Here is a 57,206-nt window from a genome sequence, read left to right on the forward strand (position 1 = left end):
GTCAGTTAGCAGGTGAGAACCTGCTGCCTGCAATGTTTGGTTTCTTGCTAACAGCGGTAGGTCTACCTCTTATTACCATCGTTGCTATTGCTGTGGCTGGTGGCTCTTGGGATCACTTGACTCAAGATCTTCCTAAGAAAGCAGCGGTGCTGATGGCGGCGTTGATCTTCATTATCATCGGTCCTGCATTTGCTGCGCCTCGTACTGGTCTTGTCGCTTACGAAATGGCAGTAAAACCATTCTTTTTAGGTGCATCTCAAGCGCATCTGACGGCATTCTCAATCTTGTTCTTCGCGGTAGCAATGGCTTTCGCTTGGTCTCAAGGTCGTTTGATTGATTTGATTGGTAAAGTGCTAACGCCAGTTTTGTTCCTTGGCTTGATCATTCTTGCTATTGCGGTATTTGTTGATCCTCAAGGGGAAATGATGGCCGCACGGGGCGAATACCTAACTCAACCACTGACTAAAGGCTTCCTTGAGGGCTACAACACCATGGATACTTTTGCATCGTTGATGTTTGGTATGTTAATGGTGGACTCACTGCGTAGCAAAGGTATCACTGAACGTGCAGCAACAACTAAATACTTGATCTACGCGGGCTGTATTGCTGCCGCAGGTCTTGCATTTGTTTATATTTCTCTATTTTACTTAGGCGCGACCAGTGCAACAATTGCAGCTGGCGCGGACAATGGTGGTCTAGTCCTAAGCCAGTACGTGCAAGCACTATTCGGCCCATACGGTCAGATTGTATTGTCAATCATTGTACTACTTGCGTGCTTAACAACGGCTATCGGTTTGATCTCTGCGTGTTCTGACTTCTTTAGTTCTAAGACATCCCTGTCGTACAAGCATTGGGTTATCATTAACGGTGCCGCATGTGCCCTAGTTGCGAATGTTGGCTTAGCTCAATTAATCTCGCTATCCGTACCTGCATTATTTGCATTGTACCCAGTCGCAGTGGCGTTGGTTACTCTAACGTTTGTTCGTAGCAAGCTACCAAATCCACGCGTTGCTTACCGCTCAGTACTGCTTGTGTCGCTGTTATTTGCGTTGATTGATGCAGCAAAGGTTGCAGGTCTGGACGTATCGGCATTCAGCATGTTGCCACTATTTGAAGTGGGTATGGGCTGGTTGCTACCAACTACGGCCGCGATTGTTTGCTCTTTCTTCTTCGCGAAGTCAACTCGTCAAGAGCTAGCGGAAGAAGCGGCGTAATTGTCGACTAATAAAATGTAAAAAATAAAATGTAAAAAAGCCCGGTGAATCGCTTTACCGGGCTTTTTGTTTGTAATCAGTTTGTCGCGGCTTATAGCGTGTCGTGAAATTCGACTAACACTTGCTCACACCATGTTTCGATGCGCTCATCGCTCAGTTCGTATTGTGAATCTTCATCCAGAGCAAGGCCAACAAATTGGCTACCATCTTCGGTCAGCGCTTTCGACGCTTCAAATTCATAACCTTCGTTTGGCCAGTAACCAATAAATTGTGCGCCAGTGGCTTTTAGCTCATCGTGTAAAAGCCCCATCGCATCTAAGTACCATTCGCCGTAACCTTCTTGATCACCCAAGCCAAATAGCGCGACGACTTTGTCTTTGAGTGGCGTGGTTGTGATGTCTTGCCAAATCGCACTCCAGTCCTCTTGAATTTCACCAAAGTCCCAAGTAGAAATGCCAATCAGCAGCAGATCGTAGTTAGCCATGAGTGATAACGGTGCCTCTTTCACATTGTGAATGTCGACAAGGTCTTCACCAATAATATTGCGAATTTTCTCTGCTGCCATTTCGGTGTAGCAGGTCGTTGAGCCGTAAAAGAGTCCGATTTTCATTATATTTGTCGTTTTCTATGTTGCTGTTGTAGCAGATTCTAACCATAAACTGAGGGAAATTGCAGCGAATATCCTAAGCGGGATGATTTTTTATGGTATTGGCTGGGCAGTTGCCTTACTCTCAACACTGTAAATATAAACAGATAAGGAAGCGTGCATGACGGCAAAACAGCCTGTCAATCAACAAGATTTTGGTCTTGTTGAGCAATTCTTGGATGCGATGTGGATGGAGCGTGGCTTGTCAGAGAATACACTAGCTTCATACCGAAATGATTTAATGAAATTGCTCGTGTGGATGGAACAACAGCGCTACCGCCTTGACTTCATTAGCCTGTCTGGCCTGCAAGAGTATCAATCTTATCTGGCGGATTTGGATTACAAGCAGACTTCGCGCGCGCGTATGTTATCGGCTATTCGCCGTTTATTTCAGTACCTCCACCGCGAAAAAGTGCGTGCCGATGATCCGAGTGCACTGTTGGTGAGCCCAAAGCTGCCACAACGCCTACCGAAAGACATCAGTGAAGAACAAGTCGACGCGCTGCTTGATGCGCCAGACCCCAATGACCCTATCGAGTTGCGCGATAAAGCCATGCTTGAACTGCTTTATGCGACGGGCTTACGTGTGACAGAGTTAGTGAGCCTCACTATGGAAAACATCAGCCTGCGACAAGGGGTGGTTCGCGTAACGGGTAAAGGCGGCAAAGAGCGCTTGGTTCCGATGGGGGAGAATGCCGTGGATTGGATTGACACATTTATCCAACAAGGGCGGTCTGCTCTATTGGGGGAGTCGACGTCGGATGTTGTGTTCCCAAGTAAACGAGCAAGACAAATGACCCGCCAGACCTTTTGGCACCGTATAAAATACTACGCAGTGATAGCAGGTATTGATGGGGAACAATTGTCACCACACGTTTTGCGCCATGCTTTTGCGACACATTTATTGAACTATGGCGCCGATCTTAGAGTCGTACAGATGCTGTTGGGGCATAGTGACTTATCGACCACACAAATTTATACTCACGTAGCGACTGAGCGATTGAAACAAATCCACAGTCAACACCACCCAAGAGCATAATGATGGTTTGTTGCATCCTTTATCTCATTGGATGAAACGATTTTATTTTAAGGTGAATTTAATGAGCGTATTACGCCGACTAACTCTGCTGACTTTACCGTTTTTCGTCGCCGCTTGTGGTGCTGAAGAGGGGCAGGCAAAAACGGAAACTCCAGCACAACAAGTCGCACCTGCGGCAAAGCAAAATTTTGATGAAGAGGCGCTTAAGGCGAAGTTCTCTAAACTGGGGTTGTCGATTCTTGACATTCAACCATCAGACGTCGCAGGTCTATTAGAACTTCAAACCAATGGTGGTGTATTGTTTGCCTCAAACGATGGTAATCACTTTATTGCTGGTACGCTTTATTCTGTGGATGAAAATGGTGGTTACAAAGACGTGATTGCTGAGCGTCAAGCGCCATTGAACGCGAAAAAAATCGCTGAGTTCTCTGATAGTGCTATTGAGTACAAAGCAGAGAATGAGAAATACGTGGTGACAGTCTTTACAGACATCACTTGTGGCTACTGTGTGCGTCTGCACAGCCAGATGCAGGGCTACAACGATCTAGGCATTACCGTTCGTTACCTAGCTTACCCACGTCAAGGTGCTACTGGTCCGGCCGCTGAGCAAATGGCGACGATCTGGTGTGCAGAGGATCCTAAAGCTGCAATGCACAACGCGAAAGTGGAACGTACTTTTGATAATCCAGTGAAAGATCTCAATCAGTGTAAAGAGACGATCAAAGCACACTACAATCTCGGTCGTGAGCTTGGTATTTCTGGTACACCAGCGATCTTCCTACCAAACGGTGAGCTAGTTGGTGGTTACCTGCCACCAGCAGAACTGCTAAAACGTTTAGAGCAACAATAATCCTTTAAGGAGTAGAGCCAGCCGTGATTGCTGGCTCTTTTCAAACATGATAGAAATTCAACGACGTCCTGAACCGGATCTTTCTCTTCTTCCTGATTCCATTCCCTCGATTCTCAAGCGCATTTACATCAATCGTGGCATCACGGATGTAGCACAGCTTGAAACTTCTGCACGCGGTTTGCATTCCTACCAACAGTTAGGTGGTATTGAACAGGCGGTGGAATTGCTTTTTCAAGCGATTAATGAGCAAAAGCGTATTATTGTCGTGGGTGACTTCGATGCCGATGGTGCGACTAGCTCAGCGCTGTCTGTGCTCGCGTTACGCATGTTAGGTAGCAACAACGTTGATTACCTAGTGCCGAACCGTTTTGAAGATGGCTATGGCTTGAGCCCTGAAGTGGTTGATCAAGCATTAGAGCTTGGCGCAGAAATGATCATGACGGTGGATAATGGGGTATCGTCGATTGAAGGCGTTCGTTATGCCAAAGAAAATGGCATAACCGTTCTCGTGACCGATCACCACCTTCCGGGGCACGTTCTGCCAGATGTCGATGCGATGGTGAACCCGAACCTCGACAGCTGTGCGTTCCCATCTAAAGCACTTGCGGGTGTTGGCGTCGCTTTCTATCTGATGATGGCGCTGTGTGTTTACATGCGCAAACAGAACTGGTTCGCAAAGCAACGCATGCAAGAGCCAAAGTTGATGGAGCTGATCGATTTAGTTGCGCTTGGAACTGTAGCTGATGTGGTTCCGCTTGATGAGAACAACCGCATCTTGGTGCACCAAGGCTTGCAGCGTATTCGTGCTGGTAAAGCACGCCCGGGGATTCAAGCACTGATCGAAGTGGCAAAGCGTGATGCTCGCCGTTTGGTGGCGTCTGATTTTGGCTTCGCACTGGGGCCTCGTATCAATGCAGCAGGTCGTTTGGATGATATGTCTTTCGGGGTTGAGCTGTTGATGTGTAACAATATTCACGCAGCACGTCGAATGGCGAGTGAGCTTGATGGCCTTAACCAAACTCGTAAAGAGATTGAAGAGGGCATGAAGCAAGAAGCCATGGCATTTTGTGAACGCTTACAGTTTGGTGAAAATAGCAAGTTGCCATGTGGCTTGGCATTGTTCCAACGTGATTGGCACCAAGGTGTGATTGGTATTCTCGCTTCGCGCATCAAAGATAAGTTCCATCGCCCAGTGATTGCCTTTGCTGATGGAGGTGAAGGTACCATTAAAGGTTCTTGTCGTTCGATTCCAGGTCTGCACATGCGTGATGCTCTCGATTTCATCGATACGCAAAACCCAGGTTTGATCATCAAGTTTGGTGGTCACGCGATGGCGGCAGGCTTAACCATTAAAGAACAAGATTTTGAGCGCTTTAGCCGTCTATTTGATGATGTGGTTAAGAAGGAGCTTGATGAAGCCGCCTTGAAGGGCATCATTCTTTCTGACGGCGAACTCAAACCAGAAGAGTTTTCTATGCATGTCGCTGAACAGTTGCGCGCTGGTGGGCCGTTTGGGCAGGCTTTTCCTGAGCCAATCTTTGATGGTGAGTTTAAAGTGCTGCACCAAAAACTGGTGGGAGAGAAGCACTTAAAATTGATGCTAGAACCACTGTATAGAGGGCATCCAACCAACATCATGATTGACGGTATTACGTTTAATGTAGATCTTCGTCGCTGGCCGGATGCATCCGTTAAAACGGTACGTTTAGCCTATAAACTTGATATTAATGAATTTCGTGGTAATCAATCATTGCAACTGATGATTGATCATATCGAAGCCAAGTAAATTCTCATTTTTCGCTTACTATAGAGTACGGTCGCCCTTTAGTGGACTCAAAATTTTATGACCGTGCTCTCTCTAATTGCAATCTGATTTCCCACCCGAAATTTTCCTGTATCTCCGTCACATTTTTGAGTAGAATTTCTCGGTTAAATTCTATTCTAAAATGTTGAGCCAACATGTTTGAAATCAATCCAATTAAAAACCGTCTGCAGGATGTGTCTGAACGCACAAATGTCCTGAGGGGGTATCTTTGACTATGACGCTAAGAAAGAGCGTCTAGAAGAAGTCAACGCAGAACTTGAACAACCGGATGTGTGGAACGAACCAGAGCGCGCACAAGCACTCGGTAAAGAACGCGCATCATTAGAAGCGGTTGTTGAAACGATTGATCAGCTAGAGCAAGGTGTCGAGGACGTTGAAGGTCTTCTTGAACTCGCTGTTGAAGAAGAAGATCAAGAAACGTTTGACGAAATCGAACCTGAACTGACAGAGCTTGAAGACAAGCTAGCGAAGCTTGAATTCCGCCGTATGTTCGCCGGTGATCACGATGCTTCTGATTGTTATATTGATTTACAGTCAGGCTCAGGCGGTACTGAGGCGCAAGACTGGACTTCCATGATGCTACGTATGTACTTGCGTTGGGCTGAAGCAAAAGGCTTTAAAACCGAAGTAATCGAAGTCTCTGAAGGGGATGTTGCAGGCCTTAAAGGCGCGACAGTGAAAATTTCAGGCGAGTACGCGTACGGTTGGTTACGCACCGAAACTGGCGTGCACCGCCTTGTTCGTAAGTCGCCATTTGACTCAAGCGGTCGTCGTCATACGTCATTTGCCTCTGCGTTTATTTACCCTGAGATTGATGAAAACATTAATATCGACATTAATCCTGCCGATTTACGTATCGATGTTTATCGTGCGTCAGGTGCAGGTGGTCAGCACGTTAACACCACTGAGTCTGCGGTACGTATTACTCACGTTCCTACGAACACAGTCGTGCAATGTCAGAATGACCGTTCTCAGCACAAGAACAAAGATCAGGCAATGAAACAGCTTCGAGCGAAGCTATTTGAGCTTGAGCTGCAGAAACAAAACGCGGAAAAACAAGCTAATGAAGATGCAAAATCTGACATTGGCTGGGGCAGCCAGATCCGTTCTTACGTTTTAGATGATTCTCGCATTAAAGACCTCCGCACGGGCGTTGAAAACCGCAATACTCAAGCGGTTTTAGATGGCGACCTAGACAAATTTATTGAAGCTAGCCTGAAGTCAGGCTTGTAACGCTTTTCACCGACAAAAACAGGATACATCGAAAATGACTGATGCTGTTCAAAACGAAACTGTACAAGAAGCCTCTACTCAAGAAGAGAACAAGCTAATTGCTGAGCGCCGCGCTAAATTGGATGCAATCCGAAAGAGCTGCAAAGCAAACGGCCACCCAAATGATTTCCGTCGTGACAGCCTAGCTGGCGACCTTCAAAAAGAGTTCGGTGAAAAGAGCAAGGAAGAGCTAGAAGAGCTTAACCACGTAGTAGCAATTGCTGGTCGTATCATGGCTAAGCGTGGCCCATTCCTTGTAATCCAAGAAACATCTGGCCGTATTCAAGCGTATGCTGATAAAGAAGTACAAAAAGTACTAAAAGATCAATACCAAGGTCTAGACATCGGTGACATCATCGGTGTGAAAGGCGCGCTACATAAATCTGGTAAAGGCGATCTATACGTAAACATGGAAGAGTACGTGTTGCTAACAAAAGCGCTGCGTCCACTGCCAGAGAAGTTCCACGGCCTGACAGACCAAGAAATGCGTTACCGTCAGCGTTACGTTGATCTCATCGTAAACGAAGATTCTCGCAATGCGTTCGTTGTACGTTCTAAAGTCATGTCTGCAATCCGTAACTTTATGATCTCAAAGCAGTTCATGGAAGTTGAAACGCCAATGATGCACGTAATCCCTGGCGGTGCGAGTGCGCGTCCATTCATCACGCATCACAACGCGCTAGATATGCCAATGTACCTACGTATCGCGCCAGAGCTATACCTGAAGCGTCTAGTGGTTGGTGGTTTCGATCGCGTATTCGAAATCAACCGCAACTTCCGTAACGAAGGTCTTTCTCCGCGTCACAACCCAGAATTCACGATGATGGAATTCTACATGGCGTACGCAGACTACAAAGATCTTATGGATCTAACAGAAGAACTACTAAGCTCAGTTGCTCTAGAAGTTTTAGGTTCAACCTCAATGCCTTACGGTGATGAAACGGTTGAATTTGGCGGCACTTATGCACGTATGAGCATGTTTGAAGCCATCAAGCACTACAACCCAGACCACGCTGAGATCCAAGCGTTAACTGAAGCGGATCTACAAAACCGTGATCTGATGGTTTCTATTGCGAAATCAGTTCATGTAGAAGTAGAACCTTTCTGGACATGTGGTCAGCTACTAGAAGAAATCTTCGGTGAAACGGCAGAGCCTAAACTAATGCAGCCTACATTCATCACTGGCTACCCAGCGGATATCTCTCCATTGGCTCGTCGCAGCGATGATAACCCGTTCTTCACAGACCGTTTTGAGTTCTTTATCGGTGGCCGTGAAGTGGCAAACGGCTTCTCAGAGCTTAACGATGCAGAAGACCAAGATGCACGCTTTAAAGCACAGGTTGAAGCGAAAGAGTCTGGTGATGACGAAGCAATGTTCTACGACGCAGACTACATTACTGCACTAGAGCACGGCCTACCACCAACAGCGGGTCAAGGTATTGGTATCGACCGTCTGGTTATGCTACTGACTAACACGCACACTATTCGTGACGTGATCCTATTCCCAGCAATGCGCCCACAAGCGTAATTTTCTTGCTGAGAAATGAAAAACCACCTTCGGGTGGTTTTTTTTATGTCTAAAATTCGAGTAAATTCAAATAATTGATGACTTTTTTAGTGTGACTATGCAAATGAATTCTAGAAAAATCCCAATCTGTTGCATAGTCTTAAAAGTGAGACAGACTAATCCGGCAGTAGTCTCGATAATGTTACCCGTTCTCAAAGATCGGTTTGTAGAACATAAGATTTATCAATAATGAATAAGGGTTAGCGAATGGTTGGGCAGTTTAAGATGGATTCCATTCCTGGGTCGCTTGTTGTCGTCGGTGGTAACTATGAACCTTGGTTATCAGTATTAGAGCAAGTGGGGTGGAAATGTCACCAAGTGGGGGATTTACGTAAAGCCAACACACTGTTAGAAGATATTGGGCCATGCATTGGCATCGTCGATCTCAGTCATGATGAATTCAGCTTGAATGGATTGGCAAACTTAGTGAGTTCTCACAAGCATGTTCGTTGGCTAGCATTTATCCGCGAGTCACAGCTCGGGGTCGATACTATCTGTCAGTTTATCGTGAACTTCTGTATTGATTTTTTTACTGCACCAATTCCAGATGCACAGTTGCTGAGTACCATAGGCCATCAGCTTGGTATGCTCAAGATTGAGAAAAAAGTGTGGCCAAGTTTTGGTAACAGTTTAGACATGGGCCTGATTGGTGAGTCAATCCCAATGAAACGTTTACGAGACCAAGTTAAACGCATTGGTCCTACCGATGTGAGTATCCTAATTTACGGAGAGAGTGGGACGGGCAAAGAAGCCGTTGCGCGCGCGATTCATAAGGTTTCTTCTCGCTCGCATAAGACGTTTTTGTCTATCAATTGCCGCGCATTGAATGAACAGCGCTTTCAGGCGGAGGTGTTTGGTATCAATGCTGACCCAAGTATTGGTCCTAGTTTACTAGAGCAAGCTGATGGCGGAACGGTGCTATTGAATGACATTCTAACGATTTCAAAAGATCAGCAAATGAACCTGCTGAGGTTTCTTCAAGAGGGGACGATTGAAACGAAAGAAGGCATTAAGAATGTTGACGTGCGCATCCTTGCTGCGAACTCATCAGATGTAGAAAAAGCACTGATTGATGGTGACTTTAACGAAGAGCTGTATCACTACATCAGTGTATTACGCATTAACGTCCCGAGTTTGAAAGAGCGTGCAAGTGATATATCGCTACTCGCTCGCTACTATTTGCAAGAGTTTTCAAAAGAGTACAATTCGCAGGCGAAGAGTTTCTCTGAAGATGCACTTAAAGCCCTGACGCGTTACTTCTGGCCTGGTAATGTACGCGAACTGATGAATCAAGTAAAACGTGCGGTGTTAATGTCTGATAGCATCATGATTGAAGGTATTCACCTCGACTTACCGCAACGTAACGAGTCTAAGCGTAGTTTAAAATCGATCCGAGAGAAGAGTGAGCGTGATGCATTGCTGGTGGTTCTTGAGTCGCATTCAGGTCAGGTATCAAATGCAGCCAAAGAGCTGGGGGTGTCACGCGCAACGATGTACCGTCTGCTCAATAAGCACAATTTGATTTCAGATCAAACGGTCTAGTGATGGCAGAATAGCGTAAGGGGACGTATCGTTCCCTTTTTTTATTCCGATTATGGTTTTTATAAAATCTCACAAGTAACCCATTCTTTGGGTGAATGTGTTATTTCAAAATGCATATGCAACCGATATGTGAAAATTTAATTTGTTTTTTGCTAGAAAGAAAAAACGCGGGTTGATAATTACGCAGGGTTGCTTACAATTTAACCGTAACTCATAGAGTTATATCATTTCAATCACGGATTAATTTTTAGCTAGGAGGCGCAAGATGAAACAATGTGTTGTTAACACCACTGCTTGCGCTGATCGTATGCCTGTCGTTCGTCTAACCATTAAGACGGTCAAACAGGATACAACAGGCTCATTCGATTAAATTAATCCGTCACCTATCAATCTCACTAGGCTGCGGAAAAGTAGCGGCTTAGTCTCAGCAGACTCCCTCTGTTTAAAACTCGCACTATTTTTCCCCAGTCGATCATTTATCGTAATTTGGAGAAAACATTATGCGTCATTCTATCTATTTGAAACTGGCTACTTTGCTAGTAAAGGCAGACCTAAAACGTGAGGAAAAACAGTGGCAGAGAACGGTTCGTCGCAGTAGTCATAACATTCCATGGACGAACGAACATCTGTTGAGAGACATAGGTTTGGACAAAGAACGCCGTTCAACTCATAGCAGCATTCCTGATGTCGTTAAAGTTGAGCGTCGAGTCCATCACCTTCGTCGAGTGTTAACTTCGCGAATACTGACGTAATCCAAAGCCCAGGTTGAACTATCCATCATACGTATTCAGTTCAATTTGGGCTTAATATAATCAAAACAGGCTGACCATTGTGGTCAGCCTGTTTTGATTTTAGTGTTTGCTACTTTAGCGTTGCTTCGCTTATGGGCAAGGGTTCGAGTAGGTCGTACCAATGGCTTGGATTTCTGTTAATAGCTCGTCACTTAAGACGATCTCAATACTCTCTATGTTGGTTTTTAGCTGTTCTAGATTCGTCGCGCCAATGATGTTTGAAGCAACAAATGGGCGTTGATTAACAAATGCGAGTGCCATTTGTGCCGGATCTAAACCATGTTCTCTTGCTAAATTGACGTATGCCTCGGTCGCTTTTATACCCTGTGGTGTGAAATAGCGAGCAAAGCGTTCCCACTTGGTGCAGCGTGCGCCTCTAGGTTTCGCATCATTAAGGTATTTACCGCTAAGACAGCCAAAGGCCAGTGGTGAATAGGCTAATAGTTGTACACCTTCGTAATGACTGATTTCAGATAAACCGACTTCAAAGCTGCGGTTGAGCAGATTGTAGGGATTTTGAATGGAAACGATACGTGGTAAGTCATGCTTTTCAGCGAGTCGGAGCAAAGACATCACTCCCCAAGGCGTTTCGTTTGATACGCCGATGTAGCGTACTTTCCCTGATTTTACCAACTCTGTTAGTGCTTCCAATGTTTCCACTAAAGTGACTTCTTCTTGTTTATCTGGATAGGGGTAATTCAGCTCACCAAAACAGTTGGTTTGACGCTGCGGCCAATGCAGCTGATAGAGGTCTATATAATCGGTTTGTAAGCGCTGTAAGCTGTCCTCAATCGCGGTATGGATATGACGACGATTGAGACTCATATTCTCGCGAATATAAGGTACATTTCGCGGACCTGCGATCTTGGTTGCGAGTAGCACTTTCTCGCGTTTCCCGCTCTTAGCTAACCAATTCCCGATGTATTGCTCTGTGAGCCCTTGAGTTTTAGCTTGCGGTGGAACGGGATACATTTCTGCGGTATCAATGAAGTTAATCCCGTAATCAAGAGCAAAGTCGATCTGTTCAAAGGCGTCTCGTTCAGTATTTTGTTCACCAAATGTCATAGTACCAAGGCTGATCTTACTGATCTCTAGAGATGAGTGAGGGAGCTTCGTATATAGCATATCACTTCCTTGCACAGTTTACGGTCGAGTAAGTTATTACAATATAGGGGAATTCCAACCAACTGGGCAAATGATTTCCGTTCGTAGATTGGATGACTCGAAAGCGGAGCATTGTGCAACTACACTTAAACCGTAAAGGAGGTGAATTATGCAGATACATCAACTGGACATGTGGCTACATGGCCACCACAAAGATACCTACAAAAAACCTAAGGTTTTTGTGATTGGTTGTTCTGATGTCTCTGACTATTTGCTAGCAGTGGAGTATAAACATCAGCTTGAGCCAATAAAAAATGGCGAAGATCCCATTCACTTTGGGTCGTTAGAGTTGGTGAAAGAAGAGCTGCTGCGGTTAGGGATAGATAAAGCCTACTTGAGACTGCACAACGCTTACGATGAGTTCGGTAGTGAAGGCTCTGACTCGTACTGTGACATTGAACTGTCACTGGTGACGCACTGATCCAAGACAGCATCATTATTCTGATTGTGCGTTGATGTAATGCTTCAGTAGGATCTGCTCAGTAAATTGTGTTCTGAGATAGAAGCCTCGAGGTAGGGTTTTTATCGGTTTTCCATAAGAGCTATAAGCTTCCGTCAGTGCTTTTGCATTGGCGGCTTTTGGGCGCAAATGCAGTGCTTCGCCATGTCTGGCCGAAATTTGATCGAATTTGCCTAGAACGATCATTTCCATCAACTCTTCCCAATCATTTCTTAGGATGTGTTCTTCTTCTTGGTCAGGAGACCATATTAGTGGGCTGCCTACACGTCTTTCTGCGAGCGGTATTTCTCGCTCCCCCTCAACGGGTACCCACAATACGCGAGATAGTTTGTTACGCACATGGCTGGTTTCCCATGTCAGTCCTTGTACACCTGTCAGTGGGGCAACACAAACAAAGGTCGTCTCTAATGGCTTGCCAGAGTAACCAATAGGAATGCTCTTTAATTCTATCCCGAGCTTGGCGAAATCTTGCTGAGGTTTACTTCCCGCAGGCGCACCGAGATGCCATTCGAGCAGTTGACCCACCCAGCCTTTATCGCGTTTTAAGTTCTCAGGCACGATCATTTCGGCTTCTTCTGCAAGCTCAGCAAATGTTAAGCCTGCAATGTCGTGTGCTCTTTCCATGAGTTCAGCTTCAGAGTGTGGTTCTGGTTTCATAATGTGATAGTGATAACTAAAACATTGAGTTTACCAAATTACCGGAAAATACACTGCCCAAGATTGCATCAAGCTGAATTAAGAATGATTAATTCACTACTTATCCACAGAAATGACAGCAACCGACAAGATCTTGATGGGTAGTGGACGAATACACAGTGTTATGGCGGTGTATTGCGACTTGATTTTAGCGAGATAACCTGAAGTCCTACCTGTTGTATGTGGATAAATAGCCTATTGAACGATCTTTAACCGATCTGTGTGTGGTGAAAAAATCATCAAAATAAATGAGGGCGCATTTTGTTCATATAGAGGTTATAATCATTTATTATCAGTTGTTTATTGTGATTTTTCTCAATTTTAGATAATGGCGCTAAGAATGGTGTTGAACAAAAAATATTGTTGATGTCGATTTCTTCACAAAGTTATTCACAGAAAAGGTGAATAAATGTGGGTCATGTCTCAATGCTATGTTGATAAAGTTGGATTTGAGTAAAAGATATCCAGTGAAGGCGAGGTGCTAATAAATCTTGCTCATATCACATCAGTAAGTTTGCTAGTAATGGGGATATGTGGAAAAATCACGGTAATAAAAAATTATTCATAGAGGTTAGCCGGTGATAGATGGCGATGGTTACCGACTCAACGTTGGTATTGTGATATGTAATAACCATGGTCAGGTCTTCTGGGCTAAACGATACGGGCAGCACTCATGGCAATTTCCACAAGGTGGAATTGACGAAGGTGAAACACCTGAACAAGCCATGTTCAGGGAGTTATATGAAGAAGTCGGTCTGACGAATAAAGACGTTAAGATCATAGCAGCAAGCCGTCATTGGTTAAGATATAAGTTACCAAAGCGATTGGTTCGTTGGGACTCTAAGCCTGTTTGTATCGGCCAAAAACAGAAATGGTTTCTGTTGCGATTAGAATGCGATGAATCTCGTATCAATATGCAGCGTGGGAAATCCCCTGAATTTGATGGTTGGCGCTGGGTGAGCTATTGGTATCCAGTTAGGCAAGTTGTTTCTTTCAAGCGAGATGTTTATCGTCGAGCCATGAAAGAATTTGCATCTTTAGCGATGCCTTTTCGCGAGCGTAAAACGAAAGGGAAAAGAAAAAAGCAACGTAGGTAGAGGATAAACATGCTTAGTCAGCTAAGGGACATAGTTGAAAAAGTCTCCAGAGTCGATGATGTACATCTGGCTTTTGATATATTGGTAAAAGAGACTTGTGCTGCCCTTTGTTCTGAGTGTTGTACTATCTATCTTGCAAATGAAGAAATGCAGCGCCTTGAGTTGATGGCAACTCAAGGCCTTATTTTTGAAGGCGATAGTATTCATATCAACTTCAATGAAGGTCTGGTAGGGTTGGTAAAGCGTAGTGCTGAACCGCTAAACCTTGCAGAAGCGGCGACCCATCCTGATTTTAAGTTTTTTCCTCAACTTGGTGAACAGGTTTACCACTCGTTCCTCGGTACACCGATCATTCACCGCAAAAAAGTATTAGGTGTTCTGGTCATTCAGCAAAAAACGCCACGTTTGTTTAGTGAGATGGAAGAGTCTTTCCTTGTGACGCTCTCAGCTCAGCTTGCGGTGTTGATTGCTCATGCTCAAAACCTCGGTCACTGGCAGTTGGCATCGAAGCCTAAAGTGATAAAAGGATTGCCTGCTTCTACGGGCGTGGCGATTGGGGAGTTTTGGTTTGACAATACCCAGCCTAGCTTAAATGATGTATTCCCCACATCGACTCTGGATAAAGAACGTGAACACGAACTTTTGGCGGTTGCCGTAGAGAGGGCATTAAACGACTTCCGCCGTATGCGTAAGAAACTCGACAGTGAAATAAATAAAGATGCGTTGGCCATTTTTGATCTTTTTACTCACTTACTTAACGACCCTATGCTGCGCGGAGATCTTAAAAAACAGATTGAGAAAGGTGATCGAGCGGAATGGGCTTTACGTCAAGTTGTTGAGACTTACTCTAACCGCTTTGCCCGTATGTCTGACGTCTATCTGCGTGAGCGCGCACAAGATATCAAAGAGCTTGGCCAAAGGCTGTTGTACTTTCTACAAAATAGTGAGCAAGAGCATTCGGCGATTGATCGCCCGGTTATCTTGGTTGCGAATGAGTTGACGGCAACCTTACTGGCGTCCATTCCTAAGCAGCACCTGCTTGCCGTCGTATCACTGGAAGGTGCGGCGAATTCCCATGCGGCGATTTTATCACGCGCTTTAGGCGTCCCTGCTATCATGGGAGCTCACATTAACACCTGTGAGGTGAATGGTAAGCTAGGGATTGTCGATGGCTATACGGGTGAGGTTTTTTTAGAGCCGAACCGTCAGCTTCTGCGTGAATATCGAAGCCTGGTTAATGAAGAATCTGAGCTGTACGCAATGGTCAATAAAGATCTTGCGTTGCCAGCAACGACTCTCGACGACCTCCATGTTGAAGTGATGCTTAATGCGGGCCTTAGCGCAGACAGCAATATTGCGATTAACTCCGGTGTCGATGGCGTCGGTCTGTATCGAACAGAAATTGCCTTTTTACTTCAACATCACTTTCCATCGGAAGATGAGCAGTATCATCAGTACCAAGCAATATTAAATAGTTACCCAAACCAGCGTGTGGTGATGCGTACTTTAGATATTGGTGGTGATAAGCCGCTGCCATATCTACCCATTGAGGAAGATAATCCCTTCTTAGGCTGGCGTGGTATCCGTTTTACATTAGATCATCCCGACATTTTCTTAATCCAATTACGTGCCATGCTCAGAGCGAGTGCTGAGAGCGGGAATTTGAGTATTTTGTTACCGATGATTTCGGGCATTAAAGAGTTGGATGATGCCATTACCTTGATCAATCAAGCCTACAGTGAAGTCGTGTTACTGGATGAGCGGATCCCGGCGCCGGACATCGGTGTCATGATTGAGGTTCCATCCATGGTTTACTTATTGCCAGCAATTGCGCATCGAGTCGACTTTGTATCTGTTGGCACGAACGATTTGACGCAATATTTGCTCGCGGTGGACCGGAACAATTCTCGAGTTGCGGATGTTTATGAGTCTATGCACCCAGCCGTGCTCTTAGCCTTGAAGCAAATTCATGATGTCTGCCATCAGTATCAAGTGCCAGTTTGTATCTGTGGTGAGTTGGCTGGAGACCCCTTTGGTGCACTATTGCTACTGGGGTTAGGTTATACCTGTTTGAGTATGAACACCTCCAATGTTGCTAAGGTTAAATACTTAATTCGTCATAGTGAACAAAAAGAACTAGAAAAACTCGCCAAACAAGCCATGTCGATGTCTTATGGACAAGATATTCACCAGATGATGCATGATTTTTTTATTCAACAAGGATTTGCAGGCTTTATTCGTGCGGGTAAAAAGTAGGTAATTGTGACTGTTTCTTTATTTTTTTTATTGTTGGCGCTAGGCGCTTTTGTTGGCGTCATGGCGGGGCTTCTTGGGATCGGAGGCGGCCTGATTGTTGTGCCAGCATTGTTGTATCTCCTTCCACTTGCGGGCATTCCAATTGAGATGAGTATGCATATGGCTCTCGCCACATCGCTTGCGAGTATCATTGTGACATCGGGCTCATCCGCCCTGAACCACCTTAAACTCGGCAACGTGGACATGTTTGTGGTGAAATGGTTGATGCCAGGTGTGGTGATTGGTGGCTTTGTTGGTGCTAATCTTGCTGAGTGGATCCCGACCCATTACTTACCAAAAGTTTTTGGGGGAATTGTTTTTTGTCTTGCTGTACAAATGTTTCGCTCGATTAAAGTAACCAGAAACAGATCGATGCCAAGTCGTTCCGTCACCGTGATGTATGGTATGGGGATTGGTGTGGCATCTAGCCTTGCGGGGATTGGTGGTGGTTCACTATCAGTGCCATTTTTGAATAAGCATGGGATCGAAATGCGTAAAGCCGTGGGATCATCATCAGTATGTGGCTGCGTGATAGCGATTTCAGGCATGATGGGCTTTATTTTGCATGGCTATAACGTTGAAGGTTTACCTGCGTATAGTATTGGGTATGTTTACCTGCCAGCTCTGATTTCGATAGCGATGACGTCGATGATGACGACCAAATTTGGTGCGAAAATGGCAACCAACCTTCCTACAACGGTATTAAAGAAAATCTTTGCGGTGTTCTTAATGTTTGTCGCAGCAACAATGCTGCTGTGAGTTTATACCCAAGCCTCTTGAGGTTACTTAGGTATATTTGTTTTATTTGCTATAAGAAGAGAATGATTTATGTCTCAGGGATACTTTGAATTTCCCAATATTGATCCGGTTTTAATCTCTATTGGTCCTGTGTCGGTGCGTTGGTATGGCTTGATGTACTTGATTGGTTTCATCTTTGCCTTATGGCTTGCTAATCGTCGTGCAGACAAGCCGGGAAGCGGCTGGACGCGTGAGCAAGTATCAGACTTACTGTTTGCGGGCTTTCTTGGCGTCGTGATTGGTGGTCGTGTTGGCTATGTTCTTTTCTATAATTTCGATCTGTTTCTAGCCGATCCTCTTTACTTGTTTAAAGTGTGGACGGGGGGGATGTCGTTCCACGGAGGACTACTCGGTGTTATCACCGCAATGTTCTGGTATGCACGTAAGAACGGTCGAACATTCTTTGGTGTGGCCGATTTTGTTGCACCGCTTGTGCCATTTGGCCTAGGTATGGGGCGTTTAGGCAACTTCATGAACAGTGAGCTTTGGGGCCGTGTGACCGATGTACCGTGGGCAATCATCTTCCCTAATGGCGGGCCTTTACCACGCCACCCATCTCAGCTATATGAAATGCTACTAGAAGGTGTGGTGCTATTCTTCATCTTAAACTGGTTTATTAAGAAGCCACGTCCACTTGGTGCCGTGTCAGGGCTATTTTTAGCGGGTTACGGAACATTCCGTTTCCTCATTGAGTTTGTCCGTGAACCGGATGCGCAACTTGGTCTCTTCGGAGGGTACATTTCGATGGGGCAAATATTATCGTCACCAATGATTATTTTGGGCGTTGGGATGATGGTTTGGGCATATAAACGTGGCCTTTACCAAGATAAAGCACAAGTTAAAACAAAGTAAGGAACGGGTGTGAAACAGTATTTAGATTTGTGTCAGCGTATCGTTGACCAAGGTGTTTGGATTGAAAACGAACGTACTGGCAAACGTTGCCTAACAGTAATCAATGCGGACTTGTCTTACGACGTCGCAAACAACCAATTTCCACTCGTGACCACGCGTAAGAGTTTTTGGAAAGCGGCGGTCGCTGAGTTACTTGGTTATATTCGCGGTTACGATAATGCAGAGGACTTCCGTAAGTTAGGCACTAAAACTTGGGATGCGAACGCAAACTTAAACCAAGCATGGTTGAACAACCCGTATCGTAAAGGTGAAGATGACATGGGCCGTGTATACGGCGTTCAAGGACGTTCATGGGCGAAGCCAGATGGCGGTCATATCGATCAATTGCGTAAGATTGTGGATGATTTGACGCGTGGCGTTGATGACCGTGGTGAAATCCTTAACTTTTACAATCCGGGTGAATTTCATATGGGCTGTTTGCGCCCTTGTATGTACAGTCATCACTTTTCACTGCTGGGGGATACGCTGTACTTAAATAGTACGCAGCGCTCTTGTGATGTCCCGCTAGGCTTGAACTTCAATATGGTTCAAGTGTATGTCTTCTTGGCTATCATGGCGCAAATAACGGGTAAGAAGCCTGGCCTGGCTTACCACAAGATTGTCAATGCTCACATCTATGAAGATCAGCTTGAACCAATGCGTGATATCCAGTTACAGCGTGAACCGCTAAAAGCACCGACGTTCCATATTAATCCGGAAATCAAGTCTCTAGAAGATTTGGAGACGTGGGTAACATTGGATGACTTCTGGGTAGAAGGCTACGAGCACCACGACCCAATTCAGTATCCATTTTCCGTTTAAAGATAAATCAATAATGAAAGGGCTAGCCTCTATGGGTAGCCCTTTTTTGTCGCTCTATGAAAGAGAATCTTCCTATTACTTCGCTGCAGGTATGGCGCTAAGACCAACTCGGAACAGTCAGTGACTTGCCTGTTGCGGTGGAAAAGTGGTTTAGAGCAACGTATAGATTGAAGCCAGTTCGCTGTTGTTGCGATTTCTTTCTCTGTCATTCCTTTAGAGTGATGAAGGAAGGTAAGACAACCAACAAAAAAAAGCCCACAACCAAGGTCGCGGGCTTAGAAATAAGTGATGGTAATCGTATTTTTATACTGTCAGAGCAAGAATTGAGCCTGGCAGTACTAGGAAAACCGTTAGCAAGTAAGCGGCCACTACGGCTTTGTTTTTAACTGCCATTTCAGAAATCAGCTCAGCACATTTCACTGGAATCTCACGTAAGAATGGGATGCCGAAGATGAACAGTGTCGCCAAAATATTGAACGCTAGGTGTACGAGTGCAATTTGTAATGCGAATACGGCGAACTCACCAGATACTGCAGTTGCTGCGAGTAATGCCGTGATACATGTACCGATGTTAGCACCTAGAGTGAACGGGTAAATGTCACGTACTTTCAGAACACCTGAGCCAACCAGCGGAACCATTAGACTTGTTGTCGTAGAAGAAGACTGAACAAGTACCGTTACAACTGAACCCGATACGATACCGTGGATAGGACCACGACCGATTGCATTCTTAAGGATATCACGAGCACGGCCAACCATTAGGCTCTTCATTAGCTTACCCATTACGGTGATAGCAACGAAGATAGTACCGATACCTAGAGCAATCAGGGCTACACCACCCATGGTGTCACCAAATGTCGATAGAGGCTCTTTAATCGCACTTACAACTGGCTTAGTGATTGGTTTGATGAAGTCAAAACCGCCCATGCTCATATCACCTGTTTTTAGCAGAGGTGATACCAACCAGTGAGACACTTTCTCTAGAATGCCGAACATCATCTCCAGTGGAAGGAAGATCATTACAGCAAGTAGGTTGAAGAAGTCATGAATCGTTGCACTTGCAAAGGCACGTTTGAATTCGTCTTTACAACGTACGTGACCAAGTGAAACAAGAGTATTCGTTACCGTTGTACCGATGTTCGCACCCATTACCATAGGAATCGCGGTTTCTACAGGTAGACCACCTGCAACCAAACCTACAATAATAGAAGTTACGGTACTTGAAGATTGGATTAGGGCTGTAGCCACCAAACCGATCATTAGACCTGCGATTGGGTGAGACGCAAATTCAAATAGTACTTTAGCTTGATCGCCAGTTGCCCATTTGAAGCCGCTACCAACCATAGATACTGCTAGAAGAAGCAGATATAACATGAATGCCAAGTTAGCCCAGCGTAACCAGCGAGTCGTACTCGAAATTGGCGCTGCTGTTGAAGTAGCTTGGTTCATCATAATTTTCTCCGTGGACCTTTCAGTTCGTTTATTTGGTCTGTTGTTGAATCTGGGGGCGATGTTAGAGATGAAATATTTCAGTAATATGACAGTTCGCTTTCTATAGGGATTTTTTATTGTTCTTTTTGATAGTTAGTGGTTAATAAAAATTCATTTCAAGTTAAGTTATTGATTTTTAAATTAAAAAGTCACAATTTAAATGGGGTGTTGATTTTCATTTCCGTACGAAAGTGTGCTTTGGGGTTTTACTTTTATGACAGTGTGAATGTCTTTGTTTCGGTAAAAGTATAAGTAACCGGCAATTTATGTAGGTTTTGTCGAGTTTGTTGTTTGTTGCTGTCACATTTGGTATAAAAAGTGTCACCTTCTTTTTCGGAATAGGCTATGTCACATTTAAATTACAATCACCTTTATTACTTTTGGATGGTTTGCAAGCAAGGGTCTGTAACTAAAGCGGCGGATGCTTTATTCCTAACGCCTCAGACGGTGACCGGGCAAATTAAAGCGCTGGAAGATCGAATGAAAGGTAAGTTGACCAAGCGTAACGGTCGCACAGTGGAGCCGACGGAGCTTGGGCAATTGGTATTTAAATATGCAGACCGTATGTTTGGTTTGAGTTACGAAATGCTTGATATCGTCAACTACAGCCAGCATTCCAATATCTTGTTTGAAGTTGGCGTTGCCGATGCACTTTCTAAGCGTTTGGTTAGTAAAGTTCTTATGACAACGGTACCAGAAGATAACAGCATTCACCTGCGCTGTTATGAATCGACCCATGAACTGTTATTAGAACGCTTATCTCAGCACAAACTGGATATGATTTTGTCTGACTGCCCGGTGGATTCGACCCAAAGCCCGGGTCTGTACAGCAAGAAACTTGGTGAGAGTAGTATGAGCTTTTTTGCCTCTTCAGACATCCCAGACGCTAAATTTCCGGATATATTGGAGAACAAGAAGCTTCTGATCCCAGCAAGCCGTACGGCGATGGGGCGTAAAGTTTTGCAGTGGTTTGATAGGCAAGGTTTGCAACCGGATGTTCTTGGCGAGTTTGATGATGTGGCATTAATGAAAGCTTTTGCTCGTTACCGTGATGATGTGATTTTCTTGGCACCAACGGTATACATGTCAGAGGTTGAAGATGATCGCAGTTTACAGTTGATCGGGCATGTCGAGGATTTAAAAGAAGAGTATTACGTCATTTTTGCTGAACGAATGATTCAACACCCCGCAGTAAAGAACGTTTGTGACGCAGATTTTAGTCAAATGTTTGAGTGAATCCATTTCGTTGCCCAAACAAATAGATTACTATCGACAAAATTATAAGCGTAAATTATACGATATTTGTAACACAACAAACTGGCCAAGGTTGGAGTAAGTAGGTTGTAGCTAGAGGCCCAACATATGAATCTACAAGAAATGGAGAAAAACTCCGCGAAAGCCGTCGTGTTGCTTAAAGCGATGGCAAACGAAAGACGCTTACAAATTCTTTGTATACTTCTTAATCAAGAACTGTCCGTTGGGGAGTTGTGTGCAAAATTAGCACTAAGCCAATCGGCATTGTCTCAACACTTAGCTTGGCTTCGTCGCGATGAGTTAGTTACGACGAGAAAAGAAGCGCAAACGGTGTACTACACGTTGAAAAGTGATGAAGTGAAAGCACTGATCAAGACACTTCATGCTCTCTACTGCGAAGACAACGAATAGAACGCTCGTCGCATACAAGAAAAGCTGGCATTGCCAGCTTTTTTATTACTTTGATTTTGCGCTTTCGCAAAATCTGGATATAAAAAAACCGGCAAAAGCCGGTTTTTTCTTCACTGTATAACCAATTCTCTATTATAGAGCTTTGATTTGCGCAGCGAAACGAGACTTGTGACGAGCTGCTTTGTTCTTGTGAACAAGGCCTTTAGTCGCCATGCGGTCTAGGATAGGTGTAACTGCAGCGAATGCAGCAGTTGCAGCTTCTTTGTCGCCTGCTTCGATAGCAGCAACAGTTTTCTTCATGTAAGTACGCATCATTGAGCGACGGCTAGCATTGTGCTGACGACGTTTCTCAGCTTGGATAGCGCGCTTCTTAGCAGATTTACTATTTGCCAAGGGTCTAACTCCCAAAAACTTATTTCTATGACAATTTAAGGGCGAGGACTATCCCTCATTTGCGCCTAAATGTCAAATGATTTGTGCAAAAACCCATCGAAACCAAAACAAGTTTTGGTAAGAAAGGTCATCGCGGTTAAGATGGCGGGGATTCTAACAGTATTTTTAGACCAATGCTAATAATTATCCGCTTAGATCTGACAATAAATGGATATATTTCTAACGCCCATTTGGTGCTTTCAAAGGCTTAGCGGTATAGGGTTGGCTATATTAAGGTGATATACCGAGGTTAAAGTGAGTAAACGACTGCTCAAGTCAGGCATGATCGTCAGTGCCATGACACTAATTTCTCGCGTTCTCGGCCTAGTGCGTGACGTGGTAGTAGCGAATTTAATGGGGGCAGGCGCAAGTGCTGATGTCTTCTTCTTTGCGAATAAAATTCCTAATTTTTTACGCCGTCTGTTTGCGGAAGGTGCGTTTTCTCAGGCTTTTGTACCGGTCTTGACCGAAAGCCACGCTCAAGGCGATATGGATAAAACCCGCGAGCTGATTGCTCGTGCTGCGGGTACGCTCGGTGTCATTGTTTCGATAGTGACCATTTTGGGGGTGCTAGGTTCTGGCGTCGTTACCGCTTTATTTGGTTTTGGTTGGTTCTTAGATTGGATGCATAGTGGCCCATCGGCGGAAAAGTTTGAGCTCGCGAGTGTGATGCTCAAAATCACCTTCCCTTATCTGTGGTTCATTACTTTTGTCGCGCTATCTGGAGCGATTCTCAATACATTAGGTAAGTTTGCGGTTTCCTCTTTTACTCCTGTCTTTCTGAATGTGATGATCATTTTGTCGGCTTGGTTTATCTCGCCGCAAATGTCGCAACCTGAAATCGGCCTCGCGATAGGCGTTTTCCTTGGTGGCTTGGTTCAGTTTTTATTCCAGATTCCTTTCCTTATTAAATCGGGAGTGATGGTTAAGCCGAAATGGGGCTGGCGCGATCCGGGTGTCGTTAAAATCCGCACGTTGATGATCCCTGCTTTATTTGGTGTTTCGGTTAGCCAAATCAACTTGCTGTTTGACACCTTTATTGCCAGCTTTCTCCAAACCGGTTCGATCAGCTGGTTGTACTATTCAGATCGCTTGTTGGAATTCCCATTAGGCCTGTTTGGTATCGCAATTGCGACCGTCATTCTGCCTGCATTGTCACGTAAACACGTAGACGCTCACAGTGAAGGGTTTGCGCATACGATGGATTGGGGGATTCGTATGGTGACTCTGTTGGGGATCCCTGCAATGCTTGGTTTGATGGTATTAGCAAAACCAATGTTGATGGTGCTATTTATGCGTGGCGAATTTTCACCGCAAGATGTTCACCAAGCTTCCCTATCTTTATTGGCGTATTCATCAGGCTTGCTGAATTTTATGCTGATCAAAGTATTGGCACCAGGTTACTACTCTCGTCAAGATACCAAAACACCAGTGAAATACGGCATCGTAGCCATGGTGACGAATATGGTCTTCAACGCTATTTTTGCTTGGTTCTACGGTTATGTTGGCCTGGCTATTGCGACCGCACTGTCGGCTTTTGTGAACATGGCTTTATTGTATCGTGGTTTGCATTTGGCGGGGGTTTATCAAATTACTAAGCGTACCATCCTATTTATTGGACGTTTAGTGGTTGCTGGCGCCGCGATGGTTGCCGCTATTTTATGGCAACTTGAGGACATGTCCGTATGGCTAGAGTGGAGCTTTGTTCATCGCAGTGGGGTATTAGCAATGCTCATTGGGTTAGGTGCTGCTGTATACTTAGCGGTGGTGTTTTTACTCGGAGTGCGCTTTAAAGACCTAAAAGCTGGGACAGAATAAGGTTGATTGGTATATAATCCGTCGGTTTGACACAGAGCAAAGTATAACAGGGGCATGAAGCCGTATCCAATGGAACTGATAAGAGGTATTCACAATATTAAGTCGCGCCATCATGGGTGCGTGCTGACTATTGGCAATTTCGATGGTGTACATAGAGGTCACCAACAAGTATTGCAGCAAGTGTCTGATCAAGCGGAGAAACTGTCGTTGCCTTCGGTTGTGATGACCTTTGAACCTCAGCCGATGGAGCTGTTTGCTCGAGATAAGGCACCAGCAAGGTTGACGCGGCTGCGAGACAAATTTGTGCAGCTAAGTAAGCTCGATATCGACCGTTTGCTTTGTGTTAACTTCAATCGTCATTTTGCAGACCTAACGGCGGAACAGTTTATCCGTGACTTGTTGGTTGAGCGATTGGGTGTTAAGTTTCTTGTCGTTGGCGATGATTTCTGCTTCGGTAAAGGTCGAACGGGAAACTTTGCGATGTTACAGGAAGCCGGGAAAAACTACGGCTTTGAAGTCGTCAGTACCCAAAGTTTTTGTTTACAGCGATTACGAGTCAGCAGTACAGCGATAAGAGAAGCATTGGCTCGTAATGACTTGCAGTCCGCTAAGGAGATGCTGGGAAGAGATTACAGTATCAGCGGTCGCGTTTCTCATGGGAGAAAGCTAGGTAGAACCATCGGGTTTCCTACCGCGAACCTTCCTTTGAAACGCTGTGTATCTCCGGTTTCCGGAGTTTATGTTGTTCAAGCGCTTGGTTTAGGAGATAAGCCGATTGGTGGCGTCGCTAATATTGGTCAACGACCAACGGTCAATGGCGTTCGTCAGCAGTTAGAAGTACACTTATTCGACTTTCACGCTAATTTGTATGGTAAACAGCTAGAAGTTGAACTTTTACATAAGCTTAGAGATGAGCAAAAGTTCGAGTCGTTTGAAGCACTTAAACAACAAATTGAATTGGATGCTGAAGTAGCAAGGGTGTGGCTACATCAGCTTGAGCGTTGAGCGGTTTATTCCACCGCTGAACATAATGTCTAATTTTCGCCCAATATAACGGAATTAAGAATCGATGAGTGAGTATAAAGATACCCTGAACTTACCTGAAACAGGGTTTCCAATGCGCGGTAACCTGGCCAATCGTGAGCCAGAAATGCTTGAGCGTTGGTACAAAGAAGATCTTTACGGTGAAATCCGTAAGGCTAAGAAAGGCAAAAAGTCATTCGTACTGCACGATGGTCCTCCATACGCGAACGGTGACATTCACATTGGTCACGCATTAAACAAGATTCTTAAAGACATTATTATTAAATCCAAAACACTTTCAGGTTTTGACGCACCATACATTCCAGGCTGGGACTGTCACGGTCTGCCAATCGAACTGATGGTAGAGAAGAAAGTTGGCAAACCCGGCCAAAAAGTGACGGCTGCTGAATTCCGTGAGAAATGTCGTGAATATGCGGCAGGTCAGGTTGAAGGCCAGAAAGAGAGCTTTAAGCGTCTTGGTATCATGGGTGAGTGGGATAAGCCATACCGTACAATGGATTTCGCAACTGAAGCGAATATCATCCGTGCACTTGGTAAGATCGCAAGCCGAGGTCACTTACTGAAAGGTTTCAAACCAGTTCACTGGTGTACAGACTGTGGCTCAGCACTGGCTGAAGCCGAAGTGGAATACAAAGATAAAGTATCGCCATCTATCGACGTGCGCTTTAAAGCGGCTGACGAAGCGGCACTTCTGTCTAAGTTTGAACTGACTGAAGGTCATGAAGGTCAAGGTGACGTATCTATCGTTATCTGGACAACCACGCCTTGGACACTGCCTGCAAACCGCGCGGTATGTCTACGTGATGACTTAGAATACGTGCTTATCCAAGTTGAAGGTGACGAAGCATCAGAACGCAAGCCTGAGCGCATCATTGTTGCTGCTGAATTGGCGAAAGACGTAATGGATCGTGCGGGAATCGAGCACTTCCATAATCTAGGCTTTGCGAAAGGTGCAGACCTTGAGCTATCTCAGTTCCAACACCCATTCTACGATTTCACGGTACCGGCGATCCTAGGCGATCACGTTACGACGGATTCTGGTACTGGTGTTGTTCACACGGCTCCTGGCCACGGTCAAGAAGACTTCGCGGTTGGTAACAAATACAACCTAGAAGTAGCAAACCCAGTAGGCTCAAATGGTGTTTACCTACCAGACACTGAGCTGTTTGCTGGTCAGCACGTATTTAAAGCGAACGATGCCGTCGTAGAGGTGCTAAAAGAAAGAGGTGCACTACTGCACCACCACGCTTACGAGCACAGCTACCCGCACTGTTGGCGTCATAAGACTCCAATCATCTTCCGCGCAACTCCGCAATGGTTCGTGTCTATGGACCAAGCTGGCCTACGTGCAAAAGCACTTGAGTCAATCAAGAGTGTTGAGTGGATGCCTGAGTGGGGTCAAAGCCGTATCGAAGGTATGATTGAAGGTCGTCCTGAGTGGTGTATCTCTCGTCAACGTACTTGGGGTGTGCCAATTGCGCTGTTCGTTCACAAAGAAACAGCAGAACTTCATCCAAACACACTAGAGCTTATCGAGAAGGTTGCTCAGTTGGTTGAAGAGAAAGGCATTCAAGCATGGTGGGATGTTGATTCAGCAGAACTGCTTGGTGACGAAGCGGATCAGTACGAAAAAGTGCTCGACACGCTAGACGTATGGTTCGATTCAGGTGTAACGCACTTCTCTGTGGTTGATGCTCGTGAAGAGTACAACGGCAACAGCGCGGATTTATACCTAGAGGGCTCTGATCAACACCGTGGTTGGTTCCAATCTTCTCTGATTTCATCTATCGCGATGAAAGACGAAGCGCCATACAAGCAAGTACTGACACACGGTTTCGTGGTTGACGGTCACGGTCGTAAAATGTCGAAATCTATCGGTAACGTTGTAGCACCAAAAGACGTAACCAACAAGCTAGGTGCAGACATCCTGCGTCTATGGGTTGCTTCTACAGACTACACGGGTGAAGTTGCGGTATCGGATGAAATCCTAAAACGTTCTGCTGATGCGTACCGTCGTATTCGTAACACTGCGCGTTTCTTCCTTGCGAACCTAAGCGGCTTTAACCCAGCAACAGACATCGTTCCTGCAGAGGAAATGGTGGCGCTAGATCGCTGGGCAGTGGGTCGTGCACTAGCGGCGCAAGAAGAGATCATCAAAGCGTACGATGAGTACAACATCCACGCAGTAACTCAACGTCTAATGCAGTTCTGTTCTATCGAAATGGGCTCATTCTACCTAGACGTAATTAAAGACCGTCAGTACACAGCGAAGCAGGGTGGTCACGCTCAACGTAGCTGTCAGACGGCACTTTACTACATCGTAGAAGCACTAGTTCGTTGGATGGCGCCAATCATGTCGTTCACTGCAGATGAAATCTGGAACGAAATGCCAGCGTTACTTCCATCTGGAGAGAGCCGCGACAAGTTCGTATTCACGGGTGAATGGTTCGATGGTTTATTCGGTCTTGCTGAAGGTGAAGAGCTGAACAACGAATTCTGGACTGAGGTCCAAGCGGTTCGTGGTGCAGTAAACAAACTTCTTGAAGACGCTCGTAAAGAGAAAACCATTGGTGGTGCGCTTCAGGCAGATGTGACGCTGTTTGCTGATGATGCTCTCGCAGCGAGAATCAACAGACTAGAAGATGAACTACGTTTCGTATTGCTCACTTCTGGCGCTAAAGTGAAACCACTAAGTGAGAAGTCTGACGCAGCACAAGCAACAGACATTGAAGGTCTGTTTGTGGAAGTGAAAGCCGCAGAAGGTGAGAAGTGCGACCGTTGCTGGCACCACACGCCAGATGTAGGCACCATCTCAGGCCATGAGAAGATCTGTGGTCGTTGCGTATCAAACGTTGATGGTGAAGGTGAAGTACGTAAATTCGCGTAATTACCTAGAACGACTGAACTTTTTTTAAATTTGACAGCCCCAGTATTTACTGGGGCTGTTTGTAGGTAAAGTAATGAGTGAAAAAGCACTGACGTTAAAGCAATCTGGGGTTCGCTGGCTATGGCTAGCCGTTGTGATCTTTATTGCTGATATTGGCATTAAACTGGTGGTGATGGATAACATGGGGTACGGATGGGCCAACCGCATTGAGGTGCTGCCATTCTTCAACCTACTGTACGTTCATAACTATGGCGCGGCATTCAGCTTCTTGAGTGATCAAGCGGGCTGGCAACGTTGGCTGTTCACTGGCATTGCGTTTATCGTGACGGGTCTTTTAACTTACTGGATGAGCAAACTGCCAGCCAAAGAGAAGTGGAACAATATCGCTTATGCCATGATCATTGGTGGTGCAGTGGGTAACGTATTTGACCGTGTTGTTCACGGCTTTGTTGTTGATTACCTAGACTTCTTCTGGGGTAACTACCATTGGCCAGCATTCAACCTAGCGGATACCACTATCTGTATTGGTGCGGCAATGATCATCCTCGACGGTTTCCGTAAAAAGACCCCAGAGCAATAATCTTTGCGATAGATAGAATAACCCTAAGCGTCGTCCGTTGATTCGGACGGCGCTTTTTATTATGTTGGAGCTCAATCAGGGCATCTTGATAAGAAAAGATTAAAAATAAACGCGGAAATACCCAAGAACAAGGAAGCAGTAACGTGACAATAATAAATAATGATTCGGCAGTAACACTGCATTTCACCATCAAGATGAAAGATGGCTCAGTCGCTGATAGTACTCACAATATGGGCAAACCGGCTAAATTTGTTATGGGGGATGGTAGCTTAAGCAAAAATTTTGAGCAGTGTTTGGTTGGTTTACAGGTCGGTGAACAAAAGGTAATTGAATTGAAAGCTGCTGACGCCTTTGGCATGCCGAACCCAGACCATATTCACCATATGGACCGCACTAAGTTTGTTGGCGAAGCGGAAGTTGAAGTCGGCACGATCATGGCGTTTAGTGGCCCAGATGGTATGGAAATTCCAGGCATTATCACTGAAATTGCTGGAGATTCAGTTACGGTGGACTTTAACCATCCACTCGCGGGGCAAGACGTGACTTTCGAAGTCGAAATTTTGTCAGTAGAATAGCGAACCCAATAAAAGATAACTTCCATGAGCAATGAAATGAAAATCCTGTTAGCTAACCCACGTGGTTTTTGTGCCGGTGTTGACCGTGCGATTAGCATTGTAGAACGTGCGCTAGAGATGTATCAGCCGCCAATCTATGTTCGTCATGAAGTGGTGCACAATCGTTTTGTCGTTGAGGGCTTAAAGCAACGTGGTGCTATCTTTGTTGAAGAGCTAAGCGAAGTGCCAGACAACAACATTGTGATTTTCTCTGCTCATGGTGTGTCACAAGCGGTTCGCCAAGAAGCGAAATCGCGCGATCTAACGGTATTTGATGCAACTTGCCCATTGGTAACCAAAGTCCATATGGAAGTAGCGCGTGCAAGCCGCCGTAATATGGAAGTGGTGCTGATCGGTCATGCTGGTCACCCTGAAGTGGAAGGAACAATGGGTCAGTACTCAAGCGAGACTGGCGGCATGTATTTGGTGGAAACGCCAGTAGACGTTGAGAAGTTAAAAGCGATCGTAAAAGATCCATCCGATCTGCATTACGTTAGCCAAACCACGTTGTCTGTTGATGAAACGGCTGACGTGATTGAAGAGCTGCGTCGCGTATTCCCTGAGATCCAGGGACCACGTAAAGACGATATCTGTTACGCGACGCAGAACCGCCAAGATGCGGTGCGTGAACTATCAGGTGATGTGGATGTAATGATCGTTGTCGGCTCTAAGAACTCATCGAACTCAACACGACTCAAAGAGCTTGCAGAGAAGCTAGGCACGCCGGGTTACCTGACCGATTGCCCTGAAGACATCAAGCCAGAGTGGTTTGAAGGCAAATCAAAAGTGGGCGTGACTGCTGGCGCATCCGCACCTGAAGAGCTGGTAAACCAGATCCTAGAGCGCATCAAAGAATTGGTGGGGGCGCGATCTGTTGATGAAGTGCTTGGCCGCGAAGAAAATATGTTTTTCGAAGTGCCAAAAGAGCTGCAAATCAAGCAAGTTGATTAATACGCTCGAATACTTATGAAAAGGCGACCAGGTGTCGCCTTTTTTGATCGGATTCTTTTTCGTATTAGTGGCTAATACCCAGTGTCTCTTTGAGTACTTTAAGGTAACGGCGGCTGACGGGGATCTCAAAATCTGTTTTGGTGGTGATTTCAGCCAACCCATTTTCTAACAGCTTAATCTCGCTGATCGCTTTAATACTCACCAAGTACTGACGATGACAACGCACCAATGGCGTCTTTTCTTCCAAGGTTTTTAGCGTTAATTGTGTACAGGCGGTTTGGCTATTCGAGCGTACATGCACACCGCTGATGTCGCTGTAAGCGCACTCAACCGTGTCAGTTGCCATGATCACAATGCGGTTGTGGCCAATGCATGGGATTTGATCGAGGCTCTCTGGTGCAATGGCAGTAAACGATTGGGTAAGAGCAGATTGACTCACGACTTTGTTTAAGCGTTTGACCGTCTTAGTTAATCGGCAAGGATCGACAGGTTTTAACAAGTAATCAAATGCATTGTCTTCAAACGCTTGGATAGCGTACTGATCATAAGCGGTCACGAATACCACATAAGGCATGGTGTCTGGATCCAACATGCCCAAAAGCTCGATGCCTGTTACCTGAGGCATTTGAATATCTAAAAACACCACATCTGGCTTGAGTTCATTGATTTTCTTCAGACCGATGATGGCGTTTGGCGCATTGCCAATGACCTCAATCTGACCAGTTTCGTCTAATAGCTCTGCCAGCTCTTCACGAGCGAATGGTTCATCATCAATGATGAGGGCGGTTAACATCCAATACTACCTTTGACTGCTTTTGATTGTGTTTATGCTGATGGAGGGATGATAAAGCTCATTTTAGTAAATTGGTTCTTATCACACGTAATTTTTAGCGCTGAATCACGCCCAAATTGATTTGACAGTCGCTTATCAACAATTTCCAAGCCTAAACCAGAGTGATTCTCTTGTGGTGGCTCATAGCTGCCAGCATTGTCTTCGACGGTAATCAGGTGACCTTGTGGGTGTGGCTGGCTATAGATTTTTACTTGACCGCCTTCCAACAGATGAGAAATGCCATGCTTGATTGCATTTTCTACCAGCGGCTGCAAGGTAAAGCTTGGTAGCTTGATGTCGAGTAATGCAGGCTCAATGTTCATTTCTACTTCGAGACGATCAGTGAAGCGGGCTTTCTCAATCGAGAGGTAAGCGTTTACGTGGGCTAGCTCTTCTTTTAGCGTCACGGTATTGATATTTTGTTTTAAGTTGCTGCGGAAGAAGTGCGACAAGTTTTGGATCAGCTCTCGAGCTTTGTCGGGATCACGACGGGTGATGGCACTAATGGTATTTAACGCGTTAAACAAGAAATGTGGATTCACCTGAGCATGCAGCAGTTTAATTTCTGCTTGCGCTAATAAAGCTTGCTGCTGTTGGTAATCGCCGTAGAGAATTTGGCTCGATAGTAGCTGAGCGATCCCTTCCGCCATCGACATATTTGCAGTGGAGAACAGTTTACGCTTTGGCTCATAAAGCTTAATAGTACCCACCACCTCTTCGCCTGCCCGCAGTGGGATGATCAGTGCTGAGCCCAGTTTACAGTCTTGTGCCAATGAACATTGGTAGGGGCGTTCACTGCCATCAAGGTAGATGATGTCGTTCTTCTCCATTGAATCGAGTGTGCTTTGCGATGATATTGGAGTATTTGGCCTATGATGATCATCACCTATGCCAACGAAAGCCAGAATCTTTTCTTGGTCAGTAATGGCGACCGCACCGACTTTGGTTTCTTCATAGATGATACGGGCAATCTTATCGGCGTTCTCACTGTTAAAGCCGGTACTCAGAATACCGACTGAGCGATCGGCGATGCTCAATGCTCGGCGGGAAAAGGTCGCTGAGTACTTTTCAAAAATGGTTTTACGATCTTGCAGAATACTCATGAACAAAGCTGCACCAACTGAGTTCGCAATGATCATCGGGGCTGCAATAGTTGAAACCAACTCATAGGCTTGGTCGAAGGGTTTGGCGACAGCGAGCAACAGAACCATCTGCACGATTTCCGCTACAAAAGTGACGCTGAATACCACGCTTGGATTAAACAGCATCGCACCTTTGTTGCGCTTGATGAGGTAAACATGCAGTAAGCCGCCAATCAAGCCTTCAGCTGTGGTGGAAATCGCGCAGGCTAAATCGGTAAAGCCACCTAAAGTATAGCGATGGATGCCGCCAGTCAGTCCCACGGCGAAGCCAACCACTGGTCCACCAAACAGTCCTCCCATTACCGCGCCGATAGCACGTGTGTTGGCGATAGCATCGTTGATTTGTAAGCCGAAGTAGGTCCCAAGAATACAAAAGCCAGAGAAAAGCACATAACAAATGAGCCGATGGCTAAGGCGTGAAGAGATGCTCAGCAGAGGCAAAATGATCGGCGTTTTACTCAGCATGTAAGCCAGCACTAAGTAAACGCACATTTGTTGCAATAGGGAGATGACCAGTTCCATAGCGAGCCTAACCTGAAATCGAGATTTTTATTGTATGGGAATTATCTGAGAAACAAAAAGAGCCTGCGATAGGCAGGCTCTGTATCTTACCCCATCATGGGTAATGAGTGGGTTGATAAATGGAGGTATCGACTATGCTGTTTCAGAGACCGTTTCTGGTTTTTCTTCATCGGCGAACTCAGAGTCACCTTTGCCTTTCGAGATTTTGATAACGTAAGCCGCCGCGGCTAGTGCGAACAGAACGCCAGAGATAGTCGAAATTTGCATTGGCAGCCCAAAACCTAGGGTGCTGTTGTTCAGAATGAAAGTCACACAAACGGTGGTCATGAACACGGCTGGGATAGTCGTGATCCAGTGCAGCTTGTTGTGACGCAGTAGGTAAGCTGACGCAGTCCAAAGCATCATTACTGCCGTGGTTTGGTTTGCGAAGCCGAAGTAGCGCCAGATGATGCCGAAGTCGACTTGAGTCAGGATGCCACCGATAACGAATAGTGGAATAGCCATTAGCAGACGGTTACGCAGTGTTTTCTGTTCCATACCGAAGTATTCAGCAAGAATCAGACGGCTTGAACGGAACGCAGTGTCACCAGAAGTGATTGGCAGAATAACTACACCAAGGAAAGCAATCACACCACCGAATACGCCTAGCAGACCAAATGAAGCGCTGTATACCACGTTACCAGGACCGCCGTTCTTCACTGCTTCTGCAAGACCGTCAATTGTACCGAAGAAAGACAGAGCGATAGCACACCAGATTAGCGCGATAACACCTTCACCAATCATTGCACCGTAGAATACGAAGCGACCGTTCTTCTCGTTTTCCATACAACGCGCCATCAGTGGAGACTGAGTTGCGTGGAAGCCTGAGATTGCGCCACATGCGATAGTGATAAATAGCGCCGGCCATAGAGGCATGTCGTTCGGGTTCAAGTTAGTGAACATATCGCTCACTTGGAAGTTACCCATCACTGTGTGCTCGCTAGAGAACGCAACCGCTGTCATTAGACCGACTGACATGAAGATCAGTAGAGCACCGAACAGTGGGTAGAAACGACCGATGATTTTGTCTACAGGAACAATTGTCGCGATGATGTAGTAAGCGAAAATTAACACAACCATGGTCGTCATGCTGACGCTTAGGCTGGTTTGGTCGTTGATTAGGTTCGTGATCATGCCTGCTGGCGCTGATACAAATACCACACCAACAAGAAGCAATAGGACAATGGCAAAGATGTTCATAAAGTGTTTTGCGCCATTACCTAGGTAGCGACCGGTAATCGTTGGTACTGATGCACCGCCGTTACGAACAGAAAGCATGCCTGAGAAGTAATCGTGTACCGCACCAGCGAAGATACAACCTACAACAATCCACAGCATTGCCGCTGGGCCGTATAGGGCACCCATGATTGGACCGAAGATAGGACCAACACCAGCAATGTTAAGTAGCTGAACAAGGTAAACGCGTTTGGTTGACATTGGAACGTAGTCAACACCATCCGTTTTAGTATGGGCAGGCGTTTGGCGATTCTCATTGATACCGAAAACTTTCTCAACGAAAGCGCCGTAGATGAAGTATCCGCCGATGAGGGCTGCGACACAGGTTAGAAACCACATCATAGCAATTGTCCTTGGGTTATTAGGTAGGGTAATTTTTTAAGCTCAAGATGTATGGTATTCGCCTCTTTTGTTAAGTGCATTCGCTCAGTGGATGAGTGGTCGAATAGAGAAGCGAGTGGTCGATATAAAGATTAAGTGGTTTTATCGTTTGCTTAGTGGCTATGCTAAGGATTGAGTGGTTGCTATCAAGGGTAAGCGGTTACCTCAAGAGTTAAGTGGTGAAATCGACAGATAAGCGGCAAACCACAGGCTTTAGTGGTAAGCTTGTTAGGAAACAACTAGTTAAGGAAGAATAATGGAAAAGGTAACGTTAGGCTTGGCGCTGGCTTTACTGGCGGGATGTGCGGCAACCACGGAAGAACTGGCGCAATCCGGTGACTGGTATCAGATTGGCTATCAAGATGGTATCACTGGGCATACATCACGTACGATGAAAGATCTCAGTGCGTTAGGTAACGCAAAGCAAGGTGATTACGACCAAGGATATTTGGAAGGGGTTGCCGAGTACTGTAATCCAGACTTCGCGTACCAGATGGGCTTGTCTGGTCAGTACTACGAAGGTGTATGCGAAGGCACACCGCAAGCGCAGAAGTTCCGTATGGAATGGCAACGCGGTTGGAACGAATACAGTAACTAATAGCATCGTAGTAACTCTTTGCTCATATTAGCTTTTTACAACGCCCGATGACAGCGTTAACTTTTCGTTTCAAAGTAAATTGATTGTAGAATAACTACTTATCGAAATTTTTCGCCTTGTTCTCAAACGCTTTTCCTACGCTACTTCTGATCACTTATTTACAATGATTTGTATAACAATGATCAGCATCGAAAGGAGACCACTTGGTCTCCTCTGGTTTAGTTTGACTGGTGGCTTTCTACAGCTTTGCGCAAGAAACCATCTTGGTGATGCAGATGCGCACGAGCAGATTCAATATCCAGATCGGTCAGGATCATTAAGATCGCCAGTTTCACTTCATAATCCGTTTGCTTGAGCACTTTGGTCGCTTGTTCTTTATTGCAGTCAGTCGCTTGCATCACGATACGCGCGGCGCGAGCAACCAGCTTGTTGTTGGTTGCTTTCACATCGACCATTAGGTTTTGGTAACTCTTACCTAAACGGATCATGCTCGCTGTGGTCAGCATGTTCAGAACCAGTTTCTGTGCGGTGCCTGATTTCAAACGAGTTGAACCAGTTAAGGCTTCAGGGCCGACTACTGGGCAAATCGCGATGTTAGCAATGTCTGCAATGGGAGAGTCTGGATTACAAGACAGCGCCACCGTTGTCGCGCCAATCTCGTTGGCGTATTCCAAGCCGCCAATCACGTAGGGGGTGCGCCCACTGGCAGCAATGCCGACGACCACATCACGGTTGGTGAACTCGATGTCTTTCAAATCTTGTTCGCCGAGAGTCGGAGAGTCTTCCGCGCCTTCTTTCGCTTTTAGGATGGCTTCAGGCCCGCCCGCAATCAAGCCAATCACCATCTTGTCTGACACGCCAAACGTTGGTGGGCATTCAGACGCATCCAGTACCCCTAAGCGACCGCTGGTGCCTGCGCCCATGTAAACCAGACGACCACCGACTTTAAATGCATCGGTGATTTTATCCACGGCGAGTGCGATTTCAGGCAGCACTTTCTCAACCGCAAGCGGTACGAGTTTGTCTTGTTGATTCAGACGATGAACAATGTCCAGTGATGGCAGTAGGTCGATATCCATCGTATCTGGGTTGCGACCTTCTGATACCAGGTGGGCAAGAGCGGCAATAAGCGCGTCATTTGTCATAATGGTTTAAGCCTTTTGAATACTGAATTCGTTTCATTTCGAAGTTGTGTCTGGCACAACGCATTTAGTTTTTAGGATAGAGTACACCGAGTGAAGCAAGGCGACTCGCGCCCGTTACTTCCGGTAAATTGCTTGGCAGCCCATCAATGTGGCGCTGCGCAAGCCAAGCAAATGCCATGGCTTCCATATAGTCAGCATCAACGCCCTTGTCATTTGTTGTTGCCACTTCCCATTTTGGTAGACGTTCCGCTAGACGTTGCATTAGTAATGGATTTCTCGCTCCGCCGCCACATACTAATAGCTGAGGTGTTTGACCATAAGTGAATTTTTCCACTTCGTTTGCAATCGTCACGGCAGAGTATTCACACAGCGTGCGTTGTACATCTTGTGCGGAGGTATTGTGGTGATCTAACTGTTGATGTAGCCAATCGATATTGAATAGCTCTCGCCCTGTGCTCTTAGGCGCCGACATAGCAAGGTAAGGCGCTTCCAAGAGTTGAGTTAGCAAAGCAGAGTCGATGGTGCCTTGTAGAGCAAATTGCGCGTCTTTGTCGAAGCCTTGTCCGGTATGCTGCTCACACCATACATCCATTAGCATATTGCCCGGACCTGTATCATAACCAATGACAGGTTGCTGAGGATGCAGGACGGAGATATTGGCAATACCTCCAATGTTGAGCACTACTGTTGTGGAGTCTTGCATCGCAAAGATGCTTTTGTGGAAAGCCGGCACGAGTGGCGCTCCTTGTCCGCCAAGCGCCATGTCTTTACGGCGGAAGTCGGCCACGGTATCAATGCCAGTCTTTACTGCAATGATGTTGGCATCTCCTAGTTGGGTGGTGAAGGGCAGATCGCCAGTTGGTTGATGGAACACGGTTTGACCATGATTGCCTATGGCTCGAATTTGCTCTGCAGAATAGCCCGACTTATCCAACAGCTGTAAAACCGCATCAGCAAACAGATGCCCAAGCTGATGGTCGAGCTCGCCAATGGCTTTGAGATTCGTGTCTTGCCCTGTGCAAACCGATAATAGCGTCTGCTTGATAGGAGCGGGCATTGGATAGTCATCGTGTGCGATTAAGCGAACACGGTTATCTTCGATTTCAACCAGTGCGGTATCTACGCCGTCCATGCTGGTTCCAGACATCACACCGATATACAGTTTGTTAAGATTCACAGCCAATTCCGTCAATTCTTCGATTCACTTATTGTAAAGCAATTCTGAAGCGAATAACCTCATCGAATACGAGATATTCAGCCGATTTTGAGGAGAAAAAATGGGACCGTTATGGGTTGATGTTGCAGGCTATGAACTGACTGCGGAAGACAGAGAAATTTTGGAACATCCAACGGTTGGTGGCTTGATCTTATTTACTCGCAATTATCATGATAGCGAGCAGCTTCAAGCGCTTACCCAATCCATCCGCGAAGCGGCTAAGCGACCGATTTTGATTGGTGTGGATCAAGAAGGGGGACGAGTTCAGCGTTTTCGTGAAGGGTTCTCTTTGATTCCTTCAGCAGATGAATACGCCAAACACCAAAATGGCGAAGAACTAGCACGTATGGGCGGTTGGTTAATGGCGGCAGAGCTGATTGCTCATGGTATTGACTTGAGCTTCGCGCCAGTGCTCGATAAAGGTCACCAATGTAAAGCGATTGGTAGCCGTGCCTTTGGTGAAGATATGGACACCATTTTACGTCATAGCACCGCTTACATGCAGGGCATGAAGAGTGTCGGTATGGCAACAACGGGCAAGCACTTCCCGGGTCATGGTGGTGTGATTGCCGATTCACATCTAGAGACGCCATACGATGAGCGTAGCGATATCTTTGAGCAAGACCTAGCCATTTTCAAAGCGCAAATCGATTCTGGCATCTTAGATGCGATGATGCCTGCTCATGTCATCTTTCCAAATTATGATGACCAACCCGCAAGTGGTTCTGAGTATTGGCTAAAACAAATCCTGCGCCAGCAACTTGGTTTTAAAGGTTTGATCTTCTCCGATGATTTGACCATGGAAGGTGCTGCGATCATGGGTGGCCCTGCTCAGCGTGGTGCACAAGCATTAAACGCTGGCTGCGACATGCTGCTGGTTTGCAACAAACGCGATGCACAAGTCGAAGTGCTTGATAATCTGCCAATCACTTCTGTTCCTCTTGCTGAGACCTTGTTGAAGAAGCAAGGCTTTTCTCTAAGCGATCTAAAACTCTCGCAAGAGTGGAAAGAAGCCTCTGAAGCCATGGAACGATTGATTGGCTAACCATTTCACCTCTGAATAATGGTGTGTTCAGGGGGAGACGTAAATTTTCAAAAAAAAAGCCCATTTAAAGCCGAAGTGCCCTGAGCTTCGGCTTCCTCTCTGGTGTAAACTTTAATTTGCACTAAATGTTTTTTATTGTATACAGTTGTAATTCTTTTTTAGCCTGTTATCTTGTTGGTTAAGCTTAGTTGTCTCGCTAAGGAACTGGCTTGGTGTAAAAATAAGTATACAGGGAAGGTTATGCAAAGAAGTGAATTGAGCAACATCAACATCAGCGAAGAACAAGTACTGATCACGCCTGAGGAGCTAAAAGTTAAGCTTCCTCTAAGTGAAAAGGCACGCCGTTTCATTCAAGAGTCTCGTCAAACTATTGCTGACATCATTCACAAGAAAGATCATCGTCTACTTATTGTATGTGGACCATGTTCTATCCATGACTTAGAGGCAGCGAAGGATTACGCTAAGCGTTTAAAAGCGCTTTCAGAACAACTAAGCGACCAACTGTATATTGTAATGCGTGTTTACTTTGAGAAGCCTCGAACCACCGTTGGTTGGAAAGGCCTGATCAATGACCCACACCTAGACGGCAGCTTCGACATTGAACATGGTCTGCATGTTGGTCGTGAATTGCTGGTGGAACTGGCAGAGATGGAAATCCCGCTAGCAACAGAAGCCCTTGACCCAATCAGCCCGCAATACCTTGCTGATACCTTTAGCTGGGCAGCAATTGGTGCTCGCACAACGGAATCACAAACTCACCGTGAGATGGCAAGTGGTCTCTCTATGCCTATCGGATTTAAAAATGGTACGGACGGCAGTTTGGCTACGGCGATCAACGCTATGCAAGCCGCCTCTTCGAGTCACCGCTTCATGGGGATAAACCGCGAAGGCCAAGTGGCGCTACTGACCACACAAGGTAACCCGAATGGCCACGTGATTTTGCGCGGTGGCAAACAAACCAACTACGATTCAGTTTCTGTCACCGAGTGTGAGCAAGATATGGCGAAGTTTGGTTTAGATGCATCATTGATGGTGGACTGCAGCCACGCGAACTCACGTAAAGATTACCGCCGCCAGCCATTAGTCGCAGAAGACGTGATTCACCAAATCCGTGAGGGTAATAAGTCGATCATCGGTTTGATGATTGAGAGCCATATCAATGAAGGTAACCAATCTTCAGACCTTGCACTTGAAGAGATGAAATACGGCGTATCGATCACCGACGCATGTATCAATTGGGATTCAACTGAGGCACTATTACGTCATGCACATGAAGAGCTGGTGCCTTTCTTAGAGACTCGTCTTAAAGGCTAAAACGGAACTAATTTAAGGAACATCAATGGCAGTTGAACTTAACGCATTACGCGATCAAATTGATGCGGTCGACAAGCAAATGTTGGATCTACTGGCTCAGCGTTTAGCATTAGTAGAGAAAGTGGGTGACGTAAAAAGCGAACACGGTTTGCCAATTTACGCCCCTGATCGTGAGGCAGCAATGCTGGCGTCACGACGAGCTGAAGCTGAAAAAATGGGGATTCCTCCACAGCTGATTGAAGACATTCTTCGTCGAATCATGCGTGAGTCTTATGCCAGCGAGAAAGATTCTGGTTTTAAGTGTTTGAACCCTGAATTGCGCTCAGTGGTTATTATTGGTGGTAATGGTCAGCTAGGTGGTCTGTTTGGCCGAATGTTCAAGCTATCTGGTTACCAAGTAAAAGTGCTGGGCAGCAAAGACTGGGATCACGCGGATGATATCCTAAAAGATGCGGGGCTGATTGTGGTTACTGTGCCGATTCACCTAACAGAAGGTGTGATTGAAAAGCTAGGTAACCTGCCAAAAGACTGTATTTTGTGTGACCTGACTTCTATCAAGTACAAGCCTTTGCAAGCAATGCTGAATGTACACCAAGGCCCAGTAGTTGGTTTGCACCCAATGTTTGGCCCAGATGTATCAAGCTTGGCAAAACAGGTGATCGTGTACTGCGATGGTCGTGGCAACGAGCAATACCAATGGCTATTGCAGCAGCTTGGTATTTGGGGAGCAAGCCTGTGCCAAATCGATGCGCAAGAGCATGATCATGGCATGACACTGATTCAGGCGTTGCGTCACTTCACTTCATTTGCTTACGGCATGCACCTAAGCAAAGAGAATCCAAACCTTGAACAGCTGTTAAAACTGAGTTCGCCAATTTACCGTTTGGAGTTAGCGATGGTAGGGCGTCTGTTTGGTCAGGACCCACATCTCTACGGTGATATCATTCTTTCGTCGCAAGAGAACATCGACATGATTAAGCGATTCCACCAACGTTTTGGGGAGGCGCTAAGCATCCTAGATAGCAAAGACAAAGCAGAGTTTGTTGAAAGCTTTGAGCAAGTGAGTGATTGGTTTGGTGATTACTCTCAGCAATTTATGCATGAGAGCCAAAACCTGTTAAAACAAGCCAACGACAATATTCACCGCGGATAATTGCTGGTTTGAATGATAAAAAGAGCAGCGTCGCAAGGCTGCTCTTTTTTGTTGCACTGAAGCCAACTTCTATCAGTTGGTTTTTGTCTGACTGCTACTTTCACTCGAAACAGTACTGATACGAGTATCGCGGTACGGTGAGTTGGTCAGGTTGACCTGTAGACGAACTACATTATCAATGAGCTGTACCAGTGGCCCCCACTTTACCTTCTTCTCTTTTTCAAATACGTAGTTAAAGTTCTCTGGGGTCCAATCCATTAGATACTGCGGATTAAGAGCACGACCAAGAAAGCGTACTTCATAATGAAGGTGAGGGCCTGTTGAGTTTCCTGAGTTACCACATCTAGCAATCACATCGCCTTTACTGACAAACTCTCCACTTTTTACGTTGAACTTTTGTAAGTGAGCAAAGGAGCTAGAAAAACCAAACGAGTGGCGTAATGTCAGGTAATTACCGTAGCCTTTATTACTAGGGCGAACGGTTTCAATGACACCATCGGCAGGCGCAAGAATTTCTTCACCACGTTTACAGGTTAGATCAATGCCAGTGTGGACATGGCGTTTGCCTGAGATAGGGTTAACTCGAGAGCCGTAAGACGAAGAGATACGCTGGTAGGTCATCGGGCTGTCGTTTGGGATCAAACGAAACATGGTTGCGCGCACAGCAGAGTCAACCGCCGCCGCATCGATACGCACTTCCAATGCTAGGTTATTTTCATCTCCGACAAGCTCTTCATCAGCAAGGCCTAGTACGGACTCAACATCAAAGACACGCTTGCCTAGCAGTTGAATCTGGTTGTTTTTGTCCGTCAGAGATTGAGACAGTGAGTGGTTGGTATCCAATTGTTCTTCGTAAAGCGCAGTGATTTCTGCTTTTTCACTTTCAAGCTTAGCTATGGTCTGGCTAAGGGTCTGTGTATCATGAACCTGCTTTTGGTTCAGATACCATGCGCCGCCGACGACTGCGGGCAATGTAACAACGGATGCACAGATGGTTAGGATCGAAAGGCGACCCAAATGAAATTGCTGATTGCCATCTTTTGTCGGGATCAGCATGGTAATTTTTTTAGACATAGTTATTGTTACTAAAGTAGGCGCACAATTTATTCTTCCTCTAAACCTGAAAGGTGCTCTAACTCTCGATTCAGAAGCGCGTTATTGCCTACATTCAATTCTATAAAATGTTTTAGTTGGCTAATACTCTCGATGTCTATGTCGCTTATCTTTAACCGAATCTCATTGTTTGCAATTGAAATGATACCAGCACTTAGCTGCACCACCTGTTCTGATTGAATAAATGAGAAGCCCACTTCTACCGGAAGTGACGAATTCAACGGTTTTGCATCTTCAACTTTTAATAGCAAGCCATGTAATGAAAGATCTTGAATCGTAGCTTGCATTGCCAAGTCACCTTGCTCAATTAGAGTCGATACTTGGTAGATGATGCGTGAAAAGTGTCGTCTCTCCGTCATAGAGCTTTCTCGTAAAGTATTCAAACAATTGAAAGATTATATCAAGCAGTACAAAGATTGTTCAATCTTTGCTCTTGAAATGTCGAGACAGCTACAGAGTTAGGCTAGCTAGTGGTCATGCTCTTGGCCTACTTGGGAGGCACTTCGAGTTATTTATGCAACCCATACAATAAAGGCCGCTATGATAGCGACCTTTGTACGAATGACAAGCAAAGGTGAGCGTAGGGTGATATACCACACACTCATCTTATAACCGAAATTACTTCGATACGCGCTTGTATTTGATGCGGTGTGGTTCAGCTGCTTCAGGACCAAGGGTCTTCTTCAGCCATTCCATGTACTCGTTGTAGTTACCTTCGTAGAAGTTAACCTGACCTTCATCACGGTAGTCGATGATGTGCGTAGCGATACGGTCTAGGAACCAACGGTCGTGCGAGATAACCATGGCACAGCCAGGGAATTCGAGCAGTGCTTCTTCTAGTGCTCGTAGCGTTTCAACGTCAAGGTCGTTGGTTGGTTCATCGAGTAGCAGTACGTTACCGCCAGCTTTAAGCAGCTTAGCAAGGTGTACACGGTTACGCTCACCACCTGATAGCTCGCCAATGATCTTCTGCTGATCTGAGCCTTTGAAGTTAAAGCGAGAACAGTAAGCACGCGCAGGGATTTCGAAGTTGTTGATCTTGATGATGTCAGCGCCTTCAGAAATCTCTTGGAATACCGTGTTCTTGTCGTTCATTGAGTCACGGAACTGTTCAACAGACGCCAGTTTCACTGTTTCACCCAGTTCAATAGTACCTGAATCTGGCTGCTCAGTGCCGCTTAACATCTTAAATAGGGTTGATTTACCCGCACCGTTGGCACCGATGATACCTACGATTGCACCCTTAGGTATGCTGAACGATAGATCATCGATAAGAACGCGACCGTCGAATGACTTCGTCAGGTTGTTCACTTCGATAACTTTATCACCTAGGCGCTCACCTGGCGGGATGAACAGTTCGTTGGTTTCGTTACGTTTTTGATGATCAGTGCTTTGCAGCTCTTCAAAACGAGCCATACGAGCTTTAGATTTTGCTTGGCGACCTTTCGGGTTCTTACGTACCCATTCCAGTTCTTTCTCGATGGTTTTTTGACGAGCACTTTCTTGAGATGACTCTTGCTGTAGACGGGCATCTTTTTGCTCTAGCCATGAGGTGTAGTTACCTTGCCAAGGAATACCTTCACCACGGTCAAGTTCTAGGATCCAGCCTGCCGCGTTATCTAGGAAGTAACGGTCGTGCGTGATAGCAACGACAGTACCAGTGTAGTCCACAAGGAAGCGCTCTAGCCATGCAACAGACTCAGCATCCAAGTGGTTGGTTGGTTCGTCTAGCAATAGCATGTCTGGTTTTTCTAGAAGCAGACGACAAATGGCAACACGGCGACGCTCACCACCAGATAGGTGGGCAATCTTTTGATCCCACTCTGGTAGGCGAAGGGCATCTGCAGCACGCTCTAGTGCGTTATCTAGATTGTGACCGTCTTTCGCTTGAATCAGCGCTTCCAGTTCACCTTGCTCTTTTGCAAGTGCATCGAAGTCTGCATCAGGCTCAGCATACGCTGCATATACCGCATCCAAACGCGTAAGAGCGCCAGCAACATCAGCAACGGCTTCTTCAACAACTTCACGAACCGTTTTTGATTCGTCTAGTACTGGCTCCTGAGGCAGGTAACCTACGTTAAGGCCAGGTTGTGGGCGAGCTTCACCATCGATGTCGGTATCGATACCTGCCATGATACGCAGCAGAGTAGATTTACCCGCACCGTTCAAACCTAAAACACCGATTTTGGCACCAGGAAAAAAGCTTAGAGAGATGTCTTTAAGAATTTGACGCTTAGGTGGCACGATTTTGCTCACCCGCGACATGGTATATACGTATTCAGCCATTGCCGATCGTTCCTAAATTAACTGTCATTTAAAGCGACTATTTTATACCAACTCATCCAGTTTTGTTACCGCATTGCAAGAAATTCCAATCTCGTGTGATTTCTTCTTTATCGCTGACCGGAAACTCACATGCTTAGGGTATACACTTTTGTTGTTCGCCTATAAATAGAACGGACTCTGATGATGAACCATGACTTTTATGGAATCTATTCTTTTTGCAAGGCTCTAAAGTTTCACGAGCACAACATTTATTATATCAAGTCGCTTTACAATGAGCGTGTAATAGAATGCAAATAAATGCATATGCTTTATCTCCGTCACGTTTTGCTTTTGCTCGTGGCGGAGAGTAAAGAGAACAACGTCTGGGGAAATGACGCACATGACATTCAACGTATCTGAATTGGCTAAAAGAGTATGTTATGCAGCCGCTTTATGTGCGGTAAGTGTGACAGCAAGCGCGGCGCTAAGCTTAGAAAAGCAGCGTCAAGTCTACGAACAGGCTCAAAACCTAATAGATAACAATGATATCGATGGTTATTTGTCTATTCGTCCCAAAATCGCCGATTATCCGCTGACCCCTTATGTGGATTATCGAGTGTTTTTGAGGCAATTATCGAGTAAGTCCCCTGAGCAGGTGGATGAATTTATTAAAGACTATGAGGCTTTTCCATTCTCACGTCGGATTCGCGCCCCTTACCTAGATAGTCTATATCGCCAGAAAGACTGGAAAACTATTACCGAGTTCCAGAAGTTTGAGCCCAGTGGTGAGCGTTATCAGTGTATCTTTTATGTCGCTCAGCTAGAACAAGGCAAACAAGTCGCGGCCTTTAAAGGTGCTGAACATATGTGGCTGCGAGGTAAGAGCATTGCCGATGAATGCGATCCGTTGTTTTTTGCTTGGGATAAATCGGGCGGACGTACTGATGACATGATCTTGCAACGTATGTTGTTGGCGTTTGATGCGCGCAATGGTGGTTTAATTACCTATCTGCAAAAGCTACCGAAGTCGGCGAAAGCGCAGCAGCAAGCTAAGGCGATGAAAGCCCTGTTTGATAAGCCGGAAAGCGTAGCTGGGTTTGCCAAGAAGCAATCTGCTAATGACTTCAATCGTGCGCAGAGTGAATATGCGTTAAAAAAGCTGGCTCGTAAGAATATTGAACAAGCGCAAGTTGCATACGCGTCTGTTGTCAAAGGGCAGAAGTTCTCGCCGCAAGAAGCGCAAGCTCTCGCAGATTACATTGCGATTCGTTTGATTCGTACCGAGTCTGAATCGTTGGCTAAGTGGCGAGATGACAAAACGAAAACCAGTAAACACCTGCCATTAATTGAGAGTCGTATCCGTCTGTCGATTCAAAATGGCGATTGGGAAGGTGTGCAAAAATGGATTGCAGTACTGAATCAAGAGGAGCAGGCATCACTTCGCTGGCAGTACTGGTTAGGACGTAGTGAGATTGCTCTTGGTGAGCAAGGGGCTGGTAAAAAACGACTCGCTAAACTTGTCGGTCAGCGTAACTTTTACAGTGTCGCGGCAGCCAATGCGATTGGGCAGTCAATAAAGTATCCATCGAGCTCTGTAACGTTGGACAAGAAGGCCATTCAACCGTACCAAAAATCATTGCTTCGAATTGAAGAGTTAATTGAAACAGACAAAATTGCTGCAGCCAAAAGCGAATGGGCACATTTGCTACGTCGTGTAGACAACGATGAGAAAACGATGCTAGCGGCTTATGCTGCCTCAAAACGCTGGTACCACCTAACCGTGGCGGCGAGTATTCAGGCTAAAATGTGGGACAACATGGAATTGAGATTCCCAGTAGCACATCGCTGGTGGTTTAACTTTTATGCAGATAAGCACAATATCGATCCGATCACGATGATGTCATTAGCTAGACAAGAAAGTGCGCTAGATTCAGAGGCGCGCTCTCCTGTGGGGGCTCGTGGCTTGATGCAGATCATGCCTGCTACGGCAAAGTACACCGCGCGTAAATACAAGCTCAAGTATCAAGGAACAGAAGACTTATATAACGTGGGTAAGAACATTGAAATAGGCAGTCATTACCTGCAAGGCTTGATGGAGGATTACGATAATAATCGTATTTTTGCGCTCGCTGCTTATAATGCTGGACCTAACCGAGTAAAAACGTGGCGAGAGCGAACCCAAGGAAAAGTAGACGCTTATTCCTTTATTGAAGCGATTCCATTTAAAGAGACACGCGGTTACGTGCAGAATATCTTGATGTTTGAAACTTACTATCGTGATCTTTTGGGCGTTGATGGTGCGTTCTTGACCCAAAACGAGATCAATACCAAGTATTGAGTGAGGTAACTTGATGTCACATGAACCTGAGTACAAAGACTGGCAACAGATTGTTGAACTGATTCGCTCAAGTGTAGATAACCAGCAACATGAGATGCTGCTGACTATGCTAATGACACCGGATGAGAGAGAATCACTCACCGCGCGTGTGAACATTCTCAATGAACTGCTTAAAGGTGAGCTTTCTCAGCGTCAAATCAGTCAAATGCTTGGGGTTGGTATTGCGACCATTACCCGTGGTTCTAATGAATTGAAGTCGAAGTCTGACGCAGACAAAGATAAGCTTAAAACGTTGTTAGAGCAGGGCGCTCAATAATGTTAAGTTTCAGATAGCAAAAAGGGCGACACTATCGCCCTTTTTTAATGCTGTTTTTCTCTGTCAGTTTTACCACGCAAAAATGAACCGTTATTTACTACGATTGGTATTACAGATTTGACGGGAAGTGTTCTGGGTTGGTGAATGGAATTAGAGCCAAAATCAAGGCTTGATGATATACTGAACTGCGAGTGAGTTGGTGCTGTGTTAGTAAACCAATCGCACCGCCTTTCTGCTTGATATTCTCCGTGCCAAACACTTCATCCATTACATCACCAAGTTCGTTAGCATGTTCTAATTTCTTCAATACTTCTGGTGGTAGCATTAGGCTCGCTGAACGCGACTCCCCGCGGTGTGTTTCTGATTCAATCACCATCCAAGCAAACGTCACATTACCTTCGATACCCGCTTCAAGACCGACATAGAAATCTGCAGTTGTTATGACTTTTTTCGCATTGCGTACACGATTTAGTGCGCCAAGGTGCGTTTCCTTATTCGTCATTGGTTGTTCAGCCACTTCACTGGGGACATTTACGCCAACAAACTCGAAGCTTTGTTGTGGAAAAGCGCTTTGGAATGCACTCTCTACTGCTTTGATTTTGGCTGGGTTAAGCGAAGCAATAACGACTTTTTGGTCTACCATGATCTTTCTACTCATTGATGTCCATTAACTCAATTTTACTTGGGTTGGTTTTACGTTCTCACTTGGGTAACATCCCAATACTTTCAGATGCTTAGTTATCTTAGTGAGTTCTTCGAGCACTTGTTGCATTTCGGTTGAACCAAGATGAGATTCCAAGTCTACATAGAACATTTCTTCCCATGGATTACCCATGATTGGACGTGACTCTAGTTTGGTCATATTGATGCCGTAGCGCTGCAGAACCAACAGCGTTTCAACCAAGGATCCGGCTTCTTGTGATGTAGACATGATCAGCGTTGTCTTCGCTGGAATCTGGGGTGACACTTCAACAGGCTTACGAGCTACCACAATGAAGCGTGTGTGGTTTTCTGTTTGATTCGCAATGTTACCTTGGATAGCTTGCAGGCCGTACAGTTTGCCGCTTGATGCGTTACCAATAGCAGCTACGTCATCACGGGCAAGCTCTTGCACTTTTTGCATCGCATCAGCGGTGCTAGCACAAGATTCTAGTTTCACGCCTTTCATGCGGCTTAGGAACTCGCTGCACTGCTGATGTGGTTGCGGGTGAGAGTAAAGTGTTTTGATGTTCTCAAGGCGAATATCTTTCGTTGCAACAAGGCAGTGCTCGATAGGCTGAGTGAGTTCACCTACAATGTACAGCGTAGTGTGCTGAAGAAGGTCGTAAACTTCGTTGATAGAGCCAGAGCTCGTGTTTTCTATAGGTAATACGCCATAGTCTGCATGGCCGGATTCAACAGTTTGAGTCACTTCTTTGAAGTGTTCGCAGTTCAGTTCAATCAGCTCGGTATTCTTACGGCTAAAGTACTCACGGCTGGCAAGATGGGAGTAAGAACCCTTTGAACCAAGAAAAGCAACACGAGCTAAAGGCTTACGGCTTTGTTGTGGGTTGACTAAGTTTTGTAGGTAGCTCTGTTGAAGGAGTACAGAGTCCTCGATGATGGTATGGAAAAGTTTGGTGATGTACTGAGCGTCGAGTTCGTATTTATCACGGCCGTTAGTGATCAGTTTAACGAGAAGTTGTTGTTCACGGACTGCATCTCTAACAGGTTTTGACGTTTGTACTTTGCTTTTTGCTACTTCAATGCTGAGTTTTCGGCGTTCGGACAGTAGGCTAAGCAGTTGGTCATCGAGCTCATTCAAACGTAAACGAATTTCATCCAGGGAAATAGGTTGGTCAGTCATCAATTCTTTCCTTATAAAAAAAGCCCCCCGATTTGGGAGGCTTTCTGTTTGTTTTTGACTTTTCTTTCACAAACGAGTTAGCCCCTCCTACTATGGAAGGAAAAAGAAGTCAAAAATAAACAGGTTGGTTAAATGCATAAATAGTGGTTAATTTGTGAGTGTTTAAACACAATAAGCAAGCTGGCGGGGAGCGTCAAGCAAAAAAATAGCGCCTTTCGGCGCTATTTCCTCAATCTGGTCTATTTACTCTTCTTCTTCCACTAGCTCAGGCTTATTCGCACGTCGAGCTTCAGGTTTGTGGGTCAGCTTATTCAATTGTCGTTCTAGTTTTTGCTCCACTTCGTTGATAGCTGCATACAGATCTTCGTGAGTTGCAGAGGCGATTAGCTGGCCTTTAGGAACTTTAATAACGGCTTCGAATTTCTTCTGTTTGTTTGGTTCCTCACTGAATGTTGCCTGGCATCCGATGATGTCGACTTGCCATTTTTCCAGCTTCTTGAATTTGCTCTCAATATGAGCGCGGATTGCAGAGGTGATTTCGATGTTTTTACCAGTAATGTTCATTGTCATAAAAGTTTTCCTCTGTTTCATCCCTCATGGGTTAAGTTCAGATTACCGCTTTGACGAGAAAAGAATGTGATCCAAGTCACCATTCAGGCTGGGTTTTTGGCGTTCAAAAACGAATGTGATCTGACTCAAGAACTGTCTAGATTTATGCGGAAATAGCTTGTTATCGGATTCTAAATCATTAGATTGAATAGAGTGTTGAGCTGAAAACTAACCCGTTTTTAGGGATATTTTACAGCCTGTAATTCTAGCAACTCAAAAATTAATCAATATTAAATCGTGATATGCATCGCACATTTTAGTGTTTCGATGGTGAGTTAAAAGTGGGGTACCTTTCCCCAAGTGACCCCTTTACCTAGCAAGATTCATTCAGCTTAAAACATACGGTCAACTTTTCGGACTTGAACTTGAGTTGGGACTTGATGTGTCGTTTTTTTCTCCCGCTAAGCGAAGCAAATGACTATATATGACATAATAGCGATTAATATTTCGTACGTAGTTAACTGTCTCGCTAAAGCCACTTCCCCTCATAACCGTTTCAACATTTTGAAACCATATGTCTGGGTTGTAACCTTCTTGCATCGCTTTTTTACGCATCTTTTCAACGTTTCCTGGCCCTGAATTGTAGGCGGCAAGTGTTAAGTAAACTTGGTTTTCACGAGTTATCGAATTATCGCTGAAATATTGTTTACGAAGAAAGCTCAAATACTTAACTCCAGCGTGAACATTATTATCTAAGTTTTTAATATTTTTTATGTTTACATTTGCATCCCTAGCCGTACTTGGCAAAATCTGCATCATACCCACCGCCCCTCTTTTAGAAACTAAGTTATTATTAAATCCAGACTCCTGATACGCTAAAGCCGCAATCATCAAATAATTAAAATGATATTTATCAGCGTATTTTTTAAAAAGAGTGGATAGTTGTTCAAGCTTACTAAGGGTTTGTGGGCTGAGAACTTTATCGAGCCAATCAGTATTTTCTAGATAACGGCTATCTAAGATATTTCCCAACAAGGTTCCCTCTTTTGCTTTTTTAATGAAGGCATTCACAATGGCTTCTATTTCTGGGCTATTTTCTCGTACTGCCCATGCTATTTCAGCATCTTCTCTTAAGGGGATGATTTCGTGTACACGTAATGTATCCATGTGATTAAGCCATAGATCGGCTTTGTGACTATCGAGGACCATAGCTTGTATGTAACCTTTGTTTAGCATTTGAAGCAGTTCATAATCTTGTATTGTTTCATCAACAAAATGCACAGAGATTGGTTCAAGCCCTGCCTTGGCAAAAGTTTTGTTCAACGACAGAATACTTTCATAATGACTTGAACTCTTACGAACCGACAATTCTTTGCCGCTTAACTGAGTGATGTCGGTGATCGTTGGTATATCCTTATTGGTGACTACCCACTCTGAAATGCCTGTCCGCAATGGGTCGCTAAAGTCGACAAGCTGTTCTCTACTTTCGGTTTTCGTTAAGTTAGCAATAGCTAGGTCTCCAAATCCTTCCTCTAAATATGTCAATATCTTATCTCTAGGGACGGGAATGACTTGAATGTGTAGTGATGGTTGGATTTTACGCAGATCTTTCTCAAATTCTGTCAACAGTTCAGCAGCGATGCCTTTAGATTGACCATTTTCAACGTAATAGAATCCAAGATCAGCGGTTACTAATACCCGAACGAGATTGCGCTCTTTGAGAGTGGAAAAGTCTCCGATATATGGAGGTTGCTTTAGTGGGGATAAACCTAGAGCATTAATCGATGCTGAAATGAGTAGCACTAACCAGAAAACTACCCATCGATTTATTAATGACACAATCACACCCAGACAAAACGAGAATAGTCTCTTAAGTGTAGACGTTGGAGCCTAAAAAGAACCAAGTAATTGCTTGGTGCTTAATTCATGGCTGTTTAGCTTCGATGAAAAAACGCCACAGAGTCAGCTGTGGCGGTAGGAGGTTATTTGACAGGATTGAGTTTAATGAGTTCTTCTGTTCTTACGATGGCATCGTCTAGACCGAGTTCTTTATAGGCGGCAAGTTGGATCTTAAGCGACTTACGAGCAGCCTCGGTATCTGGAAAGGCTTTTTGCAACTCCTGAGCGCGGTTAATGGCTGCGATCCAAGCTTCACGGCGTAGGTAGAAGTCCGCAGTGGCCAGATCGTACTCAGCAAGGCGATTCTTCAATGCTACCATGCGCTTTTGCGAATCTTCTGCGTATGGGCTGGTTGGGTAACGCTCTAACAGTTTCTTGAAGTCATCAAAGGCTTTCTTTACAGGTTCTGGATCACGGTCGCTACGATCAATACTGAACAAGTCATGCATAAAGTTACGGTCTTGCGCCATGTGGCTCAAACCACGCATGTAAAGCACCCAGTCCATTTTTTTGTGAGTTGGGTTTAAACGCATAAAACGAGAAATTGTTGCTAAGCCCAGTGCTAAATCGTCATTTTTGTAGTATGCGTAAATAAGGTCAAGTTGTACCTGTTCTGAGTAAGCACCAAACGGATAACGGGAATCTAATGCTTCTAGTTTTTCGATCGCAGAAAGCCAGTTACCGCTTTGTAGAGATGTTTGTGCGTCTGCATACAGTTCAGAAGGTGGCACATCAGGAACGATTTCTTCTTTGCTTGCACAGCCAAACAGAAGGGATACCGCTAAAAGGCCTATTAAAGTCTGATGTTTCATATCAGGAGTCTGTTCCTTGAATCTAAATATTTCTTAAGCTGCCGTTACTTTCTTTCCAGTAACAGATACAATGATGTAATACTCTATTTTTCCACAGTCGTGAGCATTAGTCTCACAGTTTTTAAAAAAGTTCGATATGGCTCAGCAGATTGTTTTAACCAACACCGTAAAAGATAGCCAGTTAGGTCAACGTTTAGACCAAGCTATCGCCGAATTATTCGCTGACTTTTCTCGCTCGCGCCTAAAAGAATGGTTGCTTGACGGGAAGGTTCAAGTGAATGGTGAAGTTGTCACTAAACCTCGTACCAAAGTAATGGGGGGCGAGGAAATTACCTTGCAAGCCGAGCTGGAAGATGAAGAACGCTGGGAGGCACAAGATATCCCGCTAGATATCGTCTACGAAGATGATGACATCATCGTGATCAACAAGCCTCGTGATTTTGTAGTACACCCAGGTGCAGGTACGCCAGATGGCACTGTTCTTAACGCATTGTTACATCACTACCCAGACATCGCTGAAGTACCGCGTGCAGGTATCGTGCACCGCCTGGATAAAGACACAACCGGTCTGATGGTCGTTGCGAAAACAGTACCAGCGCAAACTCGTTTAGTGCGTGCACTGCAAAAACGTAACATCACGCGTGAGTACGAAGCGATTGCGATCGGCCGTATGACGGCAGGTGGTAAAGTGGATCAGCCCATTGGTCGTCACTCTACCAAGCGCACGCTGATGGCGGTTGCGCCTCTGGGTAAACCGGCGGTAACACACTACCGTGTGGCGGAGCACTTCCGTGAACACACGCGTATTCGTCTGCGTCTAGAAACCGGCCGTACACACCAAATCCGTGTTCATATGTCTTACCTACAGCATCCGCTCCTAGGTGATACTGCTTATGGTGGCCGTGCCCGTATCCCAACGGGTGCATCACAAGAACTGACGGAGATGATTCGTGGTTTCGACCGCCAGGCACTACACGCAGTAATGCTACGTTTCGAGCATCCTATCACTGGCGAAGAGCTTGAGTTCCATGCTCCTATTCCAGATGACATGGTGATAATGACGGAAGCGCTGCGCAAAGATACGGAAGAATACGGTTTGCCAGACGAGTTCTAATATGAAGATAATTATTCCCAACTGGCCTGCACCTAAAAACGTAAAAGCTTTTGCCTCAACACGAGTCGGGGGCTTCTCTACGGGTTCTTATCAAGGACTGAATTTAGGTGCGCATGTTGGGGATGATTGGTCGTTAGTTGAAAAGAATCGTGATTGGTTGGCGCTGCAAGTAAGTATGCCGAATGCGCCAGTTTGGTTAAATCAAACGCATTCTACTGTCGTTGCTCAAATTAACGAGCCAACTTTGGATGTGTTGGATGCCGATGGTGTGTTCACCTCTTCTCAGCATGTTGTTTGTTCAGCGATGACCGCAGACTGTTTGCCGGTGTTGCTGACGAATACGCAAGGTACACAAGTCGCCGCTGTTCATGCAGGTTGGCGAGGTCTAGCGAACGGCATCGTTGAAAATGCATTAGAGTTATTTTCTGGTGAAGTTATCGCATGGCTTGGGCCAGCAATAGGTCCTCAAGCATTTGAAGTTGGTGACGATGTGTTACAAGCGTTTGTTGATTTTGATTCACAAGCTCGACATGCATTTCTACCGCGAGATATTTCCGGCAAATGGTTTGCCGATATGTCAAAACTCGCAACTCAGCGCTTGAACAAAGCTGGCGTCACACAAGTGTTCGATTCAGGTCTTTGTACTTTTCAAGACTCAGATTCTTTTTATTCTTACCGTCGTGATGGTGTGACGGGTCGACAAGCGACTTTTATTTGGATTGAAGAATAAGCATATCAACCAGACCTTACTTAAAGGTATCGCTATTGTTGCAAAGCTATCTTTATTGATTTACTCCCTTGAATTTCCCCCCAGTAGTATCCATCTTTCTAACTGTTAAAGAATTTTCTTCAGTTGAAGTTAGGAAGGTTGATATGCGTCTTGATAGATTTACCAGTAAGTTTCAAATCGCTATCTCTGATGCGCAGTCACTAGCGTTAGGTCGCGATCATCAATATATCGAACCCGTGCACTTAATGGTGGCGTTGCTCGATCAGAACGGTAGCCCAATTCGTCCACTACTGACGATGTTAGATGTGGATGTTACTCATCTTCGCTCTAAGTTGAGTGAAATGTTAGATCGACTGCCAAAAGTCAGTGGCATTGGCGGTGATGTTCAGCTATCAAGTTCGATGGGAACCTTATTCAACCTGTGTGACAAAGTTGCTCAAAATCGTCAGGATTCCTACATTTCTTCAGAAGTCTTTTTATTAGCTGCGTTAGAGGATCGAGGCCCACTTGGTCAGTTATTTAAAGAGATCGGGCTGACCGAGCAAAAAGTTAGCCAAGCGATCGAAAAGATCAGAGGTGGTCAAAAAGTCAAAGACCCGAATGCTGAAGAGCTGCGCCAAGCATTGGAAAAGTTCACCATAGATCTTACTGAACGAGCAGAGCAGGGGAAGTTGGATCCAGTTATCGGCCGCGATGACGAAATTCGTCGAACCATCCAAGTATTACAACGTCGTACCAAAAACAATCCCGTCATCATTGGTGAGCCCGGAGTGGGTAAGACCGCGATTGTCGAGGGGCTTGCGCAGCGCATCATTAATAATGAAGTACCAGAAGGCCTACGTGGTCGCCGTGTGTTGTCTCTAGACATGGGGGCATTGGTCGCTGGTGCCAAATACCGCGGTGAATTCGAAGAGCGATTGAAGTCTGTACTGAATGAGTTAGCCAAAGAAGAAGGCAATGTCATTCTATTTATCGATGAGCTTCATACCATGGTCGGTGCAGGTAAGGGTGAAGGCTCAATGGATGCGGGTAACATGCTAAAGCCAGCATTGGCCCGTGGCGAACTTCACTGCGTGGGCGCAACAACGTTGGATGAATACCGTCAATATATAGAAAAAGATGCCGCGCTTGAGCGTCGTTTTCAAAAAGTGCTTGTGGATGAGCCTACGGTAGAAGATACGATAGCGATCTTACGGGGTTTGAAAGAGCGTTATGAATTGCACCATCATGTAGAGATCACTGATCCTGCGATTGTTGCTGCAGCAAGTTTGTCGCACCGTTATGTTTCTGACCGTCAGTTGCCAGATAAAGCGATCGACCTAATTGACGAAGCGGCTTCGAGCATTCGTTTACAGATCGACTCTAAACCTGAGTCGTTAGATAAACTCGAACGTAAAATCATCCAACTTAAAATTGAGCAACAAGCGCTAAGCAACGAGCATGATGAAGCGAGTGAAAAACGCTTGGATGTTCTTAATGATGAGTTGAATGAAAAAGAGCGTGAATACGCAGAGCTAGAAGAGGTGTGGAATGCCGAAAAAGCCGCACTGTCCGGCACACAACATATTAAAGGTGAGTTAGAGCAGGCTCGCATGGATATGGACTTTGCGCGTCGTGCGGGTGACTTAAACCGTATGTCTGAATTGCAATATGGCCGTATTCCTGAGCTAGAGAAGCAACTCGATCTTGCGACACAGGCCGAAATGCAAGAGATGACTCTGCTGCGAAATAAAGTAACAGATAACGAAATTGCCGAAGTGCTTTCTAAGCAAACCGGTATCCCGGTATCGAAAATGCTAGAAGCAGAAAAAGAAAAACTGCTTCGCATGGAAGATGTTCTACATAAGCGTGTTATTGGTCAGGCAGAGGCGGTGGAAGTGGTATCAAATGCAATTCGCCGTAGTCGTGCTGGATTATCTGATCCGAATCGACCGATTGGATCGTTCTTATTCTTAGGTCCAACTGGTGTAGGTAAAACAGAACTGTGTAAGACACTCGCGAGCTTCATGTTTGACAGTGAAGATGCGATGGTGCGTATCGACATGTCAGAGTTCATGGAGAAACACTCCGTAGCAAGGTTGGTTGGTGCTCCTCCAGGCTACGTTGGTTATGAAGAAGGTGGCTACCTAACCGAAGCTGTTCGTCGTAAACCATATTCTGTCATCTTGTTAGATGAAGTAGAGAAGGCACATCCGGACGTATTTAATATCTTGCTTCAAGTGTTAGACGATGGTCGCCTCACCGATGGACAAGGTCGCACAGTTGACTTCCGGAATACAGTAGTGATCATGACATCGAACTTAGGTTCTGCTCGAATCCAAGAGAATTTTGCAACTTTGGATTACCAAGGTATTAAGAATGAAGTGATGGACGTGGTTAGTAAGCACTTCCGACCGGAGTTCTTAAATCGTGTTGATGAAAGCGTGGTGTTCCATCCTCTAGGTCAAAACCACATTAAGTCAATTGCATCTATTCAACTAGAACGTTTAGCGAAACGACTAGAAGAGAAAGGCTATCAATTTGAGGTGTCTGAGAAAGCGCTCGATTTGATTGCTCAGGTTGGTTTCGACCCTGTGTATGGTGCGCGCCCACTAAAGCGTGCCATTCAGCAATATGTTGAGAACCCACTAGCGAAATCCATTCTTGCTGGGCAAATTTTACCCGATAAGATAATTCAGTTAATCGTTAGCAATGACCAAATTATCGCTCACCAATAAAGGCATTAATTCAAAATTAAATGTGATCAACTTCAACTATTAGGGGCCGTAAGGCCCCTTTTTACTCCCCTTTTACTAGGTTTTGATTGTTTTTTATTCGAACGGTTTAAAAGAGGCAGTTTTTTTTGAAAAATAGGCTTGCGTTCTTAAACGAACTCCCTATAATTCGCCTCCGTTGTCTAGGGGAAGCAAGCAAAGCAGAACCGAGGTGGCAAAGCGGTTGAGTTGGAAAATAACTCGCAGAGAAATAACTTAAAAAAGTGTTTGACACGAAAAGTTATATCGATAAAATGGCCGTCCACTTTGAAGGTAACTTCAGAGTGTGCTCTTTAACAATATAGACCTATCAATCTGTGTGGGCACTCGTTGATGATAATCCAATTAGATACCTTGGTATCAAATTAGGTTTCAATGAACTGAGTGACCAATCAAG

Annotated in this window: 49 protein-coding genes and 1 other annotated feature (1 of these 50 only partly in view); of the genes, 31 read left to right on the top strand and 18 right to left on the bottom strand. The window is 45.4% G+C overall.

All coding sequences use genetic code 11. The features are described 5' to 3' along the window. Positions 1–1,214: the 3' portion of a branched-chain amino acid transport system II carrier protein gene (brnQ, locus tag AK965_RS06785; RefSeq protein ID WP_099078908.1), read on the top strand. Its footprint begins 100 nt before the window's first position; only the last 1,214 of its 1,314 coding nucleotides appear in the window; its start codon lies off the left edge, out of view; its stop codon occupies positions 1,212–1,214. A 91-nt stretch (positions 1,215–1,305) separates the two neighbouring features. Here the strand turns inward: brnQ and fldB are convergent, their stop codons facing one another. Further along, complete coding sequence (fldB, locus tag AK965_RS06790) at positions 1,306–1,824, bottom strand: flavodoxin FldB (protein ID WP_099078909.1); 519 nt, start codon at positions 1,822–1,824, stop codon at positions 1,306–1,308. A gap of 157 nt (positions 1,825–1,981) precedes the next feature. Here fldB and xerD point away from each other — a divergent pair, with 157 nt between their 5' ends. The 7 genes from xerD to AK965_RS06825 all read left to right on the top strand — a co-directional run bounded on the left by xerD (position 1,982) and on the right by AK965_RS06825 (position 10,707). Further along, positions 1,982–2,899, top strand: coding sequence for a site-specific tyrosine recombinase XerD (xerD, locus tag AK965_RS06795; RefSeq protein WP_099078910.1), 918 nt, complete (start codon positions 1,982–1,984; stop codon positions 2,897–2,899). A gap of 61 nt (positions 2,900–2,960) precedes the next feature. Further along, positions 2,961–3,749 carry a bifunctional protein-disulfide isomerase/oxidoreductase DsbC gene (gene dsbC / locus AK965_RS06800; protein WP_099078911.1) on the top strand — a complete coding sequence of 263 codons (789 nt, stop codon included), beginning with the start codon at positions 2,961–2,963 and terminating at the stop codon, positions 3,747–3,749. A gap of 46 nt (positions 3,750–3,795) precedes the next feature. Next, positions 3,796–5,535 (top strand): single-stranded-DNA-specific exonuclease RecJ, encoded by a 1,740-nt coding sequence (gene recJ / locus AK965_RS06805; RefSeq protein ID WP_099078912.1) that lies wholly within the window; start codon positions 3,796–3,798, stop codon positions 5,533–5,535. Positions 5,536–5,708: 173 nt separating this feature from the next. Continuing rightward, a protein-coding gene (gene prfB / locus AK965_RS06810) for a peptide chain release factor 2 (RefSeq protein WP_099078913.1) occupies positions 5,709–6,807 on the top strand; the annotation gives its coding sequence in 2 pieces (ribosomal slippage) (positions 5,709–5,783 and positions 5,785–6,807; 1,098 coding nt in all). A 34-nt stretch (positions 6,808–6,841) separates the two neighbouring features. Next, a complete protein-coding gene (gene lysS / locus AK965_RS06815; RefSeq protein ID WP_099078914.1) occupies positions 6,842–8,374 on the top strand; it encodes a lysine--tRNA ligase in 1,533 nt (510 codons plus the stop codon). 246 nt (positions 8,375–8,620) lie between these two features. After that, positions 8,621–9,955: a cyclic-di-GMP-binding transcriptional regulator VpsR gene (gene vpsR, locus AK965_RS06820; protein ID WP_099078915.1), complete on the top strand. Its 1,335-nt coding sequence runs from the start codon at positions 8,621–8,623 to the stop codon at positions 9,953–9,955. 500 nt (positions 9,956–10,455) lie between these two features. After that, entirely contained in the window at positions 10,456–10,707 is a 252-nt protein-coding gene (locus AK965_RS06825) for a DUF1127 domain-containing protein (RefSeq protein ID WP_099078916.1), read from the top strand. A gap of 129 nt (positions 10,708–10,836) precedes the next feature. Here the strand turns inward: AK965_RS06825 and AK965_RS06830 are convergent, their stop codons facing one another. Further along, positions 10,837–11,871, bottom strand: a complete 1,035-nt coding sequence (locus AK965_RS06830) for an NADP(H)-dependent aldo-keto reductase (RefSeq protein WP_099078917.1) — start codon at positions 11,869–11,871, stop codon at positions 10,837–10,839. A gap of 148 nt (positions 11,872–12,019) precedes the next feature. Between AK965_RS06830 and AK965_RS06835 the strand changes: the two genes are divergently transcribed. After that, positions 12,020–12,331, top strand: coding sequence for a DUF6482 family protein (locus AK965_RS06835; RefSeq protein ID WP_099078918.1), 312 nt, complete (start codon positions 12,020–12,022; stop codon positions 12,329–12,331). A 15-nt stretch (positions 12,332–12,346) separates the two neighbouring features. On the opposite strand, the gene mutH is transcribed toward AK965_RS06835, so the two are convergent. Next, positions 12,347–13,027 carry a DNA mismatch repair endonuclease MutH gene (gene mutH, locus AK965_RS06840; protein ID WP_099078919.1) on the bottom strand — a complete coding sequence of 227 codons (681 nt, stop codon included), beginning with the start codon at positions 13,025–13,027 and terminating at the stop codon, positions 12,347–12,349. Between the two features lie 617 nt (positions 13,028–13,644). Here mutH and rppH point away from each other — a divergent pair. From rppH to AK965_RS06865, 5 genes are all read left to right on the top strand, one after another. After that, a complete protein-coding gene (gene rppH / locus AK965_RS06845) occupies positions 13,645–14,163 on the top strand; it encodes an RNA pyrophosphohydrolase (protein WP_099078920.1) in 519 nt (172 codons plus the stop codon). Between the two features lie 9 nt (positions 14,164–14,172). Continuing rightward, the gene (ptsP, locus tag AK965_RS06850; protein WP_099078921.1) at positions 14,173–16,419 is read left to right on the top strand and encodes a phosphoenolpyruvate--protein phosphotransferase; all 2,247 of its coding nucleotides are present in this window, start codon (positions 14,173–14,175) and stop codon (positions 16,417–16,419) included. A gap of 6 nt (positions 16,420–16,425) precedes the next feature. Beyond that, positions 16,426–17,217, top strand: a complete 792-nt coding sequence (locus AK965_RS06855) for a sulfite exporter TauE/SafE family protein (protein ID WP_099078922.1) — start codon at positions 16,426–16,428, stop codon at positions 17,215–17,217. Positions 17,218–17,286: 69 nt separating this feature from the next. After that, positions 17,287–18,108: a prolipoprotein diacylglyceryl transferase gene (gene lgt / locus AK965_RS06860; RefSeq protein WP_099078923.1), complete on the top strand. Its 822-nt coding sequence runs from the start codon at positions 17,287–17,289 to the stop codon at positions 18,106–18,108. A 9-nt stretch (positions 18,109–18,117) separates the two neighbouring features. Then, entirely contained in the window at positions 18,118–18,969 is an 852-nt protein-coding gene (locus AK965_RS06865) for a thymidylate synthase (RefSeq protein ID WP_099078924.1), read from the top strand. Positions 18,970–19,272: 303 nt separating this feature from the next. Here AK965_RS06865 and AK965_RS06870 read toward each other — a convergent pair whose 3' ends face one another. Continuing rightward, on the bottom strand, positions 19,273–20,421 hold the full coding sequence (locus AK965_RS06870) for a Na/Pi cotransporter family protein (protein ID WP_099078925.1): 1,149 nt from the start codon (positions 20,419–20,421) through the stop codon (positions 19,273–19,275). Between the two features lie 384 nt (positions 20,422–20,805). Here AK965_RS06870 and nhaR point away from each other — a divergent pair, with 384 nt between their 5' ends. Both nhaR and AK965_RS06880 read left to right on the top strand, forming a co-directional pair. Further along, positions 20,806–21,696: a transcriptional activator NhaR gene (gene nhaR, locus AK965_RS06875; protein WP_099078926.1), complete on the top strand. Its 891-nt coding sequence runs from the start codon at positions 20,806–20,808 to the stop codon at positions 21,694–21,696. Between the two features lie 126 nt (positions 21,697–21,822). Beyond that, positions 21,823–22,125: a metalloregulator ArsR/SmtB family transcription factor gene (locus AK965_RS06880; protein ID WP_099078927.1), complete on the top strand. Its 303-nt coding sequence runs from the start codon at positions 21,823–21,825 to the stop codon at positions 22,123–22,125. A 132-nt stretch (positions 22,126–22,257) separates the two neighbouring features. Here the strand turns inward: AK965_RS06880 and rpsT are convergent, their stop codons facing one another. Then, on the bottom strand, positions 22,258–22,518 hold the full coding sequence (rpsT, locus tag AK965_RS06885) for a 30S ribosomal protein S20 (RefSeq protein WP_005440571.1): 261 nt from the start codon (positions 22,516–22,518) through the stop codon (positions 22,258–22,260). Between the two features lie 294 nt (positions 22,519–22,812). On the opposite strand from rpsT, the gene murJ reads away from it, so the two are divergent. The 6 genes from murJ (at position 22,813) to ispH (ending at position 30,451) form a co-directional block, all read left to right on the top strand. After that, entirely contained in the window at positions 22,813–24,375 is a 1,563-nt protein-coding gene (gene murJ, locus AK965_RS06890) for a murein biosynthesis integral membrane protein MurJ (RefSeq protein ID WP_099078928.1), read from the top strand. A 69-nt stretch (positions 24,376–24,444) separates the two neighbouring features. Further along, the gene (ribF, locus tag AK965_RS06895; protein WP_099078929.1) at positions 24,445–25,380 is read left to right on the top strand and encodes a bifunctional riboflavin kinase/FAD synthetase; all 936 of its coding nucleotides are present in this window, start codon (positions 24,445–24,447) and stop codon (positions 25,378–25,380) included. Between the two features lie 64 nt (positions 25,381–25,444). Continuing rightward, entirely contained in the window at positions 25,445–28,306 is a 2,862-nt protein-coding gene (gene ileS, locus AK965_RS06900) for an isoleucine--tRNA ligase (protein WP_099078930.1), read from the top strand. A 73-nt stretch (positions 28,307–28,379) separates the two neighbouring features. Next, entirely contained in the window at positions 28,380–28,886 is a 507-nt protein-coding gene (gene lspA / locus AK965_RS06905) for a signal peptidase II (protein WP_099078931.1), read from the top strand. A gap of 143 nt (positions 28,887–29,029) precedes the next feature. Beyond that, the gene (gene fkpB / locus AK965_RS06910) at positions 29,030–29,461 is read left to right on the top strand and encodes an FKBP-type peptidyl-prolyl cis-trans isomerase (RefSeq protein WP_099078932.1); all 432 of its coding nucleotides are present in this window, start codon (positions 29,030–29,032) and stop codon (positions 29,459–29,461) included. Positions 29,462–29,485: 24 nt separating this feature from the next. After that, a complete protein-coding gene (gene ispH, locus AK965_RS06915) occupies positions 29,486–30,451 on the top strand; it encodes a 4-hydroxy-3-methylbut-2-enyl diphosphate reductase (RefSeq protein ID WP_172438095.1) in 966 nt (321 codons plus the stop codon). Positions 30,452–30,515: 64 nt separating this feature from the next. On the opposite strand, the gene btsR is transcribed toward ispH, so the two are convergent. The 3 genes from btsR to AK965_RS06930 all read right to left on the bottom strand — a co-directional run bounded on the left by btsR (position 30,516) and on the right by AK965_RS06930 (position 34,564). Then, positions 30,516–31,244, bottom strand: a complete 729-nt coding sequence (gene btsR / locus AK965_RS06920) for a two-component system response regulator BtsR (RefSeq protein WP_099078933.1) — start codon at positions 31,242–31,244, stop codon at positions 30,516–30,518. A gap of 32 nt (positions 31,245–31,276) precedes the next feature. Next, positions 31,277–32,947 (bottom strand): sensor histidine kinase, encoded by a 1,671-nt coding sequence (locus tag AK965_RS06925; RefSeq protein ID WP_099078934.1) that lies wholly within the window; start codon positions 32,945–32,947, stop codon positions 31,277–31,279. A gap of 132 nt (positions 32,948–33,079) precedes the next feature. Further along, positions 33,080–34,564 carry a carbon starvation protein A gene (locus tag AK965_RS06930; protein ID WP_099078935.1) on the bottom strand — a complete coding sequence of 495 codons (1,485 nt, stop codon included), beginning with the start codon at positions 34,562–34,564 and terminating at the stop codon, positions 33,080–33,082. A 295-nt stretch (positions 34,565–34,859) separates the two neighbouring features. Between AK965_RS06930 and AK965_RS06935 the strand changes: the two genes are divergently transcribed. Continuing rightward, a complete protein-coding gene (locus AK965_RS06935; protein WP_099078936.1) occupies positions 34,860–35,201 on the top strand; it encodes a DUF2799 domain-containing protein in 342 nt (113 codons plus the stop codon). A gap of 218 nt (positions 35,202–35,419) precedes the next feature. On the opposite strand, the gene murQ is transcribed toward AK965_RS06935, so the two are convergent. Both murQ and AK965_RS06945 read right to left on the bottom strand, forming a co-directional pair. Next, complete coding sequence (gene murQ, locus AK965_RS06940; protein ID WP_099078937.1) at positions 35,420–36,346, bottom strand: N-acetylmuramic acid 6-phosphate etherase; 927 nt, start codon at positions 36,344–36,346, stop codon at positions 35,420–35,422. A 64-nt stretch (positions 36,347–36,410) separates the two neighbouring features. Continuing rightward, the gene (locus AK965_RS06945) at positions 36,411–37,523 is read right to left on the bottom strand and encodes an anhydro-N-acetylmuramic acid kinase (RefSeq protein WP_099078938.1); all 1,113 of its coding nucleotides are present in this window, start codon (positions 37,521–37,523) and stop codon (positions 36,411–36,413) included. Positions 37,524–37,623: 100 nt separating this feature from the next. Between AK965_RS06945 and nagZ the strand changes: the two genes are divergently transcribed. The 3 genes from nagZ to tyrA all read left to right on the top strand — a co-directional run bounded on the left by nagZ (position 37,624) and on the right by tyrA (position 41,074). Then, positions 37,624–38,607 carry a beta-N-acetylhexosaminidase gene (nagZ, locus tag AK965_RS06950; RefSeq protein WP_099078939.1) on the top strand — a complete coding sequence of 328 codons (984 nt, stop codon included), beginning with the start codon at positions 37,624–37,626 and terminating at the stop codon, positions 38,605–38,607. Positions 38,608–38,847: 240 nt separating this feature from the next. Beyond that, positions 38,848–39,921: a 3-deoxy-7-phosphoheptulonate synthase gene (locus tag AK965_RS06955; RefSeq protein WP_099078940.1), complete on the top strand. Its 1,074-nt coding sequence runs from the start codon at positions 38,848–38,850 to the stop codon at positions 39,919–39,921. 25 nt (positions 39,922–39,946) lie between these two features. Continuing rightward, positions 39,947–41,074, top strand: coding sequence for a bifunctional chorismate mutase/prephenate dehydrogenase (gene tyrA / locus AK965_RS06960; protein ID WP_099078941.1), 1,128 nt, complete (start codon positions 39,947–39,949; stop codon positions 41,072–41,074). Between the two features lie 72 nt (positions 41,075–41,146). Here tyrA and AK965_RS06965 read toward each other — a convergent pair whose 3' ends face one another. The 3 genes from AK965_RS06965 to ettA all read right to left on the bottom strand — a co-directional run bounded on the left by AK965_RS06965 (position 41,147) and on the right by ettA (position 44,473). Beyond that, positions 41,147–42,148, bottom strand: coding sequence for a M23 family metallopeptidase (locus tag AK965_RS06965; RefSeq protein ID WP_099078942.1), 1,002 nt, complete (start codon positions 42,146–42,148; stop codon positions 41,147–41,149). Between the two features lie 29 nt (positions 42,149–42,177). Further along, complete coding sequence (locus AK965_RS06970) at positions 42,178–42,546, bottom strand: PilZ domain-containing protein (RefSeq protein ID WP_099078943.1); 369 nt, start codon at positions 42,544–42,546, stop codon at positions 42,178–42,180. Between the two features lie 259 nt (positions 42,547–42,805). Continuing rightward, complete coding sequence (ettA, locus tag AK965_RS06975) at positions 42,806–44,473, bottom strand: energy-dependent translational throttle protein EttA (RefSeq protein WP_099078944.1); 1,668 nt, start codon at positions 44,471–44,473, stop codon at positions 42,806–42,808. A 370-nt stretch (positions 44,474–44,843) separates the two neighbouring features. Between ettA and sltY the strand changes: the two genes are divergently transcribed. Together sltY and trpR are read left to right on the top strand one after the other, a co-directional pair. After that, the gene (gene sltY / locus AK965_RS06980; protein ID WP_099078945.1) at positions 44,844–46,790 is read left to right on the top strand and encodes a murein transglycosylase; all 1,947 of its coding nucleotides are present in this window, start codon (positions 44,844–44,846) and stop codon (positions 46,788–46,790) included. A 13-nt stretch (positions 46,791–46,803) separates the two neighbouring features. Then, positions 46,804–47,106: a trp operon repressor gene (trpR, locus tag AK965_RS06985; RefSeq protein WP_005440603.1), complete on the top strand. Its 303-nt coding sequence runs from the start codon at positions 46,804–46,806 to the stop codon at positions 47,104–47,106. Positions 47,107–47,215: 109 nt separating this feature from the next. Here trpR and yjjX read toward each other — a convergent pair whose 3' ends face one another. From yjjX to AK965_RS07010, 5 genes are all read right to left on the bottom strand, one after another. Then, complete coding sequence (gene yjjX / locus AK965_RS06990; protein WP_172438097.1) at positions 47,216–47,749, bottom strand: inosine/xanthosine triphosphatase; 534 nt, start codon at positions 47,747–47,749, stop codon at positions 47,216–47,218. A gap of 24 nt (positions 47,750–47,773) precedes the next feature. Continuing rightward, entirely contained in the window at positions 47,774–48,952 is a 1,179-nt protein-coding gene (gene pheA, locus AK965_RS06995) for a prephenate dehydratase (protein ID WP_099078947.1), read from the bottom strand. 13 nt (positions 48,953–48,965) lie between these two features. After that, positions 48,966–49,087: a sequence feature (Phe leader region), on the bottom strand. 108 nt (positions 49,088–49,195) lie between these two features. Then, entirely contained in the window at positions 49,196–49,522 is a 327-nt protein-coding gene (raiA, locus tag AK965_RS07000) for a ribosome-associated translation inhibitor RaiA (protein WP_005447957.1), read from the bottom strand. 384 nt (positions 49,523–49,906) lie between these two features. Continuing rightward, entirely contained in the window at positions 49,907–51,340 is a 1,434-nt protein-coding gene (locus AK965_RS07005) for a lytic transglycosylase F (RefSeq protein ID WP_253252669.1), read from the bottom strand. Positions 51,341–51,483: 143 nt separating this feature from the next. Then, entirely contained in the window at positions 51,484–52,212 is a 729-nt protein-coding gene (locus AK965_RS07010; protein ID WP_099078948.1) for an outer membrane protein assembly factor BamD, read from the bottom strand. 136 nt (positions 52,213–52,348) lie between these two features. On the opposite strand from AK965_RS07010, the gene rluD reads away from it, so the two are divergent. The 3 genes from rluD (at position 52,349) to clpB (ending at position 56,773) form a co-directional block, all read left to right on the top strand. Further along, positions 52,349–53,326: a 23S rRNA pseudouridine(1911/1915/1917) synthase RluD gene (gene rluD / locus AK965_RS07015; protein ID WP_099078949.1), complete on the top strand. Its 978-nt coding sequence runs from the start codon at positions 52,349–52,351 to the stop codon at positions 53,324–53,326. Position 53,327: 1 nt separating this feature from the next. Continuing rightward, on the top strand, positions 53,328–54,056 hold the full coding sequence (gene pgeF / locus AK965_RS07020) for a peptidoglycan editing factor PgeF (protein ID WP_099078950.1): 729 nt from the start codon (positions 53,328–53,330) through the stop codon (positions 54,054–54,056). Between the two features lie 143 nt (positions 54,057–54,199). Further along, the gene (gene clpB / locus AK965_RS07025) at positions 54,200–56,773 is read left to right on the top strand and encodes an ATP-dependent chaperone ClpB (RefSeq protein WP_099078951.1); all 2,574 of its coding nucleotides are present in this window, start codon (positions 54,200–54,202) and stop codon (positions 56,771–56,773) included. Positions 56,774–57,206 lie beyond the last annotated feature (433 nt).

The organism is Vibrio sp. PID17_43 (assembly GCF_002608565.1).
GTDB lineage: Bacteria > Pseudomonadota > Gammaproteobacteria > Enterobacterales > Vibrionaceae > Vibrio.

Coding starts and splice junctions, on each gene's coding strand:
- ileS (WP_099078930.1), top strand. CDS start 25,445: ATGAGTGAGTATAAAGATACCCTGAACTTACCTGAAACAGGGTTTCCA.
- rluD (WP_099078949.1), top strand. CDS start 52,349: ATGGCTCAGCAGATTGTTTTAACCAACACCGTAAAAGATAGCCAGTTA.
- clpB (WP_099078951.1), top strand. CDS start 54,200: ATGCGTCTTGATAGATTTACCAGTAAGTTTCAAATCGCTATCTCTGAT.
- tyrA (WP_099078941.1), top strand. CDS start 39,947: ATGGCAGTTGAACTTAACGCATTACGCGATCAAATTGATGCGGTCGAC.
- AK965_RS06955 (WP_099078940.1), top strand. CDS start 38,848: ATGCAAAGAAGTGAATTGAGCAACATCAACATCAGCGAAGAACAAGTA.
- dsbC (WP_099078911.1), top strand. CDS start 2,961: ATGAGCGTATTACGCCGACTAACTCTGCTGACTTTACCGTTTTTCGTC.
- murQ (WP_099078937.1), bottom strand. CDS start 36,346: ATGACAAATGACGCGCTTATTGCCGCTCTTGCCCACCTGGTATCAGAA.
- AK965_RS06825 (WP_099078916.1), top strand. CDS start 10,456: ATGCGTCATTCTATCTATTTGAAACTGGCTACTTTGCTAGTAAAGGCA.
- AK965_RS06970 (WP_099078943.1), bottom strand. CDS start 42,546: ATGACGGAGAGACGACACTTTTCACGCATCATCTACCAAGTATCGACT.
- lspA (WP_099078931.1), top strand. CDS start 28,380: ATGAGTGAAAAAGCACTGACGTTAAAGCAATCTGGGGTTCGCTGGCTA.
- lgt (WP_099078923.1), top strand. CDS start 17,287: ATGTCTCAGGGATACTTTGAATTTCCCAATATTGATCCGGTTTTAATC.
- AK965_RS06965 (WP_099078942.1), bottom strand. CDS start 42,148: ATGTCTAAAAAAATTACCATGCTGATCCCGACAAAAGATGGCAATCAG.
- AK965_RS06835 (WP_099078918.1), top strand. CDS start 12,020: ATGCAGATACATCAACTGGACATGTGGCTACATGGCCACCACAAAGAT.
- trpR (WP_005440603.1), top strand. CDS start 46,804: ATGTCACATGAACCTGAGTACAAAGACTGGCAACAGATTGTTGAACTG.
- ispH (WP_172438095.1), top strand. CDS start 29,486: ATGAGCAATGAAATGAAAATCCTGTTAGCTAACCCACGTGGTTTTTGT.
- nhaR (WP_099078926.1), top strand. CDS start 20,806: ATGTCACATTTAAATTACAATCACCTTTATTACTTTTGGATGGTTTGC.
- yjjX (WP_172438097.1), bottom strand. CDS start 47,749: ATGGTAGACCAAAAAGTCGTTATTGCTTCGCTTAACCCAGCCAAAATC.
- nagZ (WP_099078939.1), top strand. CDS start 37,624: ATGGGACCGTTATGGGTTGATGTTGCAGGCTATGAACTGACTGCGGAA.
- ptsP (WP_099078921.1), top strand. CDS start 14,173: ATGCTTAGTCAGCTAAGGGACATAGTTGAAAAAGTCTCCAGAGTCGAT.
- AK965_RS06870 (WP_099078925.1), bottom strand. CDS start 20,421: ATGATGAACCAAGCTACTTCAACAGCAGCGCCAATTTCGAGTACGACT.
- AK965_RS06925 (WP_099078934.1), bottom strand. CDS start 32,947: ATGGAACTGGTCATCTCCCTATTGCAACAAATGTGCGTTTACTTAGTG.
- recJ (WP_099078912.1), top strand. CDS start 3,796: ATGATAGAAATTCAACGACGTCCTGAACCGGATCTTTCTCTTCTTCCT.
- pgeF (WP_099078950.1), top strand. CDS start 53,328: ATGAAGATAATTATTCCCAACTGGCCTGCACCTAAAAACGTAAAAGCT.
- sltY (WP_099078945.1), top strand. CDS start 44,844: ATGACGCACATGACATTCAACGTATCTGAATTGGCTAAAAGAGTATGT.
- AK965_RS06935 (WP_099078936.1), top strand. CDS start 34,860: ATGGAAAAGGTAACGTTAGGCTTGGCGCTGGCTTTACTGGCGGGATGT.
- raiA (WP_005447957.1), bottom strand. CDS start 49,522: ATGACAATGAACATTACTGGTAAAAACATCGAAATCACCTCTGCAATC.
- AK965_RS06880 (WP_099078927.1), top strand. CDS start 21,823: ATGAATCTACAAGAAATGGAGAAAAACTCCGCGAAAGCCGTCGTGTTG.
- fldB (WP_099078909.1), bottom strand. CDS start 1,824: ATGAAAATCGGACTCTTTTACGGCTCAACGACCTGCTACACCGAAATG.
- mutH (WP_099078919.1), bottom strand. CDS start 13,027: ATGAAACCAGAACCACACTCTGAAGCTGAACTCATGGAAAGAGCACAC.
- vpsR (WP_099078915.1), top strand. CDS start 8,621: ATGGTTGGGCAGTTTAAGATGGATTCCATTCCTGGGTCGCTTGTTGTC.
- ribF (WP_099078929.1), top strand. CDS start 24,445: ATGGAACTGATAAGAGGTATTCACAATATTAAGTCGCGCCATCATGGG.
- AK965_RS07010 (WP_099078948.1), bottom strand. CDS start 52,212: ATGAAACATCAGACTTTAATAGGCCTTTTAGCGGTATCCCTTCTGTTT.
- pheA (WP_099078947.1), bottom strand. CDS start 48,952: ATGACTGACCAACCTATTTCCCTGGATGAAATTCGTTTACGTTTGAAT.
- btsR (WP_099078933.1), bottom strand. CDS start 31,244: ATGTTAACCGCCCTCATCATTGATGATGAACCATTCGCTCGTGAAGAG.
- AK965_RS06930 (WP_099078935.1), bottom strand. CDS start 34,564: ATGATGTGGTTTCTAACCTGTGTCGCAGCCCTCATCGGCGGATACTTC.
- AK965_RS06830 (WP_099078917.1), bottom strand. CDS start 11,871: ATGCTATATACGAAGCTCCCTCACTCATCTCTAGAGATCAGTAAGATC.
- ettA (WP_099078944.1), bottom strand. CDS start 44,473: ATGGCTGAATACGTATATACCATGTCGCGGGTGAGCAAAATCGTGCCA.
- lysS (WP_099078914.1), top strand. CDS start 6,842: ATGACTGATGCTGTTCAAAACGAAACTGTACAAGAAGCCTCTACTCAA.
- xerD (WP_099078910.1), top strand. CDS start 1,982: ATGACGGCAAAACAGCCTGTCAATCAACAAGATTTTGGTCTTGTTGAG.